Annotated in this window: 55 protein-coding genes and 1 tRNA gene (1 of these 56 cut by a window edge); 29 read left to right on the forward strand and 27 right to left on the reverse strand. The window is 55.4% G+C overall.

Features of this window, described 5'->3' with window-relative positions; all coding sequences use genetic code 11:
• Nucleotides 1-10: 10 nt before the first annotated feature.
• The 10 genes from ACR3EJ_RS12835 to phoB all read left to right on the forward strand — a co-directional run bounded on the left by ACR3EJ_RS12835 (nt 11) and on the right by phoB (nt 9,490).
• Nucleotides 11-901, forward strand: coding sequence for a YicC/YloC family endoribonuclease (locus ACR3EJ_RS12835; protein ID WP_170539744.1), 891 nt, complete (start codon nt 11-13; stop codon nt 899-901).
• 15 nt (nt 902-916) lie between these two features.
• On the forward strand, nt 917-1,558 hold the full coding sequence (gene gmk / locus ACR3EJ_RS12840; protein ID WP_170539741.1) for a guanylate kinase: 642 nt from the start codon (nt 917-919) through the stop codon (nt 1,556-1,558).
• Nucleotides 1,555-2,076: a gamma carbonic anhydrase family protein gene (locus ACR3EJ_RS12845; protein ID WP_170539738.1), complete on the forward strand. Its 522-nt coding sequence runs from the start codon at nt 1,555-1,557 to the stop codon at nt 2,074-2,076. Before gmk ends, ACR3EJ_RS12845 begins: the two co-directional genes overlap by 4 nt.
• 6 nt (nt 2,077-2,082) lie before the next feature.
• Complete coding sequence (locus ACR3EJ_RS12850) at nt 2,083-3,114, forward strand: ATP-binding protein (protein ID WP_170539735.1); 1,032 nt, start codon at nt 2,083-2,085, stop codon at nt 3,112-3,114.
• Between the two features lie 180 nt (nt 3,115-3,294).
• The gene (locus ACR3EJ_RS12855; RefSeq protein WP_170539732.1) at nt 3,295-4,350 is read left to right on the forward strand and encodes a substrate-binding domain-containing protein; all 1,056 of its coding nucleotides are present in this window, start codon (nt 3,295-3,297) and stop codon (nt 4,348-4,350) included.
• 82 nt (nt 4,351-4,432) lie between these two features.
• Entirely contained in the window at nt 4,433-5,905 is a 1,473-nt protein-coding gene (pstC, locus tag ACR3EJ_RS12860; RefSeq protein ID WP_170539729.1) for a phosphate ABC transporter permease subunit PstC, read from the forward strand.
• Entirely contained in the window at nt 5,902-7,260 is a 1,359-nt protein-coding gene (pstA, locus tag ACR3EJ_RS12865) for a phosphate ABC transporter permease PstA (protein ID WP_170539726.1), read from the forward strand. Before pstC ends, pstA begins: the two co-directional genes overlap by 4 nt.
• Before the next feature lie 12 nt (nt 7,261-7,272).
• Entirely contained in the window at nt 7,273-8,070 is a 798-nt protein-coding gene (pstB, locus tag ACR3EJ_RS12870; protein WP_010440155.1) for a phosphate ABC transporter ATP-binding protein PstB, read from the forward strand.
• Nucleotides 8,071-8,086: 16 nt separating this feature from the next.
• On the forward strand, nt 8,087-8,788 hold the full coding sequence (gene phoU / locus ACR3EJ_RS12875; protein WP_170539723.1) for a phosphate signaling complex protein PhoU: 702 nt from the start codon (nt 8,087-8,089) through the stop codon (nt 8,786-8,788).
• Nucleotides 8,789-8,800: 12 nt separating this feature from the next.
• The gene (gene phoB / locus ACR3EJ_RS12880) at nt 8,801-9,490 is read left to right on the forward strand and encodes a phosphate regulon transcriptional regulator PhoB (protein WP_170539719.1); all 690 of its coding nucleotides are present in this window, start codon (nt 8,801-8,803) and stop codon (nt 9,488-9,490) included.
• On the opposite strand, the gene ACR3EJ_RS12885 is transcribed toward phoB, so the two are convergent.
• The gene (locus ACR3EJ_RS12885) at nt 9,487-10,398 is read right to left on the reverse strand and encodes a LysR substrate-binding domain-containing protein (RefSeq protein ID WP_170539716.1); all 912 of its coding nucleotides are present in this window, start codon (nt 10,396-10,398) and stop codon (nt 9,487-9,489) included. The genes phoB and ACR3EJ_RS12885 overlap by 4 nt on opposite strands.
• Nucleotides 10,399-10,496: 98 nt before the next feature.
• Here ACR3EJ_RS12885 and ACR3EJ_RS12890 point away from each other — a divergent pair, with 98 nt between their 5' ends.
• A complete protein-coding gene (locus ACR3EJ_RS12890) occupies nt 10,497-11,726 on the forward strand; it encodes an acyl-CoA dehydrogenase (protein ID WP_170539713.1) in 1,230 nt (409 codons plus the stop codon).
• Between the two features lie 133 nt (nt 11,727-11,859).
• The gene (locus ACR3EJ_RS12895; protein WP_170539710.1) at nt 11,860-12,627 is read left to right on the forward strand and encodes an SDR family oxidoreductase; all 768 of its coding nucleotides are present in this window, start codon (nt 11,860-11,862) and stop codon (nt 12,625-12,627) included.
• Here ACR3EJ_RS12895 and ACR3EJ_RS12900 read toward each other — a convergent pair.
• From ACR3EJ_RS12900 to ACR3EJ_RS12915, 4 genes are read right to left on the reverse strand one after another with little or no spacing between them, the layout of a single operon-like run.
• Nucleotides 12,624-13,490, reverse strand: a complete 867-nt coding sequence (locus tag ACR3EJ_RS12900) for an acyl-CoA thioesterase (RefSeq protein ID WP_170539708.1) — start codon at nt 13,488-13,490, stop codon at nt 12,624-12,626. The two genes, ACR3EJ_RS12895 and ACR3EJ_RS12900, sit on opposite strands and share 4 nt — an antisense overlap.
• A 48-nt stretch (nt 13,491-13,538) precedes the next feature.
• Nucleotides 13,539-14,756: a serine hydrolase domain-containing protein gene (locus ACR3EJ_RS12905; RefSeq protein WP_170539705.1), complete on the reverse strand. Its 1,218-nt coding sequence runs from the start codon at nt 14,754-14,756 to the stop codon at nt 13,539-13,541.
• A gap of 27 nt (nt 14,757-14,783) precedes the next feature.
• A complete protein-coding gene (locus ACR3EJ_RS12910) occupies nt 14,784-15,818 on the reverse strand; it encodes a phosphotransferase family protein (protein ID WP_170539702.1) in 1,035 nt (344 codons plus the stop codon).
• A 26-nt stretch (nt 15,819-15,844) separates the two neighbouring features.
• A complete protein-coding gene (locus ACR3EJ_RS12915) occupies nt 15,845-16,663 on the reverse strand; it encodes an SDR family NAD(P)-dependent oxidoreductase (RefSeq protein WP_170470222.1) in 819 nt (272 codons plus the stop codon).
• 128 nt (nt 16,664-16,791) lie between these two features.
• Between ACR3EJ_RS12915 and ACR3EJ_RS12920 the strand changes: the two genes are divergently transcribed.
• The 3 genes from ACR3EJ_RS12920 to ACR3EJ_RS12930 all read left to right on the forward strand — a co-directional run bounded on the left by ACR3EJ_RS12920 (nt 16,792) and on the right by ACR3EJ_RS12930 (nt 19,123).
• Nucleotides 16,792-17,793, forward strand: a complete 1,002-nt coding sequence (locus ACR3EJ_RS12920) for an NADPH:quinone oxidoreductase family protein (protein WP_170539699.1) — start codon at nt 16,792-16,794, stop codon at nt 17,791-17,793.
• A gap of 131 nt (nt 17,794-17,924) precedes the next feature.
• Nucleotides 17,925-18,374 carry a type II 3-dehydroquinate dehydratase gene (gene aroQ / locus ACR3EJ_RS12925; RefSeq protein WP_010440129.1) on the forward strand — a complete coding sequence of 150 codons (450 nt, stop codon included), beginning with the start codon at nt 17,925-17,927 and terminating at the stop codon, nt 18,372-18,374.
• Nucleotides 18,371-19,123 (forward strand): autoinducer binding domain-containing protein, encoded by a 753-nt coding sequence (locus ACR3EJ_RS12930; RefSeq protein WP_170470216.1) that lies wholly within the window; start codon nt 18,371-18,373, stop codon nt 19,121-19,123. The genes aroQ and ACR3EJ_RS12930 overlap by 4 nt, the downstream gene beginning before the upstream one ends.
• 371 nt (nt 19,124-19,494) lie before the next feature.
• Here ACR3EJ_RS12930 and tsf read toward each other — a convergent pair whose 3' ends face one another.
• From tsf to ACR3EJ_RS12955, 5 genes are all read right to left on the reverse strand, one after another.
• Nucleotides 19,495-20,370: a translation elongation factor Ts gene (gene tsf, locus ACR3EJ_RS12935; RefSeq protein WP_170470213.1), complete on the reverse strand. Its 876-nt coding sequence runs from the start codon at nt 20,368-20,370 to the stop codon at nt 19,495-19,497.
• A gap of 76 nt (nt 20,371-20,446) precedes the next feature.
• Complete coding sequence (gene rpsB / locus ACR3EJ_RS12940) at nt 20,447-21,247, reverse strand: 30S ribosomal protein S2 (protein WP_010440118.1); 801 nt, start codon at nt 21,245-21,247, stop codon at nt 20,447-20,449.
• 166 nt (nt 21,248-21,413) lie between these two features.
• Nucleotides 21,414-22,250 (reverse strand): lyso-ornithine lipid O-acyltransferase, encoded by an 837-nt coding sequence (olsA, locus tag ACR3EJ_RS12945; RefSeq protein ID WP_170470207.1) that lies wholly within the window; start codon nt 22,248-22,250, stop codon nt 21,414-21,416.
• 4 nt (nt 22,251-22,254) lie between these two features.
• A complete protein-coding gene (olsB, locus tag ACR3EJ_RS12950; protein WP_170539696.1) occupies nt 22,255-23,010 on the reverse strand; it encodes an L-ornithine N(alpha)-acyltransferase in 756 nt (251 codons plus the stop codon).
• Between the two features lie 106 nt (nt 23,011-23,116).
• Complete coding sequence (locus ACR3EJ_RS12955; protein ID WP_170539692.1) at nt 23,117-23,299, reverse strand: DUF3553 domain-containing protein; 183 nt, start codon at nt 23,297-23,299, stop codon at nt 23,117-23,119.
• A 43-nt stretch (nt 23,300-23,342) separates the two neighbouring features.
• Between ACR3EJ_RS12955 and ACR3EJ_RS12960 the strand changes: the two genes are divergently transcribed.
• On the forward strand, nt 23,343-23,939 hold the full coding sequence (locus tag ACR3EJ_RS12960) for a histidine phosphotransferase family protein (RefSeq protein ID WP_170539689.1): 597 nt from the start codon (nt 23,343-23,345) through the stop codon (nt 23,937-23,939).
• Here the strand turns inward: ACR3EJ_RS12960 and ACR3EJ_RS12965 are convergent.
• The 9 genes from ACR3EJ_RS12965 to ACR3EJ_RS13005 all read right to left on the reverse strand — a co-directional run bounded on the left by ACR3EJ_RS12965 (nt 23,936) and on the right by ACR3EJ_RS13005 (nt 31,386).
• A complete protein-coding gene (locus tag ACR3EJ_RS12965; protein ID WP_170539686.1) occupies nt 23,936-25,198 on the reverse strand; it encodes a glutamate-5-semialdehyde dehydrogenase in 1,263 nt (420 codons plus the stop codon). The two genes, ACR3EJ_RS12960 and ACR3EJ_RS12965, sit on opposite strands and share 4 nt — an antisense overlap.
• Before the next feature lie 34 nt (nt 25,199-25,232).
• On the reverse strand, nt 25,233-26,339 hold the full coding sequence (gene proB, locus ACR3EJ_RS12970) for a glutamate 5-kinase (RefSeq protein WP_170539684.1): 1,107 nt from the start codon (nt 26,337-26,339) through the stop codon (nt 25,233-25,235).
• Nucleotides 26,327-27,361: a GTPase ObgE gene (obgE, locus tag ACR3EJ_RS12975; protein WP_170539681.1), complete on the reverse strand. Its 1,035-nt coding sequence runs from the start codon at nt 27,359-27,361 to the stop codon at nt 26,327-26,329. Before obgE ends, proB begins: the two co-directional genes overlap by 13 nt.
• Before the next feature lie 37 nt (nt 27,362-27,398).
• On the reverse strand, nt 27,399-27,935 hold the full coding sequence (locus ACR3EJ_RS12980) for a GNAT family N-acetyltransferase (RefSeq protein WP_170539678.1): 537 nt from the start codon (nt 27,933-27,935) through the stop codon (nt 27,399-27,401).
• Nucleotides 27,932-28,540: a LysE family translocator gene (locus tag ACR3EJ_RS12985; RefSeq protein WP_170539675.1), complete on the reverse strand. Its 609-nt coding sequence runs from the start codon at nt 28,538-28,540 to the stop codon at nt 27,932-27,934. Before ACR3EJ_RS12985 ends, ACR3EJ_RS12980 begins: the two co-directional genes overlap by 4 nt.
• Nucleotides 28,541-28,635: 95 nt before the next feature.
• A complete protein-coding gene (gene rpmA, locus ACR3EJ_RS12990; RefSeq protein ID WP_010440093.1) occupies nt 28,636-28,905 on the reverse strand; it encodes a 50S ribosomal protein L27 in 270 nt (89 codons plus the stop codon).
• 11 nt (nt 28,906-28,916) lie between these two features.
• Complete coding sequence (locus ACR3EJ_RS12995) at nt 28,917-29,528, reverse strand: 50S ribosomal protein L21 (RefSeq protein WP_170539672.1); 612 nt, start codon at nt 29,526-29,528, stop codon at nt 28,917-28,919.
• A gap of 209 nt (nt 29,529-29,737) precedes the next feature.
• Nucleotides 29,738-30,544: a DUF2059 domain-containing protein gene (locus ACR3EJ_RS13000; protein WP_170470180.1), complete on the reverse strand. Its 807-nt coding sequence runs from the start codon at nt 30,542-30,544 to the stop codon at nt 29,738-29,740.
• A complete protein-coding gene (locus tag ACR3EJ_RS13005; RefSeq protein WP_480422952.1) occupies nt 30,544-31,386 on the reverse strand; it encodes a DUF2059 domain-containing protein in 843 nt (280 codons plus the stop codon). The genes ACR3EJ_RS13000 and ACR3EJ_RS13005 overlap by 1 nt, the downstream gene beginning before the upstream one ends.
• A 123-nt stretch (nt 31,387-31,509) precedes the next feature.
• Between ACR3EJ_RS13005 and ACR3EJ_RS13010 the strand changes: the two genes are divergently transcribed.
• From ACR3EJ_RS13010 to ACR3EJ_RS13055, 10 genes are all read left to right on the forward strand, one after another.
• Nucleotides 31,510-31,599 (forward strand) — tRNA-Ser (locus tag ACR3EJ_RS13010).
• Between the two features lie 522 nt (nt 31,600-32,121).
• Complete coding sequence (locus ACR3EJ_RS13015; protein ID WP_170539662.1) at nt 32,122-33,387, forward strand: hydroxymethylglutaryl-CoA reductase; 1,266 nt, start codon at nt 32,122-32,124, stop codon at nt 33,385-33,387.
• A complete protein-coding gene (locus ACR3EJ_RS13020; RefSeq protein WP_170539659.1) occupies nt 33,384-34,295 on the forward strand; it encodes a UbiA family prenyltransferase in 912 nt (303 codons plus the stop codon). The genes ACR3EJ_RS13015 and ACR3EJ_RS13020 overlap by 4 nt, the downstream gene beginning before the upstream one ends.
• The gene (locus ACR3EJ_RS13025; protein ID WP_170539656.1) at nt 34,292-36,748 is read left to right on the forward strand and encodes a PEP/pyruvate-binding domain-containing protein; all 2,457 of its coding nucleotides are present in this window, start codon (nt 34,292-34,294) and stop codon (nt 36,746-36,748) included. Before ACR3EJ_RS13020 ends, ACR3EJ_RS13025 begins: the two co-directional genes overlap by 4 nt.
• Nucleotides 36,741-37,841: a BtaA family protein gene (locus ACR3EJ_RS13030; RefSeq protein ID WP_170539653.1), complete on the forward strand. Its 1,101-nt coding sequence runs from the start codon at nt 36,741-36,743 to the stop codon at nt 37,839-37,841. The genes ACR3EJ_RS13025 and ACR3EJ_RS13030 overlap by 8 nt, the downstream gene beginning before the upstream one ends.
• Nucleotides 37,838-39,169: a hypothetical protein gene (locus tag ACR3EJ_RS13035; RefSeq protein ID WP_480422955.1), complete on the forward strand. Its 1,332-nt coding sequence runs from the start codon at nt 37,838-37,840 to the stop codon at nt 39,167-39,169. The genes ACR3EJ_RS13030 and ACR3EJ_RS13035 overlap by 4 nt, the downstream gene beginning before the upstream one ends.
• A complete protein-coding gene (locus ACR3EJ_RS13040) occupies nt 39,166-40,011 on the forward strand; it encodes a hypothetical protein (RefSeq protein WP_170539648.1) in 846 nt (281 codons plus the stop codon). Before ACR3EJ_RS13035 ends, ACR3EJ_RS13040 begins: the two co-directional genes overlap by 4 nt.
• Complete coding sequence (locus ACR3EJ_RS13045) at nt 40,004-41,425, forward strand: AMP-binding protein (RefSeq protein ID WP_170539645.1); 1,422 nt, start codon at nt 40,004-40,006, stop codon at nt 41,423-41,425. The genes ACR3EJ_RS13040 and ACR3EJ_RS13045 overlap by 8 nt, the downstream gene beginning before the upstream one ends.
• A gap of 1,089 nt (nt 41,426-42,514) precedes the next feature.
• Nucleotides 42,515-42,796 carry a HupE/UreJ family protein gene (locus ACR3EJ_RS13050; protein WP_480422957.1) on the forward strand — a complete coding sequence of 94 codons (282 nt, stop codon included), beginning with the start codon at nt 42,515-42,517 and terminating at the stop codon, nt 42,794-42,796.
• Nucleotides 42,797-42,963: 167 nt separating this feature from the next.
• The gene (locus ACR3EJ_RS13055) at nt 42,964-44,043 is read left to right on the forward strand and encodes a hypothetical protein (protein WP_170539639.1); all 1,080 of its coding nucleotides are present in this window, start codon (nt 42,964-42,966) and stop codon (nt 44,041-44,043) included.
• Nucleotides 44,044-44,415: 372 nt separating this feature from the next.
• Here the strand turns inward: ACR3EJ_RS13055 and ACR3EJ_RS13060 are convergent, their stop codons facing one another.
• The 3 genes from ACR3EJ_RS13060 to ACR3EJ_RS13070 form a co-directional block, all read right to left on the reverse strand.
• Complete coding sequence (locus ACR3EJ_RS13060) at nt 44,416-44,988, reverse strand: TetR/AcrR family transcriptional regulator (protein ID WP_170539636.1); 573 nt, start codon at nt 44,986-44,988, stop codon at nt 44,416-44,418.
• A complete protein-coding gene (locus tag ACR3EJ_RS13065; protein ID WP_170470158.1) occupies nt 44,985-45,521 on the reverse strand; it encodes a dihydrofolate reductase family protein in 537 nt (178 codons plus the stop codon). The genes ACR3EJ_RS13060 and ACR3EJ_RS13065 overlap by 4 nt, the downstream gene beginning before the upstream one ends.
• Nucleotides 45,522-45,593: 72 nt before the next feature.
• Nucleotides 45,594-46,466, reverse strand: coding sequence for a LysR substrate-binding domain-containing protein (locus tag ACR3EJ_RS13070; protein WP_170539633.1), 873 nt, complete (start codon nt 46,464-46,466; stop codon nt 45,594-45,596).
• Between the two features lie 107 nt (nt 46,467-46,573).
• Here ACR3EJ_RS13070 and ACR3EJ_RS13075 point away from each other — a divergent pair, with 107 nt between their 5' ends.
• Both ACR3EJ_RS13075 and ACR3EJ_RS13080 read left to right on the forward strand, forming a co-directional pair.
• Nucleotides 46,574-48,136, forward strand: a complete 1,563-nt coding sequence (locus tag ACR3EJ_RS13075; protein WP_480422958.1) for a trimethylamine methyltransferase family protein — start codon at nt 46,574-46,576, stop codon at nt 48,134-48,136.
• A 12-nt stretch (nt 48,137-48,148) separates the two neighbouring features.
• Complete coding sequence (locus ACR3EJ_RS13080) at nt 48,149-49,240, forward strand: aminomethyl transferase family protein (protein WP_170539630.1); 1,092 nt, start codon at nt 48,149-48,151, stop codon at nt 49,238-49,240.
• Nucleotides 49,241-49,476: 236 nt separating this feature from the next.
• On the opposite strand, the gene ACR3EJ_RS13085 is transcribed toward ACR3EJ_RS13080, so the two are convergent.
• From ACR3EJ_RS13085 to ACR3EJ_RS13105, 5 genes are read right to left on the reverse strand one after another with little or no spacing between them, the layout of a single operon-like run.
• Nucleotides 49,477-50,988 (reverse strand): AMP-binding protein, encoded by a 1,512-nt coding sequence (locus tag ACR3EJ_RS13085; protein WP_170539627.1) that lies wholly within the window; start codon nt 50,986-50,988, stop codon nt 49,477-49,479.
• The gene (gene sauS, locus ACR3EJ_RS13090) at nt 50,985-52,406 is read right to left on the reverse strand and encodes an acylating sulfoacetaldehyde dehydrogenase (RefSeq protein ID WP_170539624.1); all 1,422 of its coding nucleotides are present in this window, start codon (nt 52,404-52,406) and stop codon (nt 50,985-50,987) included. The genes ACR3EJ_RS13085 and sauS overlap by 4 nt, the downstream gene beginning before the upstream one ends.
• Nucleotides 52,407-52,465: 59 nt before the next feature.
• Entirely contained in the window at nt 52,466-53,425 is a 960-nt protein-coding gene (locus tag ACR3EJ_RS13095; protein ID WP_170539621.1) for a Bug family tripartite tricarboxylate transporter substrate binding protein, read from the reverse strand.
• Nucleotides 53,426-53,466: 41 nt separating this feature from the next.
• The gene (locus ACR3EJ_RS13100) at nt 53,467-53,922 is read right to left on the reverse strand and encodes a tripartite tricarboxylate transporter TctB family protein (protein WP_170470138.1); all 456 of its coding nucleotides are present in this window, start codon (nt 53,920-53,922) and stop codon (nt 53,467-53,469) included.
• Nucleotides 53,919-55,430: a tripartite tricarboxylate transporter permease gene (locus ACR3EJ_RS13105; RefSeq protein WP_170539618.1), complete on the reverse strand. Its 1,512-nt coding sequence runs from the start codon at nt 55,428-55,430 to the stop codon at nt 53,919-53,921. The genes ACR3EJ_RS13100 and ACR3EJ_RS13105 overlap by 4 nt, the downstream gene beginning before the upstream one ends.
• A gap of 113 nt (nt 55,431-55,543) precedes the next feature.
• Between ACR3EJ_RS13105 and ACR3EJ_RS13110 the strand changes: the two genes are divergently transcribed.
• Nucleotides 55,544-56,284 carry the 5' portion of a LacI family DNA-binding transcriptional regulator gene (locus ACR3EJ_RS13110; RefSeq protein ID WP_170539617.1) on the forward strand. The gene runs 291 nt beyond the window's last position, so 741 of the gene's 1,032 nt are visible here — the first part of the coding sequence; its start codon is at nt 55,544-55,546; its stop codon lies off the right edge, out of view.

Here is a 56,284-nt window from a genome sequence, read left to right on the forward strand (position 1 = left end):
AAGGGCAGTCATGATCAAATCCATGACCGGGTTCGCCTCGGGTAAGGGCGCGTTCGGGCCCCATAGCTGGACTTGGGAGTTGCGCAGCGTCAATGGCAAAGGGTTGGACCTGCGTCTGCGAATGCCGGATTGGCTGACAGGGCTTGAGGCCGCGCTGAGAAGCGACCTGTCAAAGCAAGTCAATCGCGGCAATGTCACGCTGTCCCTGCGGCTGAGTCGTGAGGAAGCCGCTGCAGATATCCAACTGAACACTTCTGCGATGGAGGCTGCACTGGAGGCGCTGGCTCAGACTGAGGCCATGGCTGGCACGCGCGGCGTGCTATTGGCGCCGTCGAAGGCCAGCGATCTGCTTTCCCTGAAGTGGATGATGGAAGTAGGCGGTGATAGTGATGATCCGGAGCCACTTGTTGAGAAGCTGAAAGCGGAGTTTGGCGGGCTGCTTTTGGAATTTATTGAAATGCGAAGTGCTGAAGGAAAAGCGCTGGCAGGTATACTTGGCGGGCAATTAGACCAGATCGCTGAATTGACAAACCAGGCTGTCAAACTGGCCGAAGGTCGTCGGTTGCAAATGGAACAGGCATTGCGAGACAATCTCGCGCGGGTTCTCGACAACACCCAAGGTGCCGATCCTGAACGAGTTGCGCAGGAGCTTGCGCTTATTGCGGTGAAGGCTGACATTACCGAAGAGATCGACAGGTTAATCGCGCATGTTGCAGCGGCACGCGCGCTGTTGTCGCAAGACGGACCGGTCGGGCGCAAGCTGGACTTCCTGATGCAGGAGTTCAATCGTGAAGCGAATACGCTTTGCTCGAAATCGCAAAATGCCGAACTGACAGCAGTCGGTTTAGAGCTGAAGGCCGTGATCGATCAGATGCGCGAGCAAGTACAGAACGTGGAATAAGGACGGATACATCACATGGCGGATCGCCGCGGTCTACTAATCATTCTGTCGTCGCCGTCGGGCGCAGGCAAATCTACTCTGGCCCGTCGCCTGATGCAGTGGGATGTCGGCCTTGAGTTTTCAATCTCAGCCACTACCCGCGCGCCGCGCCCAGGTGAGGAACATGGGCGAGAGTATTATTTCCTCTCGGAAGATGAGTTCAAGCAGCAGGTCGCGGATGGCCAGATGCTGGAACACGCTCATGTTTTTGGTAACTTCTACGGTTCACCTGCGGGGCCGGTACGTGAATCCATCACGCAAGGGCGTGACGTGCTGTTTGATGTTGATTGGCAAGGTGAGGTGCAGATTCGCAATTCTGATCTTGGTAAGCACGCATTGTCAATTTTCATCCTTCCTCCTTCAATCCGTGAGCTTCGGCGCAGACTGGAAGGGCGCGGACAGGACAGTGATGATGTGATCGCCAAACGCATGCTAAAAAGTTGGGATGAGATCAGCCATTGGGGTTATTACGATTACGTCCTGATCAACGATGATCTGGATGCAACCGAGGAAAAACTGAAAACCATTGTCAGTGCCGAGCGGATGCGCCGTATTCAGCAGCCAAGCCTGCAAAACCACATCCGCGCCCTGCAAACCGAATTCGATGGTCTATCATGACGATTTACGCCTTGGGCAAACACACACCAAAGATACACGAAGACACCTGGGTTGCACCTGATGCCAACCTGATTGGCAAGGTGGTATTGGAACAGGGGTCTTCGGTTTGGTTCGGTTGCACCATCCGCGCGGATCACGAGGAAATACGGGTGGGGGCTGGCAGCAACGTGCAGGAAAACTGCGTGATGCATATCGATGCCGGGTATCCGCTGACGATTGGTCAGAATTGCACCATTGGTCACAAGGTCATGCTGCACGGCTGCACAATCGGAGACTATTCTCTGATCGGTATGGGCGCCATCATATTGAACGGTGCAAAGATCGGCAAAAACTGTTTGATCGGGGCAGGGGCGCTTGTTACGGAAGGCAAGGAAATCCCCGATAACTCACTTGTCATGGGATCACCCGGTAAGATCGTGCGACAGATTGATGATGCAACTGCGCAAAAGCTGACTTTGAGTGCGCTGCATTATCAGGAAAACATGCGTAATTTTCGCGATTCTCTGCGACCGGTCTGAGTTTGCATGACTGACACTTTGCTCGCTGATCTTGTCGCTGCCATTCCCGCACCAGCGCTTCTGGTCGGGCAAACCGAGCGGATCATTGCTGCGAACACTGAGGCCTTGTCTCTGCTGGGCCAAGCCATTGAAGGCCGGCACTTTGCAACGATCCTGCGGCAACCGCAGATCATAGATGCGGTTGAGCAGAGCCTCCGGTCGAAAGAACCGGGTCGGGCGCGACATCTGTCAAATGACGGTGCGCAGGATACCACATTTGAAGTACAGTGCAGGCCCGTCAATGGGACCGATGCCGTATTGGCTGTGTTTCAGGATGTCACGCATCTGGAACAGGCTGGCCAGATGCGCCGCGATTTTGTAGCCAATGTCAGTCACGAACTGCGGACACCGCTGACGGCGCTGATGGGGTTTATCGAAACCCTGCAAGGCCCAGCCCGCGATGACACCGCAGCACGTGATCGATTTCTGCAGATCATGGCGGATGAGGCCAATCGAATGAATCGGCTGGTGGGGGATCTGCTCTCGCTTAATCGGGTCGAAAGTGAAGAGCGGGTCAGGCCCAAGGAACCATTGGAGCTGACCGGGTTAATTCAGTCGACGTTGAACACGCTTCGGCCATTGGCAGATGATGCAGGTGTCGAGCTATCACTGGATGCCCCGAACGAGCCAATCACGATGGTTGGGGACAGCGATCAGTTACGTCAGGTTTTCACTAACCTTGTTGAAAACGCGATCAAATACGGCGGGAGTGGTGGCCGAGTCGATGTGATCGTGAATCTGTCCGAGCGAGATACCGCAATGCGCGGGCCAGCCGTGCGGATCAAGATCATAGATCAGGGTCCCGGCATCGATGCGAAGCATCTTCCCAGGCTGACCGAGCGATTCTATCGGGCAGACAGCCACCGCTCACGCGAATTGGGCGGAACGGGGCTGGGTTTGGCGATCGTAAAACACATCGTCAATCGCCATCGCGGACGACTGAAAGTGGATAGCGAGTTGGGACAAGGTGCCGTTTTCACGGTGATCTTGCCGCGTTGAAATTGCGCGGGCGGTTGGCATCCAGTCATGACGCCTCGTCAAGTTAAGAATTTCTGAGAAATTCGTGAGTTGTCATGAAACTGTTACATGCCTGTCACAAAAGACTTACGCGAGCGTCATAGTGCTTCGCCCAGATCATCATAGGGGTGATCAGAACGTATATTTCTCAAGGAGACTGGGATGTCCTTTGTAAAACTGTCGGCTTCGGCTCTGGCCATCGCTGCCGTATCGGCGACCACTGCGGTCGCTCGTGATCAGGTTCAGGTTGCTGGCTCGTCAACCGTTCTGCCTTACGCTTCGATTGTTGCAGAAGCCTTCGGTGAGAACTTTGATTTTCCGACACCTGTTGTTGAATCCGGTGGCTCTTCTGCTGGTCTCAAGCGCTTCTGCGAGGGCGTGGGTGAAAACACCATCGACGTCGCCAACGCATCGCGCAAGATTCGCGAAAAAGAGATCAAAGCCTGCGCAGACGCTGGTGTTACCGACATCATCGAAGTTCAGATCGGCTATGACGGCATCGTGTTTGCATCCGACATAAACGGCAACTCGTTCGCATTCACACCGGATGACTGGTACAAAGCCCTTTCCGCTCAGGTTGTTGTTGACGGCCAGCTGGTCGACAACCCCTACAAAACTTGGGATCAGGTGAACCCGAACTTCCCGGCTCAGCCGATTGCTGCCTTCGTTCCTGGTACCAAACACGGCACCCGTGAAGTGTTCGAAGACAAAGTGATCCTGGCAGGCTGTGAGCATACCGGCGATTTTGACGCCTATCTGGCGGCTGCCGAAGGTGACAGCGACAAAGCCAAGAAAAAAGCGGCTGAAAAAGCTTGTATCGCGCTGCGTACCGATGGCGTTTCAGTCGACATCGACGGCGACTACACTGAAACTCTGGCCCGCATCGACAGCAACAAAGACGGCATCGGTGTCTTTGGCCTGGCGTTCTATGAGAACAACACAGACAAGCTGCAGGTTGCCACCATGTCCGACGTGGTTCCTTCGACCGAATCGATTGCAACCGGCGAATACCCGGTCTCTCGTCCGCTGTTCTTTTACGTAAAGAAAGCGCATATCGGTGTGATCCCCGGCCTGAAGGAATATGCTGAATTCTTCGTCGCGGACGAGATTGCTGGCCCTGATGGCCCACTGGCCGAATACGGCCTGGTGTCGGATCCGGAACTGATCAAGGTTCAGGAAGCTGTTGCCAATGAAACCGTTCTGGGTGGCGGTTCTTAAACCATAGAACTTATGAACCGGGGCGAAGCAAACACGCCCCGGTTCTTTTTGACTCCAACTCTGCCATACCCACGGAGTTCACATGGCGTTATCCTGGATTTTGCTCACCCTGCTTGCTTTGGCGGTGCTTGGGTACTTCGCGGGCCGGTCCCGCGCCTTGGCAAGCGCCGAGGGTGATGCGCGCGCATTGCATTCCTTGCCATCCTATTATGGGTACAATGTCGCGCTTACCGCGCTTGTCCCCGCGCTGGGATTGCTGATCCTGTGGCTTCTGGTGCAGCCATTGATTGTGAACAACACGGTGTCAGGTATGATCCCTGACACTGCGATCGCCGAAGGCTCTGATCGTGGTCTGGTCATGAGCGAAGTTCGCCGCGTCGCCTATGGGTTAGACGGCGCGATTGCGTCTGGACTGCTGTCCGAGGTGCAGGCGCGCAACGCCGATGCAGATATCGACGCACTGACACAATCGCTGAAAGATGCAGGTCAGGTTCTGACTCAAGACATCTCAAAGCCCATTCTGTTGGCCGCTCAAAAATACCGTAGCATGACGTCGACCGGTTCAACCGCAATGCAGATCATGGTGCTGGTCGTTGCGCTTTTGGGAGCCGCCTTTGCGTATATCCGCACGCACAGGGAATTCCGCGCCCGCAATGTTGTCGAGCAAGGTATTTTGGCGCTTCTTCTTCTGGCCGCTTCTATCGCCATTCTGACAACCGTAGGCATCGTTCTTTCAATGCTGTTCGAGACGATGAATTTCTTCCAACTGCATTCATGGAAAGACTTTTTCTTTGGCAGCACATGGGCCCCGAACTTCCGTGGAGGTAGTGAGCTTTCGATCCTGCCGTTGCTGTGGGGCACGCTATACATTTCGGTTATCGCGCTGCTGGTGGCGGTGCCGATTGGCCTTTTTGCGGCGATATATCTGTCGGAATACGCGACCGGAGCGACCCGTTCGATTGCCAAGCCGCTACTTGAAATTCTCGCCGGTATCCCAACCATCGTTTACGGCTTATTTGCTTTGTTGACCGTTGGTCCGGCGCTGGTGTCCCTGTTCGGGGACGGCGGGGCACTGGGGCTTGGCTGGATGGCAAGTTCCAACGCCGTTCTGACTGCAGGTCTGGTTATGGGGATCATGCTGATCCCGTTTGTATCCTCACTATCGGATGACATCATCAATGCGGTGCCCCAATCGATGCGAGATGGCTCGCTTGGGTTGGGAGCAACCAAGTCCGAGACTGTGCGTCAGGTGGTCTTGCCAGCAGCGCTGCCGGGTATCGTCGGTGCGATCCTGTTGGCTGCTAGTCGGGCCATTGGCGAGACCATGATCGTGGTTATGGCGGCCGGTGCGATTGCGAAATTCTCGGGTAATCCCTTTGAGGCGATGACGACTATCACCACCCGTATCGTCAGCCAACTGACCGGCGATACCGACTTTGCAAGCCCTGAAACGCTGGTGGCCTTCGCACTGGGTCTCACGCTGTTCGTCATCACGCTGGGGCTGAATATCTTCGCCCTCTACATCGTACGCAAATACCGGGAGCAGTACGAATGACCGATATTTCCCAATCCCCTGGCGCTTCTTCTGCTGCGAAACCCAAAGGTTCGCTGTTTGATAAGGACGCACGCACTAAACGTCGCAATGCCGCTGAGGGGCGGTTCAAACTGTATGGTATCGCCGCCATTGGTATCGGTCTGCTGATGTTGATCGTTCTGGTGACCAATATCGTGACCGCCGGTACTGGGGCTTTCCAACAAAGCTTTCTAGAGCTGAATGTCGAGCTGAAGGAAGACAAGCTGGATAAAAAGGGCAATCGTAACATCGAGGATATCAAAAAGGTCTCAACCTTTGGTTACGCCCCATTGATCGCTTCGGCGTTGGAATCCGAAGTACAAAAGCTTGGCATTCAAACCGATCTGAAACCCAAAGAAATGGGTAAGATTCTGTCGAAGGCCGCACAAGCAGAACTGAGGAACTATGTTATCGCCAATCCGGATGAGATTGGAAAAACCGTAAGCTTCCGCTTTCTGGTCAACAGCCGTGTCGATGGTTACATGAAAGGTCGCGTGACGCGCGAGTCTATTGCTAATGACAAGAGCATCTCGGTCGCGCAGTTGGACTTTGTTGACCAGCTAAGGGATGCGGGCATCTTGTACAAAGCCTTCAACCCGGATTTCATCTTTGGCTCGGACGCCTCTGACCAGCGGCCCGAAGCGGCCGGGATCGGTGTATCCATGCTCGGCTCACTGTTCATGATGTTCGTGGTGCTGGCGCTGGCATTGCCCATTGGTGTGGCCGCTTCAATCTATCTTGAGGAATTTGCGCCGCAAAACCGGCTGACCGATATCATCGAGGTGAACATCTCGAACCTCGCAGCCGTACCGTCCATCGTGTTTGGTATACTCGGACTGGCGGTGTTCATCAACTATATGCACCTGCCGACCTCAGCTCCGCTGGTGGGTGGATTGGTGCTGACGCTGATGACGCTGCCTACGATCATCATCTCAACCCGCGCTTCACTTAAGTCGGTGCCGCCTTCGATCCGAGATGCGGCGCTTGGGGTAGGGGCCTCGAAAATGCAGGCAGTGTTCCACCATGTCCTGCCACTGGCAGCGCCGGGCATCCTGACAGGTACTATCATCGGCCTGGCACAAGCGCTGGGGGAAACGGCTCCGTTGCTGCTGATCGGGATGGTAGGCTTTATCGCTTCAAACCCGCCGGACGGAATCGTTGCGGGGTTCCTGTCTCCGAACTCGGCCATGCCTGCGCAGATCTATGAATGGTCCAAACGCGCTGACCCGGCCTTTTACGAACGCGCATGGGGGGGCATCATCATTCTGTTGATCTTCCTCGTGACAATGAACACCATTGCGGTCATCTTGCGCCGCCGCTTTGAACGCCGCTGGTAAGAGGGGGCTATGATGAACGATATGACACGAGTGGAGAGAACCGTGGACTCCAAAGCAATCAAGATCGCCGCGAATAATGTTCAGGTCCACTATGGCGATACCCATGCCATCAAGGACGTGAATGTCGAGATCGAGGACAAGACGGTCACCGCCTTCATCGGCCCCTCGGGCTGCGGCAAGTCCACATTCCTGCGCTGCCTGAACCGGATGAATGACACCATCGATATCTGCCGCGTCACCGGGGATATTCTGTTGGATGGTGAAGATATCTATGACAAACGGGTCGACCCGGTGCAGCTGCGCGCCAAAGTGGGCATGGTGTTCCAGAAGCCCAACCCGTTTCCAAAGTCGATCTATGACAACGTGGCTTATGGTCCTCGCATCCACGGCCTTGCGAAGAACAAGGCGGAACTGGATGAGATCGTTGAGAAATCCCTGCGCCGCGGTGCTATTTGGGACGAGGTAAAGGATCGTCTGGACGCGCCCGGAACAGGCCTGTCCGGTGGCCAGCAGCAGCGCCTATGTATCGCCCGCGCCGTCGCAACCGAACCAGAGGTTTTGCTGATGGACGAGCCATGCTCGGCGCTAGACCCGATTGCGACGGCACAGGTCGAAGAACTGATAGATGATCTGCGTAAGCGGTATTCGGTGGTGATTGTTACCCACTCGATGCAGCAGGCCGCGCGTGTTAGCCAAAAGACCGCGTTTTTCCACCTGGGCAATCTGGTCGAATTTGGTGAGACCGGCCAGATATTTACAAATCCCGAAGACCCCCGGACCGAAAGCTACATTACCGGCCGGATCGGCTGAGAACAGGTATTCAGACATGACCGAACAACATATTGCATCCGCGTTCGACCGGGATCTCGAGGCCATTCAAGCCCATATTATGAAGATGGGTGGCTTAGTCGAAGCCGCCATCATGGGCGCCGCCCGTTCGCTGGAAACCCGCGACGAGGAATTGGCTCAGGAAGTGCGGCAGGGCGATAAGGCCATCGATACGCTGGAAGAATTGATCAACGAAGAAACCGCACGGCTGATTGCGTTGCGTGCCCCCACGGCAGGTGATCTACGATTGGTTCTGTCGGTGCTCAAGGTTTCAGCCAACCTCGAACGGATCGGCGATTACTCCAAGAACATTGCTAAGCGAACCACCGTTCTGGTCAATGCGGGCGAGATCAACGGCAGCGCCGCTGCGCTGCGTCGCATGGCGCGCGAAGTTGAACTGATGTTGCGAGATGCGCTGGATGCTTACATCCAGCGAGACGCAGAATTGGCCACCGACGTAATCGAACGCGATCAGGAAGTGGACCAAATGTATAACGGCTTGTTCCGCGAGTTCCTGACCTTCATGGCTGAGGACCCGCGCAACATATCATCCTGCATGCACCTGCATTTCATCGCAAAGAACATCGAACGGATGGGCGACCACGTGACAGCGATCGCAGAGCAGGTTGTTTATCTCGTTACGGGTGAGCGGCCCAGCGAAGCCCGGCCCAAAGCTGATAACACGTCGCAAACGATCTAGGAGACTTTCGACATGTCCGCTGATCAACCGACGGTACTGGTGGTTGAGGATGAACTGGCCCAGCGAGAGGTGCTGGCCTACAATCTGGACGCCGAAGGGTTCCGCGTTATCCGCGCCGCCAACGGGGAAGAAGCTTTACTGCTGGTCGAAGAAGATCGCCCTGACATAATCGTTCTTGATTGGATGATGCCCAATCTCAGTGGTATCGAGGTCTGCCGTCGATTGAAATCGCGGTCTGACACGCGCTCGATCCCGATCATCATGCTGTCAGCCCGGTCCGAGGAGGTTGACAAGGTGCGTGGCCTCGAGACGGGCGCGGATGATTATGTGGTCAAACCGTACTCGATCGTGGAATTGATGGCGCGTGTCCGGACGCAACTGCGGCGAGTGAGGCCAGCGACAGTAGGTATCCGACTGGAGTTCGATGATATCATTCTGGATTCCGAGACCCACAAGGTCAGCCGAGACGATAAGCCCTTGAAATTGGGTCCAACCGAATTCCGGCTGCTGAGCACTTTCATGGAAAAACCCGGCCGTGTCTGGAGCCGCGAGCAATTGCTTGACCGTGTTTGGGGGCGCGATATCTATGTCGATACACGCACCGTTGATGTCCATATCGGTCGCTTGCGCAAAGCGTTGACACAGCACGGCGGTGAAGATCCGGTGCGTACGGTTCGTGGGGCAGGGTACGCGTTGGGTTAACGCGGTAGCGCTTCTTCGGTTTGTGCTTGAGATGCCAGCCAATGTCTGAACTGCCGCAGGGCGTTGTCGTCTGACTTTTCGCGCGGCCAAACCAGATAATAGGCACCCATAGCCTCAATTGCGTTTGGGAAAGCCGCAATCAGTTTGCCGGTCGCCAGGTCCTGTTCGACCAGATAGTTCGGCAGTAGCGCCACACCCAATCCATGCAACGCAGCTTGATTGATCGTGTTGAACTGGTCGTGGACCGTGCCGGGTAGAGGGTGCTGATGTTCGATTCCCATTTGGCGAAACCAGTCTTGCCATGCACGGGGTCGGGTCTGGATGTGCAACAAAGGCAGTTTGAGTAAGTCTCGAGGTGAGGTTGGCGCGCCTTGCGGTAAGAGACCGGGCGCGCAAACAGGTAGAACACGCTCCATACTCAACAACAAGCGATCGGTTCCAGGCCAATCCGGCTCCCCAAAATGTAACGCCGCATCAAAGGGTTCGGATGCAAAGCTGAATGGCCTCAGTCGCGTGGTCATGTTGATCGTAATATCAGGGTGGAGCCGCGCAAAGTCGGGAAGACGCGGCACCAGCCAACGCATTCCGAAGGTTGGCAGGATCGCCAAGTTTAGTGTTCCGCCGGCCGGAGCAACATGCAATTTCAATGCAGCCTGTGCGATCTGCGACAAGGCTGGCCGAATTTCCCGAACGTAGTCTTGCCCCGCCTTTGTGAGTGATAGCCGCTTTCGATCACGACTAACCAACTCGGCGCCCAAATGCGCCTCAAGTGTCTGAAGTTGTCGGCTGACAGCGCTTTGCGTCAGAGCCATTTCATCAGCGACTGCCGATGCTGACCCAAGTCGATCCAAAGCTTCAAGCGCGCGCAGTGCAGATATGGGCGGTAGAGTAGGGCGGTTCGGTCTCATCTATGCGTTTTGATCATGAAAACATGCAAATGTCTCGCTGTTTTTTGACAATAGCTCAGGTTATGATTGTGCAAACCCATTCCTGCCGGAGAAACAAAATGAATGCTCCAGATACAAAACCGGTCCTGCGCGCGAAGGATGCGCCCGAACTTGGCAGTTTCAACTGGGATGATCCATTCCGCCTGTCTGACCAGTTGGAAGAGGATGAACGCCTGATCGCCGACAGCGCGCGTGCTTATGCTCAAGAAAAACTACAGCCGCGCGTTACTCAGGCTTTCCAAAACGAAGAAACGGACCCCGAAATCTTTCGTGAGATGGGTGAAATGGGTCTACTCGGCACGACAATTCCTGAGGAATACGGTGGAATTGGTGCCGGTTATGTCACCTATGGCCTGGTAGCGCGCGAAGTCGAACGTGTGGATTCTGGCTATCGTTCGATGATGTCGGTGCAAAGCTCGTTGGTGATGTATCCAATCTATGCCTATGGCAGCGAGGAACAGCGGCGCAAATACCTGCCGAAACTGGCCAGCGGAGAATGGATCGGCTGCTTTGGCCTGACGGAACCGGATGCGGGTTCTGATCCGGCGGCAATGAAAACCCGCGCCGAGAAGATTGATGGTGGCTATCGCTTGACCGGCAGTAAGATGTGGATCTCAAATGCGCCGATTGCCGACGTTTTTGTGGTCTGGGCCAAATCCGATGCGCATGACGGTAAGATCCGCGGATTTGTGTTGGACAAAGGTGCCAAGGGATTGAGCGCTCCGAAGATCGAAAACAAGTTGAGTCTGCGAACCTCGATCACCGGTGAAATCGTCATGGATGGTGTTGAAGTGGACGAGGGTGCCTTGCTGCCTCATGTTCAAGGCCTAAAGGGCCCGTTCGGCTGCTTGAACCGCGCACGCTTTGGTATCAGTTGGGGTGCGATGGGTGCGGCGGAATGTTGTTGGCACGCAGCTCGCCAATACGGATTAGATCGCAAGCAGTTCAATCGCCCTCTGGCACAGACCCAACTGTTTCAGCGCAAACTAGCAGAGATGCAAACCGAAATCTCACTCGGCTTGCAGGCAAGCTTGCGTGTCGGACGTTTGATGGATCAGGCCGAAGCTGCACCTGAAATGATCTCGATTATCAAACGCAACAATTGCGGTAAGGCGTTGGACATCGCTCGAATGGCGCGTGATATGCACGGCGGCAATGGGATATCGCTCGAATTCCAAGTCGTGCGCCACATGATCAATCTGGAGACCGTCAATACCTATGAGGGGACACATGACGTCCATGCATTGATCCTGGGGCGAGCGCAAACAGGTCTGCAGGCGTTTTATTGAAGCTTTATCGATTAATCGCATAATCGGTATTATGTAAATAATAAGATGGATAAACCATAGCTGGCTAATCCGCATTGGCTGTGGTTTCCCACGATGTTACGCTGTGTTTGAAATGTAGAACACGGATATCGTGATGGATCTGAATGGAAAAACCGTTGTCATCACCGGTGCAGCAAGTGGCATCGGCAAAGGTCTTGCAGAACGGTTTTCAAAGGAAGGCGCACATGTGGTCTGTGCGGATATCGATCTTACTGGCGCGCAGGTTGTGGCCAAGAAAATCGGTGGCGATGCAATCAGATGTGATGTTTCCAAAGAAAGCGACATTCGAGAGCTGATCGATGTGGTCGAGGATACCATTGCTCCGATTGATTTGTTCTGTGCCAACGCTGGCATTCTAACGTTTGGTGGGCTTGACGTACCTGACACGGATTGGGAGCGTATTTGGCAAATCAACGTAATGTCGCATGTCTGGGCTGCGCGGCATCTGATCCCAAGGATGGTCGCGCGTGGTGGCGGTTACATGATGTTTACTGCATCTGCCGCTGGACTGCTCAACATACCCGGCGCTGCGCCGTATGGAGTTACCAAGCACGCGGCCGTAGGTTTTGCTGAGTGGATCGCTCTGACATATCGCGACCGTGGCATCCGAGTTTCTGTTTTGTGTCCGCAAGCTGTGCGTTCAGAGATGATGCGTGGATACGAAGATTCTGTTGCCGCGTTCGACGGAATAATTGAGCCTGCTGAGGTTGCACAATCCTGTATTGAGGCAATTTCTGCCGAGCGTTTTCTGGTTCTTCCGCATCCGCAAGTCTTTGATTACATGCGCATGAAGATCGAAGACTATGATGGTTGGTTAAGTAATATGAATAAGATTAATCAACGCTTTATCGGTGATATCTAATGTGACCGCCGCCGCCTTAGTAGGCCTTCCTGCGCGACTGACGCAACCAGCTTTCCATCCTGAGAAAAGATCGATCCGCGATTGAAGCTACGCCCCTGCCCCGTCCATGGTGATTCCATGGAATAAAGATGCCAGTTTTGAAATTGAACGGGTGCATGAAACCAAATGGCATGGTCCAGACTGGCACCATCGATTTCGCCAGTAAACCAACTCAGCCCATGGGGCCTCATCCCGGAAGTGAGCAGCCCCATGTCCGAGGCATAGGCCAAGAGAAGATGTTGCGTAATCGTGTCCGCATCATTCGCCGCACCCATGCGAAACCAGAGATAGTTCTTATCATCTGCCTTTGAGGGCGTGAACAGGTCCAGAGGATCAACTTCGCGCACTTCGATGGGACGTTCGCGCAGAAACTCTGACTTCAGCTTGTCCGGAACACGGCCAAGGTACTTTTGCCGCAGATCGTCACGCGATGGATGGTGTTCTGGACCATCAACATTGGGAATCGGATGCTGATGATCCCACCCATCATCCTGTTTGTGGAATGAGGTGGACATGTTCAGGATCTGTTTGCCATGCTGGATCGCAACCACGCGACGGGTCGTAAATGAACCTCCATCTCGTGCGCGATCCACTTGATATATAACGGGAATAGACGGATCGCCGGGGCGGATGAAATAAGCATGTAGCGAATGACACAGGCGATCTTCGACCGTCCGGTAGGCTGCCGCAAGCGCCTGTGCAATCACCTGACCGCCGAAGATGCGCGTTGGCGTTTCACCGCCTGAACCGGTGCCGCGGAATAGATCGACTTCAAGCCTCTCGATATTCAGCAGATCAAGCAGTACACGTTCAGCTTCGGTCATCTTGGAGTCTCCTGCATCCAGACTTTTCCGGTATCATTCGACCACCGATCATTCAACGAGCGCTGTATGCACAAGCGCCTTCAATTCGGCGCGCGATGGATAGGAGCTGGACGGCGAAAGCTGAGTGAAGAATACGGTCGTCAGATCATTGACTGGATCGACCCAGAAATACGTCGATGCCATACCACCCCAGCCGAAGTCACCAACCGAACCAGGGCATTTGGCAAGTGCCGGGTTTAGAACCACCGCTCCTCCGATACCGAAACCTGTCCCGTCCATGGGTTGTTCCGCGAAACTTTGCGGCCCCATTGATGCAATGTCGCCTGGTAAGTGATTGCGAAACATAAATTCCATCGTCTTTGGCCCCAGGATTCTGACGCCATTTCCTGTTCCTTTGCTCCGCAACATTTCGGCGAATTTACTGAAGTCGTCGATCGTACTGATCAGCCCGCCGCCGCCGGAAAAAGTAGTCGCTGCCTCGAATGGAGATTGCCCGGAATTATCCACCAATCGGAGTGTTTCGCCGCCTGATTTTGCGGCGTTCAGCGCCATCGCGTCACCTTCCAATGGGGTATAGAGTGAGGCAAACCTGTCCCCTGCCCCATTAGGCACTGAGAACGCGGTTTCATTCATACCCAAAGGTTCAAAGATATGTTCCGTCAGAAATACGTTGAGCGATTTGCCTGATACCACTTCGATCACGCGCCCAATTACATCTATCCCGACCGAGTATTCCCATCGCGCACCGGGTTGAAAGGCCAGCGGGAGTTGCGCCAACAGCATAACCCTTTCTGACAGAGGGCCCTGTTGTGGTGAAAAGATCAGATCAAGATCATCCATCGCCTTGGGTAGCAGGCCGGGATTGAACGGGTAACTCATCCCACTGGTATGGGTCAAAAGCTGATGCAAGCTCGGTGACGGCGCATCCTCAGTCTGATCAAGACTAGTTGCGTCCGGAATAAGGGCCCTCATGGACGATAATTCAGGCAGAAACTCGGAAACTGGAGCGTCGAGATGAAACAATCCCTGTTCGACCAGAGTCATAAGGGCAACTGAGGTCACTGGTTTTGTCATCGAATATATCCGAACCAAACTATCACGTTGGAAGGGAAGGTCGTTCTCTATGCAACGCCGCCCACAAGTATGAAAGAACGCCTCTTTCCCGTGCTGGCGGATCAGAAGCGCGCTGCCCGCATATTTGCGCTGGTCCACATACCTGTTCATCCATTTGCGAATATTGGCCAATGAGGTCGGATCAAATCCCATGAGGCAACTCCGTTTGGGTCAAACCGCTTACGCCTCGCTGCGTAGAGCAGACAAGCCATGTTGGGCAAAGATTGGGACATAGGCACCAAATGCCTGTGCCCGCTTCGGATCAGATGCATTTCCGTCAAGTGCGCGCTTGTAAACACCTTGCAGAATTCCAGCCATTCGAAAGAAATTGAAAGCTAGGTAAAACCCAAAGTTCTCGATCGCTGGAATGCCGCGACGTGCGCAATAGTTTGCGACAAAGGCGCGATCTGTTGGTAAGCCAAGGTTTTCCCGGTCCACGCCCGCCAATCCGCGACCCTCTTTTCCCGGAGGCAGCTGCCATTGCATGATAATTGCCGCGAGATCCGCATATGGGTGGCCGATGGTCGACAATTCCCAATCTAGGACCCCGATGCAGCCCGTGCCATTCGTTTCAAACATCAGATTGTCGATGCGATAATCCCCGTGCACCAACGTCCTTTGGTTGTCATCCTCTGGAACTTGATGCTCGAGCGCGGCAATCAACTGGTTCATGTCTGGGATAGTTTCGGTCTCAGAAGCACGATATTGCTTGTTCCAGCGGGCAATTTGCCGTTCGAAATAGTTGCCAGGTGGCCCGTAATCCGAAAGACCAACTGCATCAATATCGACCATGTGTAACTCAGCCAGAACGCGGTTCATTTCATCAATCACGCCCGTACGAGTGTCGTTGTCTTCACCCTTCATGACCGGATCTACAAACGTACGCCCTTGCAGATATTCCATTACGTAAAAAGCCGACCCTATCACCCGGTCATCTTCGCATAGCAGGTGAACTTTCGGCACGGGCACATTGCTGCCAGCAAGCGCGCTCATTACGCGAAACTCGCGATCCACTGCATGGGCTGATTTCAGCAAAACCCCGGGCGGCTTGCGCCTTAAAACATATGCCTCATTCGGTGTGCTGAGCAAATATGTCGGGTTGGATTGGCCTACGGTGAACTTTGTCGCCTTCAATGGGCCGTAAAACCCATCAAGATGTGAGTTAAGATAGGTCTCAACTGCGTTGATATCTAATGTACTATCGGTTTCTTTCATCTACCAAACCTGCGGTCGATCTGGGGCTAAAGTGCGTCGGCAAAGATGTTACCGCCTGTCTGGACGTTGATACCGCCGGATACCGGCAACACCGCACCCGTGATGTAGCTGCCACCACGGCCACACAGGAACAACATACAGCCCGCGATATCTTCGTCACGACCCACGCGACCCAACGGTACCGCCTTGCCGACACGCTCGCGCTTACTTTCATCTTCGGTTGCAAACGCGGTCATGCGCGATACGAACGGCCCAGGCGCCAGAGCATTTACTGTGACACGATACGGCGCAAGTTCCTTGGCCATGATTTTTGACAGGTGAATCACCGCGGCTTTTGACGCGGAATAGCTGTAGGCCCCGTCACCCATCGGGACCTCGCCCATAACCGATCCAATATTTACGACCCGTGCTGGATCATCGTCGCTGGCTGATTTCATTAAAAGCGGTAGTAGCTTTTGGGTCAGATCGAATATACCTGCGACATTGACGGACATCACTTTGTCCCACGCCGAGTGGGGAAACTGGCCCATCGGTGCGCCCCAGGTAACACCGGCATTATTCATTAATATTTCAAGAGATTGCGTTCGTTTGTTGACCTCACCAACTAATGCATCAATACCCACTTCGCTGCCGATATCGCCTGCAAAACCTTCTGCAGATCCGGCGGTGCCTAACGCGTTCAACTCTGCCGCAACCTGTTCACATGCATCACCCTTGCGCGAGGCAATCAGAACATGAGCACCGGCACGAACAAGCGCCTCGGCTGCCATCCGGCCAATACCCGTGGCCCCACCTGTCACCAGCGCAGTTTTTCCGTTGAGTGAAAACAATGTCTCGGGCGTCATGAAATCTCCTTTCAGGTGATCTGCTCTTTGCGCCTATCGTTTGAGACCCAGAGCGGCGGTCATCTTGACAATACGTTCGTGTAATCCAACGATTTCAATTCAAACGAAGCAAGGGGCAAGTGGGGCATATGCAGACATTACTCAGCGTCAAACCGGGCGGACCAGAAACATTGGAGTTGACCACCCTGCCCGATCCTGTGCCAAAGGCTGGTGAGATATTGGTGCGAATACACGCGGCCGGAGTGAACTTTCCAGATACGCTGATGATCCGGGACCTTTACCAGATGAAGCCTCCTCGTCCATTTGCTCCAGGTGGCGAGATTGCAGGTGAGATCACCAGCGTCGGCAAAGATGTCGTTGATTTCTTGCCCGGTGATCGTGTTCTGGCGCTGACAGGACATGGAGGGTTCGCCACGCACGTGACGCTCAAACCAGCGACGGCGATCAAAATCCCGGATGATATGCCATATGAAGACGCCGCGTGTTTCATATTCACGTATGGCACGTCTTACCATGCGCTCAAAGATCGAGCGCAGCTGCTCTCAGGGGAAACCGTACTTGTGCATGGCGCATCGGGTGGCGTTGGCTCTGCCGCGATAGAACTTGCCAAAGCCATGGGCGCGCAGGTGATCGCGGCAGTTTCGTCCGAAGAAAAAGCACAGTTTTGCAAAAACATTGGTGCAGATAAAACACTGATTTATCCACGTGATCTGGACCGAGCGGCGCAAAGGGCGCTGTCTGCTGAAATCAAATCGCTGGCCGGTGGCGAAGGTGTGGATGTGGTCTATGACGCCGTTGGCGGGGACTACGCCGAACCTGCCTTGCGCAGCTTGGCGTGGGGAGGCCGATATCTGGTTGTCGGTTTTCCAGCAGGCATTCCCAGCATTCCGTTGAACCTGACGCTACTCAAAGGATGTCAAATCGTCGGCGTGTTTTGGGGCGCGTCAGTGTTTCGGGATCCGAAAGGGCATTCTCAGAATGTGGGTGAACTGTTCAAAATGTATCGAAGCGGTGCCATCTGCCCTCGTATCAGCGTCCGCTTTCCACTTGAAAGTGCGGCGGAAGCGATCGCCAAGATGGATCAACGCAAAACTCTCGGTAAAGTTGTGGTCACAATGGGAACTAAATAAGCTGATATTCATTCAGAACTTTAGATTCTTACCAATATGCGACACAACCACTCGCGCCAAAGGGGCGATGGTCGCTGGACGCCTCAATTTTTCGGGTTTATGAAAAAGAAGAAGATGGGGACAGTTTGAATATGCAAAAAATATTGGTTCTGAATGGTCCGAACCTGAATCTGCTGGGGACGCGGCAGCCCGAGGTTTATGGATCAACGACCTTGAAGATGATTGAGGACCTGTGTGTTGCTCATGGTCAGGCACTGAATCAGACGATCACGCATATTCAAACCAACCACGAAGGCGCATTGATTGATGCGATTCACGCAGCACGCGGCGAACAGGATGGAATCGTCTTGAACGCGGGTGGATACACCCATACGTCGGTCGCGCTGATGGATGCGATTTCTTCCGCCGAAGTTCCGGTTGTAGAGGTTCATCTGTCAAATATTCACGCGCGCGAAGTGTTTCGACACAAATCATACGTCGCCCCAGTTGCCATTGGTCAGATTTGTGGATTCGGCGCACATAGCTATGTGCTTGCGCTGAATGCCCTTGCGGCCCATTTGGCTGAGGGGGGCACTGGATGAAGCTCAACGATTATCTGAACTTTCTGAGCTATACCAAGACATTGGAAGAGCTGTGGGATGCCCACTGCCGCCAGATGGCAAAGTTCGGATTTGATCGGTTGCTGTATGGTTACACCCAGTATCGCACGGCGACCTCGTTGGGGGACCCCGAAGATTTCGTCATCCTGTCCAACCACTGCAAAGATTACCTTGATGGGTTCCTCCGCTCGGGATTGTATTTTCACGCTCCGATGTTGAAATGGGCCTTGGATCATGAGGGCGCGGCAAGCTGGAGCATGATCAATGACATGATGTCCAGCGGTGTTATGACACCCGAAGAACTTAGGGTTTATGAGTTTAACAAATCTTTGGGTCTTACATCGGGTTATACGGTCAGCTTCAACTCGGTTTCGATGCGAACCAAAGGCGCGATCTCACTTGCGGCCCGAATGCATGATCAGGATGAAGTGGACGAGATCTGGCAGGAACACGGCGAGGATATTTTGCTGATGAACAATGTTGCTCATCTCAAAATTCTGACCTTACCGTACAACGCTCCGAACCGCGCTCTGACTAAGCGTCAACGAGAGGCGCTTCAATGGGTGGGGGATGGAAAGACCACTCAGGACATCGCGTTGCTTATGGGTTTGACTGCCGCGACGGTGGAAAAGCACCTAAGGCTGGCGCGCGAGGCGCTTTCGGTTGAAACCACAGCGCAGGCAGTGCTTAAGGCGACTTTGCATAACCAGATGTTTGTAATGGAAGCTTGACCCTGATTTGACGCTACATTGCGTCAAATTGACCTAGGGTAAGGAATACATGACTTTCCGAATCTCCCCCATAAATTGCAAGTTGGTATTGTTCCGTGAGTGGTGGCTTTGGCCAGGGAACGTTTTGATTGGATCTTTGTAATACCAAAGCTCTCTGATCGCTCTGACATATAGGCGTCTATTCGTCCGCGTCGCTTTGTCGGAATTTTTGAGGGGCCCTTCCATCCCCATCATGCAGGGCCCCTCAATCTCCTCATTTCCTTGTTGTTGTTTACTGCGCATTGAAAAGTTGCCTAGCACAAAAAAACCCGGCTGCATCGCAACCGGGTCTTTTATGGATTGCAGCCCCTCAGTGAGGCTGCATTTTGTCTTTAGCCTTGAGCTGCCTTCGCAACTTCGGCTGCGAAGTCTTCTTTTTCGACAACGATGCCTTCGCCTACTTCCATGCGGACAAATCCGGTGATGGTTGCACCCGCTTCTTTAGCCGCAGCTTCGACGGTCAGGTCAGGATTCACAACGAAGTCCTGGTTCAGCAGAGTCGACTCGGCAACGAATTTTTTCATACGACCGACGATCATCTTTTCGATCACCTGCTCCGGCTTGCCGGATTCGCGGGCGATGTCCATCTGGACCTGCTTCTCTTTCTCGACAACTTCCGGGTCCATGTCCGCCTCAGACAAGGCCGCCGGGTTCACTGCTGCAATGTGCATTGCAACCTGCTTGCCGAAGGCTTCATCGCCGCCAGACAGAGCAACAAGAACGCCGATTTTGCCCATGCCGCTGGTTGCAGCATTGTGGACATAGGACACGACAGTGTCACCGCTCAGCTTGGACATGCGGCGTACCGACATGTTCTCACCGATGGTGGCGATCTTGTCGGTTAGAGTGTCTGCAACAGATTTGCCGCCCAGATCGGCAGCCAGCAGAGCTTCGACATCGTCGACGCCTTCGGCTGCATAGGTGATCTTGCCGACCATTTCCTGGAACTCTCCGTTTTTCGCAACGAAGTCGGTTTCCGAGTTCACTTCGACTGCAACACCGTTGCCGCCGTTGACGTGAACGGCCACCAGACCTTCGGCGGCGGTACGGCCCGATTTCTTGGCTGCTTTGGCCAGGCCTTTGGTGCGCAGCCAGTCAACGGCTTCGTCCATGTTGCCGCCGGTTTCGGTCAGCGCTTTTTTTGCGTCCATCATGCCTGCGCCGGTCGAGTCGCGCAGTTCTTTTACCATTGCTGCTGTGATTGCCATCTTTTGGCTCTCCTCAATTCAAACGGAATTGGGGCAGGTCTACCCTGCCCCATATGTCATTTACGTGACGGGCAGCTTACGCTTCGGCTTTGGCTTCCGGCGCGGCTTCTTCTGCGGGTGCTTCTTCGGCAACGGCTTCTTCAACCGGAGCTTCTTCGAATGCACCCAGATCAACACCTGCAGCACCCATCTGTGCGGTCATGCCGTCCAGAGCGGCGCGTGCGGCCAGGTCGCAGTACAGAGCAATGGCGCGCGCTGCGTCGTCGTTGCCGGGGATGATGTAGTCAACACCGTCGGGCGAGCAGTTGGTGTCGACAACAGCCACAACCGGGATACCCAGTTTGTTGGCTTCGGCGATCGCCAGTGCTTCTTTCTTGACGTCGATGACGAACAGCAGATCAGGAACGCCGCCCATCTCGCGGATACCGCCCAGCGATGCCTGCAGTTTGCCCTGGTCACGTTCCATGCCCAGACGCTCTTTCTTGGTCAGGCCTTCGGCACCCGCTTCCATCGCTTCGTCGATCTGGTTCAGACGGTTGATCGACTGGGAAACAGTTTTCCAGTTGGTCAGTGTGCCGCCCAGCCAGCGGTGGTTCATGTAGTACTGAGCCGACTTTTCAGCGGCTTCCGCGATCGGGCCAGCGGCCTGACGCTTGGTGCCTACGAACAGAACGCGGCCACCTTTTGCGACGGTGTCACGAACTGCCTGCAGAGCTTGATCCAGCATCGGAACAGTCTGGGTCAGGTCCATGATGTGGATACCATTGCGCGAGCCGTAGATGAACGGGCCCATGCGGGGATTCCAACGCTGTGTCTGGTGACCAAAGTGAACGCCAGCTTCCAACAGCTGACGCATGGAGAACTCGGGAAGAGCCATGCTATTTTCCTTTTCCGGTTTACGCCTCGGCGGGGGTGAAAGAAGCGGATGCTCCAACCGGCGGGCCAGATAAGGATGTCTCCCTCAAATGACCCAAACCCCGCCTGCGGGTTTGAATGGCGCGCGTATATGACAGGATTTGAGACAGTGCAAGGGCCAAATGCCCTTATTTTTCGAGCCGCGCCAAGCTGTGAGCGTGCCGCACGGCCTGTTCGCAATGTGCTGCCAGAGCTTTACGGTTTTCAAAATCGCTGACCTTGGCGGGCTCATGATATATTAATTCCACCCAACCTTGTCGTCGCGCGCCCAACGTCTTGAGCAGATGCGGCCCGAAATCCATGTCACCCCACCAACCATAAAAACGCGCAGGCTGCCCTTTGGGCGCATGAAAAATGGCCGAGACGGGTTGGACATACATGAATTCGCGCAGCTCATCCGTAAAGAACGCAGCGAAAAGCGTTGTTTTGAATGGCAAAACTCGCAAACCATCTGTCGAAGTGCCCTCTGGGAAGAACAACAGCTTATGCCCGGCTTTAAGGCGCTCTTCGAATATGCGGGTCTGTTCGCGAGCTTTTTGGCGATTTCGCTCAATGAATACCGTACCGGTTGCTTGTGCCAACCATCCGATCCCCGGCCATTTCGCCACCTCGGCTTTCGAGACAAAGTACACGCGTTTGCGGGCATTCAGCGCAAAAATGTCCAGCCACGACGTGTGATTTGCGACCACGGCGCCACGTTCCCGCATCAACTCACCAGAGCTATGAAATCCTATCCCGAGGATCCTGAACGCGTTGCGGCAGACAAATTGACTGATGAAAGGTGTAACTGGTCGCTGAACGCCACATAATGGACGTTCGATCAAGCGTATCGACAGCAGAACGATCAGGCCCCCAAAAACTAGCACCGCCAGAGGGACGCCGCGCAAGAACACCAATATCCAGCCAAGAACACCAAGTTCGATCGGATCAGGTTCGTCTTCGCTCTGCCATGAGGGATCGCTCACCTCGTTACGCTCCACTGTAAATGCGTCGCTGACGCGCGTTCATGCGGGTGGTGTCGAGGATCAGGCACACATCGGTTGTATTGAATGCATGATCGATAAAGGCCCCCTCACCGACGAAACCACCCAGACGGAGGTAGGCCTTGATCAGGGATGGGACCTGAACCATGGCAGCACGACGATCCAGTGCTTTGACCGGGAGAAGGTCCATGGGTTGAAACACGCCCGGCTGTGCCCGGACCCGAAGATCCGGAGGGGCTAGATGGTTGTGATGCAGCATCGATAGCGGCTGTGCCAGCTTCTGGACATCGGTGCCATGAAAGCTTGCGACGCCGAACAGAACTTCGATTTTGCGCGCAGTGACGTAGGCCGCCAGCCCATTCCACAGGTGATACATCGCGGTGCCACCGCGGTAATCCGGATGCACGCACGAGCGCCCAAGTTCCAACAAATTGCGACCGCTTTGCTTTAAAACGGTGAGGTCATATTCATCCTCGGAATAGAACTGCCCCAATTCGGCCGCTCGCTCACCGGGAAGCAATCGATAGACGCCGATAACCTCGCCCGTTGAATCATCAATGGCCAGCATATGATCGAAATGCGGGTCGAACCGGTCTTTCTCGAGCCCGGACTCATGGTCCACCATCTCACCACCGCCGCCGAGTTCACGCACAAAGACGTCGTAACGCAGACGCTGGGCTGCGCGTTGTTCAGCCTCGGTTTCAGCAAGTTTTACGGTGAATGAGGGGCCTTTATCCGGCATCAATGATTGGTCCGCTATTTGTGATTGCGCGCTGATAGCGCGATTGCATTGCGAAAGGCAACAAGCCCGCGTTTCGCCTGAGTTGTTAACCTTTCCTAAACCAGTTTCACGGATCAAAGACCGGTATCAGGGCTATGCGTGTCCCGTCGATTACCACTTTCCCCTGCTCGCGAAAGTTTACGGTGATCTTGCCCCCGATATTGGACTGCACCTGTCCAACGCCCCAATCGGGGAAATCGGGGTGGCGGACATACATGCCCGGTGCAAGAATGGCATTCAGATCTGTCATATTGGGGCTCCGGGTCCTGAGGCAGATGCAGCAGGAGGTACGCATGGGCGCTTCAGACGTCAACCTGGCCGAATTGATCGGCTCTCGGATCTGTCATGATCTGATCAGCCCAATTGGGGCAATCACCAACGGGCTTGAACTGTTGGAGATGGTTGGCGCAGTCCAGGGTCCCGAGATGGAGCTGATTTCCGGCAGCGTCGGAAGCGCGCGCGCGCGCATCCGGTTCTTTCGCGTGGCCTTTGGGGCAGCCAGTGATCAACCGCTGGGAAGAACTGAGGTAATTGAACTGCTGAAGGATCTTGAAAAGGCGAGCCGGGTTCGGATCACATGGAACCTGACCGAACCCGTGCCGCGCAATCAGGTTAAACTCGCCTTCCTCGCCGTGATGTGCTGCGAAAGCGCGATGCCGTTTGGTGGTGAGGTGGAGATCGAAACTCGGGGTGATGCGTGGACTGTGACAGGAACAGCCGACAAACTGAACCCCGACCCTGATTTGTGGAAAGGGGTTTCAACCGGCTGTTTTGCCAGCAAAGTCAGTCCCGCGCATGTTCAATTTGCACTGTTGCCCGAAACCGCCGCTGCGATGGGGCGTCGGGTTGCGGTAGAAACGACCACAACCCTGGTGAAACTGAAATTCTAAACCCTCGTCGTTCCGTTTCCACGCACAAGATATTTAAAGCTGGTCAACTGAGCTGCCCCGACAGGTCCGCGCGCATGCATCTTGCCCGTGGCGATGCCGATCTCGGCGCCCATTCCGAACTCGCCACCGTCGGCAAACTGGGTTGAGGCGTTGTGCATCAGAATAGCGCTATCGAGGCGTTCAAAGAAATGCGCTGCAGCAGCAGTGTTCTCGGTCATGATGCAATCTGTATGGCTGGAACCATACGTATTGATATGATCGATCGCAGCATCGATGTCAGCAACAGGCATGGCTGCGATGATGCTATCCAAAAACTCCTTGCCCCAATCCTCATCAGTTGCGGCAATAGTGCGATCATTGGCCAAGATGCCTTGTGCATGAACCTCGACACCCGCCGCTTGAAGCGCCGCAATGACGTCACGCCCAAGCGTTTCCGCCACGTCCTGATGCACCAACAAACACTCCGCAGCACCACAGATGCCAGTGCGCCGCGTCTTGGCATTCAATACCACATCCAGCGTCTTCTGAGGGTCTGCAGCCTTATCGACATAGATATGAACAATGCCTTCAAGATGGGCAAAGACCGGCACGCGCGCCTCGCGCTGCACAAGACCGACCAAACCTTTGCCGCCGCGCGGGACAATGACGTCAACGTAATCTGTCATCGTTAGCAGCTCTTGCACTGCGGCACGATCACGGGTCGGTATCAGTTGGATTGCATCTTCGGGCAGGTTGGCGGCCTTCAGTCCTTCGACCAAACAGGCATGAATAGCGGTTGACGAATGAAAACTCTCGGACCCGCCGCGCAAGATTACTGCATTGCCCGACTTCAGGCATAGCGCACCCGCATCCGCCGTCACATTGGGGCGGCTTTCATAGATCACTCCGATCACACCCAAAGGCGTGCGTACACGCTGAATGTTCAGACCCGAGGCCATGTCCCATTCGGCCAGAACCTCACCCACCGGATCGGCCTGTTCAGCCACGGTTCGCAAGCCGTCAACCATACCTTGAACGCGCGCCTCATCCAGCATCAGGCGGTCCATCATCGCGGGGCTTAGGCCCTTCTCGCGACCAAACTCCAAATCTTTCTTGTTGGCCTCAATGATATCATTGCGATTGTTCCATACGGCATCTGCAGCCGCGATCAACGCCGCGTGCTTTCGTTCGGCGCTGGCAAATGTCAGTTCGCGCGAAGCCAATTTCGCGCGTTTGCCGAGGTCTTCCATCAGGCTGGGAATACTGTCGAAGTCTTTCATCTCGTAAGCCTTTCAGGTGGTTCTCTCTATTCTATCAAAGCGCCAGATCATCGCGATGGATTAACACTGCGCGGCCCGGATAGCCTAGTGTGGTTTCGATTTCAGAGGACTTGCGCCCCTTGATCGCGTCGGCCTCTTGCGCGGTATAGCGGCTGAGGCCTTGCGCCAGTGGTCGCGCTGCTGGGTCTAGGATCGTAACTGGGTCACCGCGTCCAAATTCGCCGGTCACTTCAACAATTCCAACAGGAAGAAGGCTTTTACCGTTTGTCAGAGCTGTAACCGCACCATCATCGATCATGATCTCACCACGCGGTTTCATGGCCGATATCCAGCGTTTCCGGGCAGCATGCGGATCAAGTGTTGCTGTAAACCAAGTGCAATTTGCGCCGTTTTCCAGCGCTTTCAGCGGGTTCAATGTTGACCCTTCAGTTATTGCCATGGTGCAGCCGGCAGCCGTTGCCATCTTGGCGGCGAGAAGCTTGGTTTTCATTCCGCCTTTAGACAGCCCCGATCCCGCATCACCGGCCATGGCCTCGATCTCGGGCGTGATCTGGTCGATCACATCGTATCGGGTCGCGGTGGTGTCCTCGATCGGGTTGCCAGTATAGAACCCGTCAACGTCTGACAGCAATATCAATTGATCTGCGCCGACCGTCACGGCGATCTGTGCGGCCAACCGGTCATTGTCGCCATACCGAATTTCATCGGTCGCCACTGTGTCATTTTCGTTAACGATAGGCACAACACCTAACCCAAGTAATGTCTCAAGCGTCGCGCGAGAGTTCAGGTATCGCCGCCGATCTGCACTGTCCTCTAGCGTCACCAAAACCTGCGCGGTCTTGATGTCATGTGGCGTTAATACTTCTTCATACGCTCGGGCCAACCGAATTTGACCAACAGCAGCCGCAGCCTGTGACTGCTCTAACGGCAGGGTCTGCATTGGCAATCCGAGAACGCCACGCCCAAGCGCGATCGAGCCCGAAGATACCAGGATGACATCTGTCCCCTGCCCTTTTAGCCATGCCACATCCCGTGCGAGCGATTGCAACCACTCCAATCGCAACTGGCCGGTATTCCGATCCACCAGCAAGGCGGACCCAATCTTGACCACCATGCGGTTTGCGGCGGTCAGGGTTGCCAAGGCTCTGCCTCCTCGGTGGGTTTTTGCCGCAGGCGGTTTTCATCAATCTGTGTCCGCAAAGCGCGCAGCACTTCTGTTACACCCAGATGCGCAACGCCAGACATCGTCATAACCGGGCCACCCACGGATTGCTCGAGCTCTTCCTTGGCAAGCTCAAGTTCTTCCTCATCCAGAGCGTCAACCTTGTTCAGAACGGTGATACGCGGCTTGTTCGCAAGCTCGCCGCCATAGGCCTCAAGTTCGTGAATGATGGTGCGGTAATCTTCGGCGACGGTCTCGGACGTGCCATCGACCAGATGCAGCAGAACGGCGCAGCGTTCGACATGGCCGAGGAAGCGATCCCCAATCCCACGCCCTTCGTGCGCGCCTTCGATCAGGCCGGGGATGTCTGCGACGACGAATTCCACGTTATCTACGCCGACAACGCCCAGATTTGGGTGCAGCGTAGTAAAGGGATAGTCAGCGATTTTGGGCCGAGCGTTTGATGTTGCGGCCAGAAAGGTTGACTTGCCCGCATTGGGCATCCCAAGCAGACCCACATCCGCAATCAGCTTCAGCCGCAACCAAATCGTGCGATCAATCCCCGCCTGCCCCGGATTGGCACGGCGTGGAGCCTGATTGGTGGCTGATTTGAAATGCAGGTTACCGAACCCGCCGTTGCCACCTTTGGCTAACAGGACCCGCTGACCAACTTCCGTCAGGTCGCAGATCACGGTCTCTTCGTCTTCATCGAGAATCTCGGTTCCGACAGGCACACGTAGGATGATGTCATCACCATCCTTGCCAGTACGCTGCTGACCGCGCCCGGGTTGACCGTTTTTTGCGAAGAAGTGCTGCTGGTAACGGAAGTCGATCAGGGTGTTTAGTCCGTCTACGACTTCGGCCCATACCGAACCGCCCTTACCGCCGTCCCCGCCATCGGGTCCGCCGTATTCGATGTACTTTTCGCGTCGGAAGCTGACGCAGCCACCACCTCCGGCCCCGGACCGGATGTAGACCTTTGCAAGATCGAGAAATTTCATAGCTGTCCCCTACTGCAAAGGCCCCATCGGCCACAAGTCAGAGTTTCTTTGTATACGTCCAGGTGGGCACATTCGCATCGCGCGCCACCGAATAAGTTTCCGCATCGCCAAGATACTGGAACCCGCAATGAGTCAGCACCCGAGCTGAGGCCGGATTGTCCTGAAACACGCTGGCGAACATGGTCGCGTTTTCCAGCGGATTGGCTTTGACCAGCGTTTCAACAGCCAAAGATGCAATGCCTGTGTTCCAATAAACCGGCGCGACCCAATAGCCGATTTCGGATTGATTGCGATCCAGCTTTTCAAGCGTAATCAAGCCAATCAGCTCGGGCCCGCCATCTTTGGTCGCATCCATCGCCCAAACGTCCTCGTCCCGCTCGTCCGACATGGCGCGTGTTACGAACGCCTCGACAGCTCCGGGCGGCAGCGGATGGGCGATCCGCGTGGTCATGCGCGCGACACGTTCATCGCCGGCGTAGTGCTCAATTAGTCCCATATCCGACCGGCGCAGGGGGCGTAGGTCGAACCGCTCGGTTTCAATGACCGGCTGATTTATTATTGCCTCAAGTTTCATGAGTGCGTTCCTCCTCCGAACAACACAAAAAGTACGGACGCAACTGTCAAACTGGCTAACGTCCACATCAGATATTTTTCGGCAGGCCGACCTTCAACCGCATGGGCGATTCGATCTCCTGCAAATGTCCAAATCGGGTGCAACACGATCTGGCAGATCAACAAACAGAGAGCGATCGTGAGAGTCGCCTCAAAACTCGGTGTCCCTGCGGCCACAAATCCAGTGAAGCCCGCAATAATCATCGCCCAGGCCTTGGGATTAAGCGGGTGTACAATTAACCCCGCCAGAAATCCGGGCACTTGCTTATCCGTTTGACCGCGAGAAAGCCGCAGATTGGCGATTTTCCACGCAAGCCAGCAAATATAGGTAGCCGAAGCATATTTGAGCGCCTCAAACACCAGCGGCGCCTGATCGGCCACCTGCATCAGTCCGAAACCAACCGGCCAGATGATCAACTGCTTGCCCAGAATGACCCCGCCTACAAACGGCAGCGCCGACCGAAACCCATAACGCGCACCTGTTCCCAGCAGGACCATGTTGGCTGGTCCCGGTGTGCCAACCTGCGAGGCGGCAAAAATCAGGAAACTGGTGGTTGCGACTGTCATCGGCTCTGGTGATCACGACTGCGTTAAAACGAAAAAGGGACCGGCACTTTGTGCCGGTCCCCCATGAATTTTTCTTAAACCTTCTGGGTTTCGGCTTACTCTGCGGCCTCCGCCACTGGCAGGACCGAAATAAAGGTGCGGTTTTTAAGTCCCTTATGGAACTTCACGGCGCCATCAACAGTTGCAAAGATTGTGTGATCTTTGCCCATGCCTACGCCTTCGCCCGGCCAGAACTTTGTGCCGCGCTGACGTACGATGATGTTGCCTGCGATGGCTGCCTGGCCACCATACAGTTTCACGCCAAGGCGGCGACCTGCTGAGTCGCGACCGTTACGGGAGGAACCGCCAGCTTTTTTATGTGCCATTCTCTCTCTCCTTAGCCTTGAGCCAGCTCTTTGGCTTGCTCAACCCATTCGGGTTTCACTTTGATGGTGTCGATAGCAGCAATCTGCTCATCCGACAAGGCGGCCAGAGCGGCAAAGCTCTCGATACCGGCCTCAACCAGCTTTTTGGCAGCGGCAGGGCCGACACCGTTCAGCTTGGTCAGATCGTCAGCAGCAGCAGCGGCGGGTGCCTCTGCTTTGGCTTCAGCTTTCTTGGCAGGCTTTGCAGCAGGTGCCGCTTCGCCAGCCGGAGCAGATCCGGTTGCGGCTTTAATTCCCGACTTGTCAGCGCCCGACGACAGGATGTCGGTGATCTTGACCAGAGTCAGCTTCTGACGGTGGCCAACGGTACGCTTTGAGCTGTGCTTACGACGGCGCTTGACGAACTTGATGACCTTGTCACCTTTGATCTGTTCGATCACTTCGGCCTGTACGCCTGCGCCTTCAACGAAAGGTGCACCAACAACCGGAGCGTCACCGCCCAGCATCAGAACATCGTTGAATTGAACTTTTTCACCTGCGTCGGCAGCCAGCTTTTCAACGCGGAGGATATCACCCGCCTGAACCTTGTACTGCTTGCCGCCAGTCTTGAGGACCGCAAACATGCGTCTTTCCTTTGTCTAACCGCGTTCTGTGGTCCCCGGTTGGGTGTTTCTGGCTTTCGCCACCTCGAACAGCGCGCCCTTTTCGGGCAGAGTGGATGACCCTTAGCGCGTTGCTATCGGATCAAAGAATAACGATACCCGGCGCGGAAAACCGGCCGGGATGCGCGCTTATCCAAGCATTGCCTGCCAAAGTCAACCCAAAACCGGGATCAAAGATCTGAGGCGCTCATTGCCTGCGCAACGGCCTGGCCAAGCTGGTAGGAGATGCTGTTGAGCATCTCGTCAAAACTCTTGAACAAAGCAGCGTTTAGGGCGCGTCCGGCATCCGTGCGCGAAAAGGCAATGTTCTCGCGCAATTGCGTTTCACTCAAAGGCCGATAGGCTAAAAGAAGAAATGAGTACATCCATTCCGTCGTTTCTGCCTTGGTCTGCTCATGTTGGGACAGCAATTCATCCAACACGGATGCCTCATCCAATGACCCGTTCTGCCCCGAGGCGAGCCCACGGTAGAAACTGAAGTCTGCACTTATGGTTCCCCGGACATTCTGTTCGATTAAGTCGTTAACCTGCACGTACTCGTCCACCAGACGAAAAAACATGTCTTCACGATCACTCTCAAAATAGGCCGTTCGCGCCATCTGATCGATCGTATCATCCGCCAGAGCCTTCCGAGCTGAATTTTCAAGAGAAACAATGCTCTGCCCAAGATCGCTTTCGAAAAAGATCGAAGACTGTTCCAATTGTGCATTGGTCATTATGCGCCCAACCGATTGCGAAAGGCGTTCGTACATGGATGAAGGATCATACAATTCAGCAACCTGAGCCTGAAAATACGACCCTCCCGCTCCGCCCAGCATCGACTCGTCAATCGAGAGCCCTTGGGCCAAGCCCTCTTCGCTTAGAATTTCCAGGAAATCCGACAAATGCATGGCCTGCATCAACCGTTCAGCCTGCTGATTGGCTGCCAAGGGCACTGCCCATACGACCAACAAGATCGCGGCGGCGAGAACGCGCATCAGATATCCTGCGCTGGACGAAGCTCGGCCATGCGGGCCGCCAAGACCTCGAATCGCATTGCCATGATCTCGTATTGGATTGCGTTCAACAGCTCATACACCTCTTGCATCAAAGGCTGTTCCAGAGCCTCGACATAGGCGTCGACATCATCATCCGAGAATTCCTGGTAGGTGTAAGCCGCACCGGCCAATGCAGACAGTTGCAGCGATCGACGCATATCGCCTTCGTTGCGGCGCATCATTTCACGCAGCTCATCCCCATTGAGTTGCAAGTCGATAATGCCGGACGCACTGGCCGCCATCAAAAACCGAACCTGAATCTCCTGCAGTGCACGTAAGGAAGTGCCGCTTGCATCTACCGCGCGGTTCATTCGTTTCAGGCTTTCGACGCGGGAAGATCCATTTTTGATGAGCTCGGACACAATTTCCCGCCCCGCAAGCTGCTTGGCATCATCATCTTCATCCGAATGAGCCGCGTTTTCGGCAACGACGAGTCTTTGCCCCAGCGCGGATGCATAAAATGTCACAGCATGGTCCAACGCCTCGTCGCTGAGCGTCTGCTCGAGGATTGAAACAGCGGTATCGTACATGAGTTCTGTATCGAATACTTCTTCAGTCAGTCGCGTCCAATCTGAACCGAAACCGTCGGGGTCAATTCCCAGCATTTGCGGGGCCGAGGCAGACGCATGCGCGATACTTTCCAACGCAACGTCAAACCCTGTTGTGGTCAGAAATGCCTCAATCTGGTCTCGGCTGGCGGCATGCGACTGCGCCGTCATGGCACCTAGCGAAAGAAGCAGAAGTATAACACTGATGGTAAACTGGCGTAGATGGTAGGTCATACCCATCAGCCTAGGAGTTTTCTTGTCTCTGGCAATGGAAAATCCCAGGATCACTAAATTCCGGAATTTTCCACTTGCGCCCCTGCCCGTTCACCACTAAATCCCCCCTTCACAGACCCCCGCGGAGAGGTGCCGGAGTGGTCGAACGGGGCGGTCTCGAAAACCGTTGTGGGTGCAAGCCCACCCAGGGTTCGAATCCCTGTCTCTCCGCCACTTTGCAGAGACCTCCACCTACTCTGTTCAGCGGCGCGAAGCGTCGGTCACTATTGATGATCTTTCCGTTAGACAACAGATGGGTCTGTTTCCAGGCAATCAAAATAGCTTTTGTTTCAGCAAATATGTCTGCAGAGATCAGTGCGCCCCTTTTCACAGCGCCCATTCGGCACACACCGTACGTTCGATCATTCCCATAGCCCGCGGAGCAGCGACAGATCATATTTGTCTCTGTATCACCACTTCAAGCAACTAAACTTTTGAATGGGTACCGGCTAAAGTTTGAACCCTTGTTGCTTAGCTCCCAAGAGTGTTCGGTTCTCCTGGGCTGCGTTTGGTGTGGCAATAGACACGCTTATCGAGCAGAACGAAGTATCGTCCGCAACATATACGAGACCCTTTCGGGTCAAATACTTGATAAAGGAAAATTTGGCTGGTCATTAGGCGATCTACTAGTAACTTGAACACACATCAGATTTTGGTTGTAACCGCTGATTGCGGAAAATCTATTGGAGTGTACTCTTGGTAATTCCGTTTCACGTTCGGGAAATGCTTCAACGCATAAAAGCACGATTTGACGCCGACCAGATACCCCAGCAGATGGCGCCAAGCGACGCAGAGTTTTCAACATTGCGCCCGTCCCGCAAGCCGACCAAAGAGATGGTCGTACGCTTCTGGGACAAGTTGAAACCGACTGCCAGTGAAGAGGATCAAGCACAGATCGCAGATTTGGCAACCATCGAAGACGCCGAAACCTATGGCACCAATATCGAGAACTTCATCGGGACGGTTAAGCTGCCTGTCGGGGTTATTGGTCCCCTGCGCTTGAACGGAATGAACGCAAACGGCGATTTTCATGTCCCCCTCGCAACAACCGAAGCAGCGCTGGTCGCGTCTTACGCCCGGGGCGCTTACGCCGCCACCCGGTCGGGCGGTGTCAGTACAGCTGTTTTGTACGAAGGCGTTCTGCGGACTCCGGCATTTGTGTTCGAGAGCCTCCTGAAGGCCGGGCAATTTGTGGATTGGGTGGTGACAAATATCGACCTGCTCAAATCTGCGGCCGAAGCGACAACCCGTCATGGTAAGCTTGTATCGGTGGAACCGTTCATCGACACCAATGTCGTGTTCCTGATTTGCCGCTATACCACTGGCGATGCGGCGGGTCAGAATATGGTGACAATCGCCACCGATGCCCTGTGCCACGCAATCGCTGAAAGCTGCCCTGTGACGATTGAGAACTGGTATATTGAAGGTAATTTCTCGGGTGACAAAAAGGCCTCGGCTCTGGGGCTGGTGACGGGGCGTGGGCGCAAGGTCAGCGCCTCGGTCACGCTTCCGGCTGATATTGTCGAAAAGACACTGGGCACAACGGTCGAGGCGATGCTGAACTATGGCCGCGTCGCCAATCTGGGGGCGCATCTGTCAGGCCAGTTTGGGGCGCAGGCACATTATGCCAACGGGCTGGCGGCTTTCTATATCGCGACGGGCCAGGACGCGGCTTGCGTCGCCGAAAGTGCGATGGGCGTCACGCGGATGGAACCAAGGGGTGACGACCTTTTCTGCTCGGTCACGCTTCCGAATATCCTGGTCGGCTCGGTGGGTGGCGGCACCGGTTTGCCCAGTCAGGCCGCGGCGCTGAACATACTGGGTCTCAGAGGTAACGGGTGTGGCACGGCACTGGCCGAAGTTGCCGCCGCCACATGCCTAAGCGGTGAAATCTCCATCGTTGCAGCGATTGCAGCGGGCCATTTCACCCGCGCCCATGAAAGTCTGGCCCGTCACAGATGAGCATTCAGAACCGATTCTGGGTTTATCAATCCGAGCGTTTTCCGCTGAAGAAAACCGTCCCTCTGCTGTTAGTGTTTTCCGCAGCCAGTATCTGCGTGTCCGCCCGTCTGGCAGACCGCCCCCTGCCCGACTGGCCAGCCTTTGCCGCCGGTTTTGTGCTGGCCATGGCGTTGTTCTTCCAGATACGGGTCTGTGACGAGTTCAAGGACGCCGAGGACGACCGGCGGTACCGTCCTGAAAGGCCGATCCCACGCGGATTGGTCTCTCCGGGCGAGGTTCTGAGCCTGGGCTTGCTGACCATCCCACTGGCACTTGCCGCTGCCTGGCTCTGGCACCCCTCGGTTTTGTGGCTGTTGGGCGCGGTCTGGATCTGGCTCGCGGCGATGACGGTCGAATTCGGTGTCCCTGCCTGGCTGAAGGCCCGGCGGGTTCGGTACCTGCTCAGCCATATGGCGATCATGCCCTTGATTGATCTGTTACTGACCGGCCTCGAATGGCTGCCAGCAGGCGGGGCAGCGCCCTCGTTGTGGCTGTTTCTGGCGTTGTCCTTTGTGAATGGCTGCGTCCTCGAGATCGGGCGCAAGCTGTGGGCACCCGAAAACGAGGTTACTGGGGTCGACACCTATTCCGCCCTATGGGGGCCGCGTCTGGCAGGTCGTATCTGGATCGGTTGCGTCCTGCTGTCCTACGCGCTTCTTGTCGGCACGGGCAACGCCACTGGAGTCGGATGGCCAAGTGCCCTGATCGGCGCGCTGGCGCTGGTTCCCTGCGGGGTTGCCGCATTCCGTTACAGTCAGGCGCCAACTGTGAATGCCCAGAACCGGATGGACACTGTGTCCGGCCTGTGGGTGTTCTTCTGCTACGCCACGGCTGGTTTCCTGCCCTTCCTGATCGGAGCCGTTGCATGAAGTTCATTGTCGCCCAAGCGGCTGCCAAAGATGCCTCAGTTGTCGGCGGTAAAGCGGCGGCCCTGTCGCATCTGACGCAGCACGGATTTTTCGCGCCCGCGTTCTTTGTCATCACCAATGACGCGTTTCGCATGGGGCGATCTGGCCCCTTCGCGCAAAAGGGCCTGCGATCGGCTGTGACCGCCGCGCTTGAAACACTCGGGCCCGGGCTTTACGCGGTGCGCAGTTCTGGCCGGTCCGAAGATGGCGTGGACCACAGCCATGCGGGACAGTTCGAGTCGGTTCTGAACGTTTCGGGCAAAAATGTGATCGCGGCGGCCAAGCAGGTTTGGCAATCCGGTTTCTCGACAACGGTCGAAACCTACCGCGCGGTCAAATCCGGTGGCGAGGCCGAGGCCCCTGCGATCATCGTACAGCGCATGGTCGATGCAAAGGCGGCAGGTGTCGCATTTTCCGCCGACCCGGTCAGTGGTCGGCGCAATGTGGTCGTGATCTCGGCCATTGATGGCCTCGCAGAACAGCTTGTGTCAGGTGAAGCGGACGGAGAAGACTGGGTCATCGGTGCGGATGGCGCACCGGAAAGCGCACCAGACACCCCCGCACATTTGACCGTGCCTGAGGTGCAATCCATCGCAGCCCTTACCCGAAAGGCTGAAACGCTGTTCGGATCACCTCAGGACATCGAGTGGGCCATTGATGCGCACGGGCTTCATATTCTGCAGGCCCGCCCGATCACTACGGCCCTGCGTCCTGCGCCGCTCGAAGACCAGACTCTTACTATTTTCGACAATTCCAATATCGTCGAAAGCTATCCGGGTATTGTCAGCCCGCTGACCTATTCCTTTGCCCTGTATGTGTATTCTCAGGTGTATCGCGCTTTCGTCAGGCTGTTGGGTGTGTCCCGGCACACGGTTGCCAGGAACGCAACTGTGTTTGACAATTTGCTGGGGCGGGTGGACGGGCGTGCCTATTACAATCTGATCAACTGGTATCGCGCGCTGGCGCTATTGCCCGGGTTTTCGCTGAACCGCGACTATATGGAAACGATGATGGGCGTTTCTGAACCGATGCCGCGTGAGGTCACGGATGCGCTTGCGCCGCCCCCCAGCACAGGCTGGCGCAAGGTCGTGGATTACGCGAAACTGGCCAAGGTTGTGGGCGGCCTGATCTGGCAGGCTATCCGACTGCCGCGGGCCCGGCGCGATTTTTACCGCAGGCTGAACGATATATTGCAGACGCGGCTGGACGTCGACGCCTCTAACGCTACCGAACTGGCAGCGGAATATCGGCGCATTGAAAGCACCCTGCTGGATCGTTGGGACGCCCCGCTGATCAACGATTTCCTGTGCATGATTGCCTTTGGCGGCTCGCGCAACCTGCTGCAAAAGTGGCTGGGTGAAAACGGCCTGGCCCTGCATAATGACCTCATGATCGGGCAAGGCGATATCGTTTCGGCTGAACCCGCACAACGCATCGCCCGAATGGGAGCGCTGGTACGGCAGGCAGGTCTTGCCAAGCCGCTAAAGGTCAACGCGCATTTGTCGGTTTTGTCAGGGCACCCGCAAATCGAAGCCGAGGTCGATGCGTATCTTGAGAGATTTGGCGACCGGTGCACCGAAGAGCTCAAGCTGGAAAGCGTTCCGCTGCACGACGATCCGACCAGCCTGTTGCTGGCCATTGCAGCCAGCGCCGAACGTCCCCCGTCCAAGCGTCAGGAAGGCTTTGAACCGGACTGGCAGACGATGTTTCCGGCAAACCCCCTCAAACGGCAGTTGGCCAAATGGATCTTGGGCTGGACCAAGGCGCGCGTGCGCGACCGTGAAAACCTGCGCTTTGAACGCACGCGTATCTTTGGTTATGCGCGGTGCGTATTTTTGGGCATCGGCCGGGAATTCTCCGCGCGCGATCTGCTTTCGTCACCTAAGGATGTATTTTTCCTGACAACACATGAGGTTCTCGGAGCTGTAGAAGGCTACAGCCTGTCGCCTGATCTGAAAGGCATCGTTGCGCGGCGAAAACAGGAGGATGAAGCCTCGTCCCGACGCCCCGACCCACCGGAACGCATTGAAATTCGTGGCCCCGCGATCACGTTGATCTGGCCCGAAAGTGCGGAAGTCGAAGCCGACACGGCCCGGGTGAAGCACGGCACAGGTTGTTCCGCCGGACAGATCAAGGCGCGCGCGCGAGTGATCCGCAACCCACGCACCGAGGCGCTGAACCCCGGTGACATCCTGGTGGCGCGGCACACCGACCCGGGCTGGATCGCCGTATTCTCGAACGCATCCGCCATCGTTGTTGAACGGGGATCGCTGTTGTCGCATTCGGCCATTGTCGCGCGCGAATTGGGTATTCCTTGCGTGGTTGGCCTGAAAGGTGCCACGCGCTGGATCGAAGATGGCGAGATGATCTCGGTCGACGGGGCAAGCGGCGCGGTGGAGCGGTGCGATGGGTAGCAGCGAAATTGAGAAAAAAGCGGATTTCGACCATATCCGCTATGCCCAACTGTGGGAGGACGCAGACGTCCTCACCTCCGCCTTGGGCAATTGTGCGGGCAAGACATTGGTGTCCATCTGCTCGGCCGGTGACAATGCGCTGGCGATGCTGACACTCGATCCCGCACGCGTTGTTGTTCTGGACCTTTCACCGACCCAGATCGTGTGCCTAAACCTCAGGATCGCGGCCTATCAGGTGCTGTCCCATCCCGAATTCATCGAACTCACCGGCTCGCGCCCAAGTACCCGACGGGGCGCATTGCTGAGCCGGGTCTTGAAAGCCACCGATGCCGATACACGCGCTTTCTGGCAAGCCTTGACCCCGGATGTTGAAAAACACGGTATCGGCGGCGTCGGCAAGTTCGAGCGCTATTTTCGCATCTTTCGGACCTGGCTGCTGCCACTTGTGCATTCCCGCCGAACCATCGACGCGGTGTTCCTTCCCCGCGCGCCCGCAGAGCGGCAGACTTTCTTCGACAAACGGTTCAACACAGTCCGTTGGCGGCTTTTGCTGAACATTTTTTTCTCTCGCTTCGTCATGGGGCGAATGGGGCGGGACAGTGCGTTCTTCGACCATGTCGAAGGCAGCCCGGCCCAACATGTTGCCCGCCGCATCCACCATGCGGGGGTCACCATCGATCCTTCGCAAAATCCCTATCTGCACTGGATTCTTAAGGGCGATCACGGCGATGCGCTGCCGATGGCATGGCGTCCCGAGCATTATGAGACGATCCGGTCCCGGCTGGATCGTCTGGATATCCGCCTTGGGTCGCTCGAGGCTTTTGTGGCGACCGGTGAAAAAGCCAGCGGATTCAACTTGTCCGACATCTTCGAATACATGTCGCCTGAGACCTTCCCCCAAGTCTACGGCTCCATCCTGGCCGCCGCAAAGCCCCACGCCCGGCTGGTTTATTGGAACATGATGGCACCTCGGCGGGTTCCGCAGGAATACAAGGATCAGGTAGAAACACTGACCAACATTGAAACGCAGCAGAAAGCCCGCGACATGGCATTCTTCTATTCGGATTTCGTCGTCGAAGAGGTTCAGCCGTGACCGTTCTCGGGCAGATTCTGCTGGCAGCGGGGTCCGTGCTGGCTCTTGTCGGCGTTATGATGGTCATACGCCAACTGGCCCACACCGCGGGCGTGACTGCCGAAGTGCAGCGCAAGTTGATGCATGTCAGCACGGGCCTCTTTGCGTTACTGTTGCCCTGGCTCTTTCCCGACCGTTGGCCGGTTTACATGCTGATTGCGGCCACAGTCTTGGTGATGGTGGTGCTACGCCTGCCGCGTTTCTCATCCGATTTGGGCGCGGCTCTGCATGGCGTGGAGCGTACGTCCTATGGTGACTTTCTGCTTGCCATGTCGGTTGGGCTTTGCTTCCTACTGGCCCGGGACAATACGTTATTCTACATACTGCCAATCGCCGTTCTGACACTGGCGGACGCCGCGGCTGCACTTGCCGGGACCACGTATGGAACCAAACGCTACGTGGTCGAAGATGGCGACAAGAGCTTAGAAGGGTCGGTGGTGTTTTTTGTCGTAACGCTATTGGTTGCGATCATCTGCTTCTTATTCTTGTCGAAACTCCCGCCATCTAACATCATGATGTTGTGTCTTATGGTTGCGGCCTTTGGCACATTGGTCGAGGCGCAAAGTTGGCGGGGGTTTGACAACCTGTTCCTGCCGCTTGGCTTGTTGATTTTTCTGAACGGCCACTATCACAGCTCTTTGGCGGAGCTCGCCCTGTTGGCCGCCATGTTCTTTGCAGCCCTCGCCAGTTTCGGCATGGTGGGAACCAAGCTGGGTCTGACCAAACATGCGACCCGTGTGTATGTTGTCGCCGTTTTTTTGCTGCTGGCCGCCGCAAAACTGCAGAACACAGTACTGCCGATTATGGTTCTTGCCGCACACGGCTGGGCGCGTACCGCTTCTCCTTGTGACAGCAAGTACCCCGATCTGGATATCATAGCCGCCTTGGGACTTTTGGGATTCGGTTGGCTTGCGATGGGAAATGCGACGGGATGGGATGCGATTTCCTTTTTTGGTCTCAGTGCGATGGGATTGGCTATGGGGCTCACTGCTGTGGCGCTGCGTGCCATTCCTATTGTGGTACCGCTGGCGGCTGCTGCCCTGTTTCTCATTCGGACTTGGGCTGTTGCCCAGAATTCTGGACAATCGAACTGGGCCGAGCCGTTGACGAATCTGGCCCTCATTTCATTGCTCTGCACTACCACCCTGCCGCTGATTCGACCGCATTGGTTCGAAAAGGATCGGGTGCTAAGGTTGACGTTGTTGGCCCTTGCCCTGCCCTTGATCTATTACATTTGGACCATGGCGGGTTTCCTTGGCGCAGGGGTCTTTGCCGGAGTCGTTTCATGACCAAAGAGACCATAAAAACAGCGGATGCAAAGCTGACCGTTTATCTGAACGGCCCGAACTGGGACGGCATTCCCGCTGCGACCTTCGGCGAGTTTTGCTGCAAATCGCCCGACGCCGGTGCCGAAATCCTGCTCAAAGGGATAGAGCGGGTGCAAGACGCGGGCCTCGACCGCATCATCTGGCCGATGTCGGGCGATACCTGGCACAGTTACCGGTTCGTTTCAGACAGCGACGGGTCCGCTCCGTTCCTGATGGAGCCCAGCAACAAACCTCATGAGCCCGAGGTGTTCCGGTCGGCAGGCTTTACAGAGATCAGCCAGTACTTCTCGGCCCGGGTGCCGCTGCAGGCCGCCGCCGGGTCGGCACCGCCGGAAACAGATGGGTTCGTGGTGGAAGAGTGGGACGGAACAGACCCCGAGGCCCTGTTCCGTCAGGTATTCGAACTTTCAACCCGGGCATTCTCAAACAACGCGTTCTATAAGCCAATTTCCGAAGCGGATTTCCTGGCAATGTATATGCCGGTCGTGCCGATGATGAAGCGCGACCTGATTCTGTTTGCGCGCCGCCGCGACGGAACATTGGCCGGGTTTCTATTCGGCATTCCCAACTATGCCGAGGGCCCCGATCCGACATCCGCAATCCTTAAGACTTATGCAAGTCTCGAACCGGGCGCCGGACGGCATCTGGCACACAGGTTTCACAAGACGGCATTCAGCATGGGATACGAGACCGCCATTCATGCGCTGATCCATGATGACAACACCTCGGCCGACCGCAGTGCCACGGAAGGCGCGACGATTTTCCGGCGCTATTCTCTGCTTGGGCAGAAGCTGAATGGCTGACCTGCTCGCCCATTTCTCGGCTGCGGTTGAACGGTTTCCGGACAGGACCGCCATAGTGGACGGCAAGGGGCGCCAGATCAGTTTTCAGACCCTGCACACGCGCGTTCAGCACTTGGCAGGTCGGTGGCAGGACAAGGGCATCCGGCCAGGTGATCGTGTGCTTTTGGCGATGCCTGTCAACGCGGACCTTTATGCAAGTCTGGCCGCCCTATGGTCCCTTGGCGCCACCGTGGTCTTACCGGAACCGGCCGTGGGACTGGCCGGTCTGCGCCATGCCATTCGGACCACAAAGCCCAAGGCATTCTGCGCTGCCAGTGCGTTTACTTGGCTGAAATTGCTGCTTCCGGACCTTTGGGCTTTACCACTTCTGAAGCCGGGAAAAAGCCGCCGTAACCCGCCAGCACTCAGCGTTCAGCCGGATGATATCGCGCTCATTTCCTTCACGTCCGGGACGACAGGTCAACCAAAGGCCATTCCACGCTCACACGCGTTTCTGACGGCACAGCACGATGCAATCGCGCCACTCCTGGATAGTGACAAGGCCGAGCGCGATCTTGTTGCCTTCCCAGTATTCACACTGATCAACCTGGCGGCCGGGCGCACAAGCATTTTGCCAAACTGGAAGCTCGGCAAGCTGGACCGTTTGCCGCCCGATCAGATGCAAGGCTGGATTCATGAACAGTTGATCACACGCGCCCTCATCCCGCCGTCACTATGCAAAAAACTGGTTCAATCCGATAACACCGGGCCGTTACACACGGTGTTCACCGGCGGCGGCCCGGTGTTCCCAAACATGGTGGAGGCGTTGAGAACCCGGCACAAACTTTCAGTTGTGTGCGTCTACGGATCGACCGAGGCTGAGCCGATTGCCCATCTTAAGGCAAAAGACGTCTCTGATGAGGATCGCTGGCAAATGGCTGGTGGCAAGGGTCTTCTGGTGGGATACGCAGTGCCCGACGTCACGCTCCGCGTTCGCGACAATGAGATTCAAGTCTCCGGCGCGCATGTGAGTGGCGGATACTTGGACCCGGTCCATTCACAGGAAAACAAGGTCAGGGAAGATGGCATCATTTGGCACCGGACCGGTGACGCTGGTACGCTCGATGATGACGGGCGTTTATGGTTGTGGGGACGGGTCGGGTCCGAAATCGAAGGCGATTCAGGTACGCTTTTCCCCTTTGCTATCGAAGTCGCTGCACAGTACTGGCCGGGCGTGGATCAGTGCGCTCTTGTCAACACAAATGCTGGCCCGGCGCTTTGCGTTCAAGGATCCCCGGATCACTTCGAGGAGTGGAGTAATTCTGCGCTTGGTTTTGGCGTTCCAAATGTTGTTTCGATAGATAACATCCCTATGGACAAGCGTCACGCCTCCAAAGTCGATCGCGCGAAACTTATACGTATCTTGGATTCCTAAAAAAATGGGGCGAAAACGAACCGTTCTCAGTTGGTCGGGAAATTCAAACCTGAGTGTCTGCGCTCGCAAGGCGAGAAATGGGGCTTCGCTCGCGCGGTGAATGGCAGCTTTCCGTCCAACGGAACCTTAATGAGCTTTCGGTAACCACTGAAGAAGTTCGCTCATCCGAAATCACTATGACGCTTTCCTATGACGCCCCTACCCGCTTTCTGTGCCGTGCCTGCTTATTTTGCCGCCACAAAGCCCTTGTTTTATTGATGTGACGATTTCTGCATAGATGTCAAAAACGATCTCGAAAACCGTTGTTGGTGCAAGCCCACGCAGGGTTCGAATCCCTGTATCTCCGCTACTTTGCTAAGACTAGTGCATGCCTTTGTCAGCGGTGCGAAGCGTCAATCGCTATCGGTGCACTATCCGTTAGACAACAGATGGGTTAGTATCCAGATATCTCAAAATAGTTTTTGAGTTTCAGCAAACATGTCTACTTAAGTCCGCGCGCCTCTTCCAAAAGCTCTCATGCGGCCCTAACCGGATGAGGTGGGAGGCTTCTGCTCCACCGGCATCGAGTGTGCCAAAGTCCAGATGTTACCGACTGCTAGCAAAGGAGCCAGCCAATGACATTACAGACCGTAGGTCGGGATCTGGCCAAGGATGTTTTTCAAGTGCATGGCATTTCGGAGAATGGTAGGTTATCTTCAACAAGGCCATCAATGGTGTCTGTCTAGACATGCCTGAAATTCCCGCGTTGCGTTGCAGCGATGGAAATCCTGCGGATGTAGCAAATTCATGCTTTGAGAACGCGCCGCACAAAAATACAAAGACTGGGATGGGCTCGTAGCAACCTAGGAACTCCTGAAGCATAGAACCCTGTCTCGTATTCCACGATCTATTCGCGGCCCATGAGAGGCATTCAGCGTGGTGTTTTTTTCTGCTGTGGTCGCCCCCGTTATCGCCATTCGCTACAAGTATAAAATGTAGCGCTGCGCGAACTAGCAGAGCGCGGGGTGAAACGGACCATACTTGGTGCTATCACCGCCTTTACCTTCGCGAATAGTATTACACTGGCCTTGGCTTAATTGAATTTGATCCATGTCCCTTCCCCACCTGTGGAAGCTGTCATCGTTTTGTCAATCGTCATTCTTGCAGTTGAAATTGCAAAAATGCGATAGCGAGCACTTGCGTATGTCAGAGAGATGGCCGTGGATTGTCTCATTTTCTTGTGGCCTTCTACACGGCCTGGGTTCTGCCTGTGCTCTGAATGAAATCGGGCTACCAGAGGGAGACAAATTTGTTTCTCGTTTGGGGTTCAACCTTGGTGTAGAAATCGGTCAAATCATGTCTGTTGCCGGGATCCTTTCACTGGCGAGTTGATCACGAAGCTTTCTCCGGCATTCGAACGGATCAAAGCAGAGAAACGGCAATTTCTAAACACGGTGACCATTTATCTGATAGGCTCAGTTTTGGCGGGTTGAACGTGTTGAGGGATTTAGGGGGTAGAACGGTTTCTTATGTCGAGTGCGGAGAAGCAAATCAATTGGATGCCACATCTTCCGCTGTTGATGGCCATTCTCTGTCTGTTTTTCTGTGTCGTGGCTTGGCCCCGGTCGCTGCACGCATGTTCGGTTTGCATCGAACTACCGGAAGCTTCTGTTGCGGACCATATTCTTTCGGCAGATTTCATCGTCCTCGCGCGACCTCAGCCAGACAATCCTTTCAAGTTCGCACCAGTACAAGTGTGGAAAGAAAATGATCGGAAAATTGGTAGACTACCTGAGATCCCGTTCCTGATCGACAGTGTGACAAGGCGCGCGCTGCAATCCGATCCCGACAAGACTGTGCTCTTCACTTACGGTTCTATTGACCGGGATAGCGCTGGCCGCGCTATATCCCGGCGTTGGACGCGAATTTTTCTGATGACGCCTGAAAGAGCCGAATTTGTAAATCGCTTGCGAGAGGCTGCAGCGTTCTGGCCTTCCACAAAATCCGTTAAACAGGACCGAATAGCTTTTTTGGCCAACTACCTGTCACACCCAGATCCGGTCTTGCGCAACGTCGCATTGATCGAGATACATCGGGCACCGTATCAACTCGTGCACCCCCTAAAAACCTCTGTTCAGACAAGCCAGCTTTTGGAGGAATTCGGCAGAATTGATCGCGTCAGTTACATACCGGTTTCCATCCGGCTACTGGGCCTGCAGACTGACGAAAAGGCCGCTGCGGTTGTTAGGTCCAACTTTGCGGAGGTTTTACGATCAAAAAGATCAAATGTGTATGAATGGGCACTTGCCGGGATTGAAGTCGATGGCATGAAAGCAATCCGCGCAATCGGAGAGGCACTCGGGCAATTCCATGTGCACCATCCAAGCATCAAGGAACTTGTTCGGGCATTGGCTGATGGCGGCACCGTTCATCCGGAATATAGACCATACATCATTGGTTTGTATTCTGAGGCCATGGCTAATAACGCGTCTTTGGCTGCCCGCGTCGCAACGACCATGCAAAACTGGCATTCAAAGGCATTAAACCATCAATTCGAAAGCCTTCTCCAAGGCGACGAAATTGATCCAGCAACGCGATTTGTTCTCGCTGCGATTGTGGATGCAAAATTCAAGGATTGATCGGAACTAAAATTGGTTTCTTGCCGAATTCTCACGCTCTGACTGTAGATCAATCAATGTCCTAACTTTATCGAATGTTTGATCTGTGTTCAGTAATGTGCCTCGCGGAAACGCGGCGAATTCCGCACTCTGCCCGAGCTCACATGTACCGAAAACCGTCCTATGGTGACATCCAACAGCCAGCTGAGATGCTGTGGTGGTATTCTGCTTTCTAGACATTCGCCGCCGGTGCAGAACATCCCCCACAGTGAATTCAACCAGCGAATAATTTCCCGAACCGGAAACACCCGCAAGTACCGAGATCTTATTGCGTAGATACTGATGTCTACGTCTTCAAAGGTGTTCTGGCGCACCGCACAGATGTTCTTCATCTTAGATCGCCTCGTTCATTCCGGCTGCTTGATTCAGAATCCAGTCAACACCGCGCAGAAAGTCGTCGATTGTGAGCGGATTGTTTTCTCCGCTGGATGCGGAGAGCACAAAGCCATGCGCATAGTCGATCAGAAGGTGAACAAGGACATCTCCGCCATCGCTATTCTTCAGCTGGTCCGTGCTGGTCTTCAATTCTACCGCGACACGGACAAGATCCTCGCTCATGAGTGTCACGTCGTTGAGGATCGCGCGCAGAAGTTTAGCGTTCTTCAACGCATACCCGTAGTAGGTCGCCAGTATGCTGCGGGCCCGTTTGATCGGAGGGTCGCCTTCAATGTCATCCAGGACACCCTCGAATGCAAGCTCAACCAGATCGCTCAAAAGCTGCTTCTTGCTACCTGCGTGATACGTGACTGCCATCGGGGTGACGCCCAGTTGTTCAGCCAACACACGAAATGACAGCCCTTCAACGCCGCCTTTCTGAACGATCGGCAGCGCCGTTCTGAGGATCAGTTGCTTTGAGAGCTTTTGCGACGACTTTACCGGCCGTCCGACTGAAACGACCTTGGTCACCGTTTCACCTTGTATTCAAGGTCCACCAGCCCCGAAGGGAAAGGTGTTGAGGACACAAGTTCCAGATCAATGTCCCTGTCGTTGGAACCAAAAATCCGGATGCCATCACCAAGAAGGATTGGGACGATGGTAATCTTCATGTCTTCGATAAGACCCGCCTCGATAAACGATCGAATAACCGCGCCACCATCGACATAGGCCCGTTGCAATCCGCGCTTCTGCAAAGAGGCGAATAGGACATTCGGCTCAAGCGTTGAAACCTCAACCCTGCTGCGCAGCTCCATGGGAACGTCTTCGTCAGTCATAGTGCGGCTCATCACGATGCAGGGGATGGAGTATGGCCACTCCCCGAATCCCACAACCGTGCGAAACGATCCCGACCCCATGACGATCACATCCATCCGGCCCTGAAACTCTGCAAAGCCGTGATCTTCGTTATGCGTCGCTTGCTTGTTCAGCCAGTCAAGCGCGTGGTCGGGTCTTGCAACAAAACCATCGAGGCTCATGGCCATCATGATGTGCCCAGTTGTCATATCGGTGCCTCCGTAAGCCTTAATTTATACGGCGTATAAATTTCAAACCGATGATGTTCAAGCCAAACGTGGTCAGGATTGGTTGGTCACCCATTTCGAGAAGGCGGCCACGGCCTCCGTCGCAACGGTGTTATGTGGCTGAACAAGAAAGTATCCGTAGTCGGGCAGTTCAATATCGGACAACCGGAACAGCCGTTGCGCCTCCAAATCAGCCGACACGAGGTCATCCATCAAGGCGATGCCCTGCCCGTCGATGACGGCTTGCACCCGGACATTGGGATCAGGAACGATCAATACATCCTGCCGCGATTGCTGAGGCAGATGTGCCGCGATCAGCCAATCGGACCAAGCGTTGCTGTCATCACGATCTCTGAGCAAGATGAGTTGTGATATGGAGGCATCTATTCCCGATTCTGCAACCATTCGGGCCGCTGAGGCATTCCCAACGGGATAGGGCGACATCGGCATGAAGCGGGTTACTTTGCCGTGACTGAACTCACCGTTTCCCCATCTGATCGCCAGATCAACATCCTGCATCTCGTGATCAGAGAAATCGATCATCGGTTGAATGCGCAACTGCACATCCGGGTGGCGTTGCATGAACGTCATCAGGCGGGGAGAAAGCCAGCGCGCCGCGAAATAGGTGGACACGCCAACGGTCAGAGACCGTGAGATTTTCCCCTTCAATGCCAAAATACCGGATTCAATTTCTTCATACCTGGATTGGCAAGTCACCAGCAGCTTTAGCCCGTCATTCGTAAGCGTGACGCCGCGCGTCGTGCGCCGAAACAAGGCCATTCCCAAGTCAGTCTCAAGCGTCTTTATCTGATAGCTGATCGCGCCTTTGGTCATGTTCAGGGCCGTGGCAGCATCCGAGAAACTCGAATATCGGGCAATCTCGGCAAACAGCCGCAGAAGGTCATGGTGATGAAAGTGACGGTGCATACCCTCGTTGTATAAGAAATTTGAACGCTGAGACCAGAAAATTTCGATTTCCAATCACGCACCATTGCCCATTCTAAATCCGATACTGAAGAGCAGGAGTAACGCGTTTGGGTTCCTTGAACGCAACAACCGATACACCGCAACCGGCAGAGCGCCGCAGCCGATCCCGTCGCAGTCGGTCCTCGTGTCGAGGCACACTTGCGGCCAGCGCTCCGTTTGCGAAGCGAAAGATACCTGCATACGCGTTGCTGAGCGATGCGGCTTTGACGCGGATCGAAGAACAGTCGGACTGGATTCTGGGCAAGATCGGGATCGATTTTCGAGGCGACCAAGCAGCGTTAGAGATGTTTGCCGAGTCAGGTGCTCACGTCGAAGGTGAACGCGTTCGGTTTGACCCGGGACATGCACGCGACCTTTGCGCTACAGCACCGTCCGAGTTCAAACTGCACGGTCGGGACCCGACCAGAACTGTGACACTCGGCGGCGACAATATTGTTCTGATGCCGGGATACGGGTCACCTTTTGTCAGCGATCTGACCAATGGTCGTCGGTACGCGACGCTCGAAGACTTCCGCAACTTTATCAAACTCACATACAGCTCCCCTGCCCTGCATCATTCGGGTGGAACCGTTGTCGAGCCAACGGATGTACCCGTGAACAAGCGACATTTGGATATGTTGCTGGCGCACCTCACCCTGTCCACCAAACCCTTCATGGGGTCTGTCACCGCGCCAGACCGCGCGCAGGACAGCATCGACATGGCGCGATTGGTCTTTGGGGGCGACGTTATGGAATACAACGCCGTGATGCAGGCCAATATCAACGTCAACTCTCCACTGGTTTTCGATGACACCATGTCGTCCGCGCTGCGCATCTATGCTGAAGCAAACCAATGTGTGTGTATCTCTCCGGCGATCTTTGCAGGCGCCATGGGGCCGCTTTCGCCCGCAGCCGTTGCCGCACAGACACTGGCTGAAGCAATGGTCGGCATCGCCTTGGCGCAGCTTGCCCGGCCCGGTTGCCCGGTTGTCATGGGCTCCTTTCACTCAAACATGAACCTCCGCACGGGCGCTCTGACCTTCGGATCGGCAGAGGCGAACATGGTCACCATGGCGTTGTCGCAACTGGGGCGCAGACTTGGTGTCCCGGTGCGCTCGGGCGGCGGACAAATCACCGCGTCCAACGCCCCGGACGGGCAAGCGATGCAGGACAGTACGGGGGCCATGTGGTCCACACTTCTATCCGGCGCACATCAGGTCTGGCATGCGGCGGGCTGGCTCGAAGGTGGGTTGGTCATGTCCTACGAGAAGTTCATCATGGACGTAGATCACTGCGGCGCGATGCTGAAACTTTTGCAGGGTTTTGACGTCGACGACGAGGCTTTCGGTCGAGATGCCTATCTCGAAACCGGACCGGGTGAGAATTTCCTCTCCACCAGTCACACGCTGCGTCACTACAAATCGGCGAATTTTGAACCGCAAATCCCGGATGCCGGCCCTTTCGAGACCTGGACGGAGAACGGCGCGCTCACGTCAGACCAACGCGCCACGGCGCGGTGGCGCCAAATGCTGGACGACTATCAACAGCCCGAAATGAACCCCGGCACAAAAGCCGCGCTTGATGACTTCGTGTCTGAACGCAAATCCCGGATGCCGGACGAATGGTACTAGAAAGGAAGATCCATGACCGAAGAACTTATTCGCACATCCGCCCTTGCATCGCGCCATACCGCGCTTGGCTCTGGGTTGGAGGACTGGAACGGCATGGGTACGGCCTGGACCTATAACTCGGATCCCAACGATGAGCACGATGCGGTCCGTGAACGGGCCGGTATGTTCGACATGTCTCCCCTGAAGAAAGTGCTCGTGCGAGGCCCTGAAGCTCAGGCAGTGCTGGACCATCTGACCACGCGCGATCTGACCAAAGTTGGACCTGGCAAGGCTGCCTACCTCTGTGTTCTGACCGATGGAGGCGGGATCGCTGACGATGCAATCGTGTCGAACAATGGTGACAATGAATGGATGGTCGTGCACGGCTCCGGTGACACCATGGCACTGCTGGAAGCCTCGGCGGCAGGGCGTGACGTTCAGATCGACTTTACTGACAATCTGCATGACCTTTCGGTGCAGGGCCCTGCCTCCTTGGAGATCCTGAACGCCTACACAGATATCGACTTGGCAGAGTTGGACTATTTCGAACACGCACTGGCGACGCTTTTTGGCTATCCGTGCCGCATCTCACGCACAGGCTATTCCGGCGAACGCGGTTACGAGATTTTTGCAGATGGGGCAGTGATTACGGATATCTGGGACAAGCTCGCGCAACAGGGAGTCATGCCCTGTTCCTTTACCGCTTTGGACAAGGTGCGTATCGAAGCCGGGCTGCTGTTTTACGGCTATGACATGACCGAGGAAAACACCCCATGGGAGGTTGGCTTAGGCTTTACCGTAAGCACAACCAAGGCCGACTATCGCGGAAAAGCTGCCGTCTCGGCAGCAAAGAGGGCCGAAAAAATAAACAATGTTTGCCTGGAAATTGACCACACCAACATGGTTGTTGGCGGTGAAACGCTTTTGTTGGATGGCAAATCCGTCGGCGTGATCAACAGCCCCTGCTACTCACACCGGATGGAAAAGTCCCTTGCCCTTGCGCATGTTGTTCCAGAACTGGCTGTTGGAACGACGCTCTCCGTCGCAGGCGAGGGCCTAAACACAAAAGCAAAGATCGCAACCTACCCCATCTACGATCCAACGAAGCTACGAACGCACGAATAAGGAGATCGTTGCGGGTTTCCGTAAAAACTGTTGGCGGCCCAAAGTGGACTTCAACGTTCCAAATATGATGCCGCGGTGCAGTCGTCCAAAGCCGCCTTTGGTGTGGCGCGCAGTATTTCAGCACCTCGATTGACGGCAGCCAGGCTCAAATAAGACCCTAAGCGACTCTGACGGTGCTGCTGCGCAGCATATGAAGTGCGAACATTGGATTTTCAAACACACAGCATCACAGATGTTTATTTCTTCAAGTCGTTGGCCTTCTCGCCAACGATCTCGAGTATTCTGTTTCTTTGAATCTTTCCCGACGGCCCTTTTGGAAGTTCCGGCAAGATATGAACTTCGTCGGGGGACTTAAAACGACCCAATTGAGCTTCACAAAGTTTCGAAAGGCCCAGCGACGTCACCTGGGACCCTTCACGAATTTTGACCGCTGCCTCGACGGTTTCGCCGTAGCTTTTGCAAGGACGTGCAAATGCGGCGGCTTCAACAACATCGGGATGCGAATAAAGTGCTTCGTCAATCTCACGCGGCGCAATGTTTTCGCCGCCTTTTATTATAAGCTCCTTCAATCGGCCGGTGACAAAAACATAACCGTCTTTGTCCATGCGGGCGAGATCACCAGTTCGCAACCATCCGTCAGACGTAAACGTGCCCCTGGTTGCGTCTTGGTCCTTGAGGTACTCCAGCATTACATTTGGTCCGCGAATAACCAACTCGCCTTCTGATCCGTGTGGAACAGTTCGCAGGTCGGCATCAACAATTGCCGCCTCGTTCCCGTATGGGATGCCGGGAGAGCCGATCTTGCGAACGGCTGGAGGCAATGGGTTGGATAGAATTTGCGCTGCTGTTTCCGTGAGACCCATAGTTTCCACGATGGGGATTTTGAACCGGTCCTCAAAGGCGCGCTGCACATCCGGGGCCAACGCTGACGACGCAGAACGACCGAAACGCACATTCTGGCGCGTTTGGGTGTCCGGGCAGGTATCCGAGTGCAGCAGGTGGGAAATGATGGTTGGAACCACAGAGAACCATGTCGCTTGGGACTTTCCAATATTGCCCCAGAACCGACTGGCCGAAAACCGATCGCACATGGCCAGTGATCCGCCCGAGACCAGTGTTCCCATGACCGTCACACAAAGACCGTTGATGTGATAGATCGGCAGAACGCAGAACCCACGGTCGGCTTCGGTCAAATCATGCGCCACGGTGGTTGTCCAGCCTCCGGCGAGCAGGCTGGAATGCGTGTGGACCACGCCCTTTGGACGCCCGGTCGTGCCGGATGTGTACATCAAAAGCGCGTGGTCGCCGGATGAGAGGTCATGCAAGTTGCCATCGGAACTCTGGGCATCTTCAACCCGCAGCGCGGTGACCTCATCAGGATTGGCCGTGCGCGCGAACAAATCCATCTGTCCGGGATGGACGAAGCCATAACGCGCGCCGCTGTGTTCCAGCGCATAGGCCACGGCGCTGTCACCAGCGACAAGGTTAATCATCGTCGCCCGGAACCCGCCATACAGGACGCCGAAAAGGATCTCTAGCGCTTCACGGCAGTTAGGGTACAGGATCGCGACGCTTTCTCCTTTCTCCACACCCATGCCGGTTAACATAACTGCGATGCGGTGGGCCGTTTCGCGCAACTCACTCCAACTCAGCTCCGGTGTCCCATCCGGGAAAACAAAACCGGTTCCTCCCTGGCTTGCCCTGAAGTCTAACCATTCGCGAACAGTTCCCTTGGGCGGTTCCATCATTGTCCGGCCTCCGACCAGTAGTCACCGAAGATCTCTTCCAGCTCGGGTTCACGCGGGGATGTTTCTCGAACGATCTTGGTGGTCTGCACGAAATGCCGCCAATGCAGGTTGGTGTCGATTGAATTGCCACCCCAGCTACCGCAGCCCATCGAAAGGGAAAAAGGCATTCCATTGGTGAAACTGCCGCCAGTGGCAAAGGTGTGCGGCTGATTTACGATGACCCGACAGGTTGGCAAATCATTACCCAATCCAATCGCACGCTCGTCGTCGCCAGTATGTATGCCAACCGAATGCCCGGCCCCCTGATGTGCCAAAATGCGCGACGCTATGGCCTTGGCCGCCTCAAAATCTGCAGCACGATAGAGAGCCAGAACCCGACTGAGCTTTTCGCCTGACAAAGGATGATCCGGGCCGATTCCATCAGTCTCCACCGCCAGATATCTAGTCCCCTCAGGTACTTTGCCCGCCATCCCCAAGACTTCGAGCATTTTGTCGGCGTCCTGCGCTATAGCCGATCGGTTGAGATGGCCATCGGGCCAAAGTCGCGCCACGATGTCACTTGCCTTAGAGGACGGCACCAAGGCACCGCCCTCGGCAGCCATTGCAGCCACGAACGCGTCATAGACTGCGTCCACCACGACCAGCGCGTTCTCAGAAGAACAAGACGTCGCGTTGTCGAAACATTTTGAAGCCGTGATTTTGGCTGCCGCTGCCTGCAAATCAGCGGTCTCGTCCACAATTACAATCACATTGCCAGCGCCAACGGCCACAGCCGGCGTGCCACAGGATTGCGCACGTTGGACATTGTTCTGGCTGCCGGTGCAAATCACCCGATCCACAGTTTCCATCAACCGTTGCGTCTTGGCCTTGGACCCGGGCGCGGGGATCATCTGAACCAAATTGGGATTCAGCCCCAGCTTGTCGAATTCAGAATGGATGTAGGCAATCAACATCTCACAAGACGCCACGCCTTTTGGTGACGGCGCCACAACGATAGAGTTGCCGCCTTTTAGCGCATTAATGATGTTGTTCGCGGGCGTAGCAGCGGGGTTGGTCGACGGCACAACCGCGCCGATCACGCCGATAGGGCGCGCAATTTCGGTAACACCTGTTTTCGGGTCGTCACTGATGACGCCGTGGGTTTTCACGTCGGCAATATCGCGCAGCAGGCCGAGTGTCTTCCGGTGGTTCTTGGTGATCTTGTCCGGCACGTTGCCCAGACCGGTGGTTTCAACCGCAGTTTCCGCCAGCGTCCGATTGCGCGTTGGTTCCATTATGGCCCATCCCGCTGCCAGTGCCGCTTTGTCGTATAGCGACTGACTTCCACCAGCTTCGAAATCCCTCTGCGCCTTGCGCGCTTGAGCTACGATACGATCTACTTCGGCTATTTCCGGCGAAATCCCGTCCTGAGCGTTCATCTTGGTCCTCGATATATTGTTCGGGGCGGACCAACTCCGCCCCGCTGCGTCCGTCCGGCTTAGAGGCCGGCAAGCAACTCGTTCAGTGTCTGCTGACGCTGAGCCCACATCTCGATCACTTCATCACGTGTCATGATGTGCATAGGTGAACCGCCGGCCTCCATCTTTTTGGCAACGCGGGAATTGGCAAACATCTCGGGCACTGTTGCCGAGAGTTTCTCGATAACCTCGGGTGGAGTGCCTTTGGGCACCATCACGCCTCGGAAATTGACCGACGAGTTGTCGACGTCCAATCCCTGTTCCATCATCGTCGGCACGTCGGGCAGGAATGCGTTACGCTCGAGGTCAGCAACACCCAGAATTTTGACGTTGCCCGCTTCCTGCGCGCGGAACGCATCCGACAGGTTGTTGATACCGCCCAACACTTCACCGGCGATCACGGCTTTCATGGCCGCGGCCCCGCCACCTTTGGTCGGGATGTAGGCCATCTTGGTTCCCGCTGCCTTGTCGATCTGCAAGGCTGCAATGTGGTGACCCACAAAAAGACCCGCGCCGGAAACGGTCAGCTTGCCTGGGTTTTCCTTGGCAAAGGCGACAACATCCTCCATCGAGTTAAACTCACTGTCCGCGCCAACGACAAATACAGCCGGATCAGCGCCCCAGTTCGCGATGGGTTCAAAGCTGTCGGTCGAATATTCCACCCCGCCTTTGATCGACTGAGCGATAAAATGGGGGACGTTGTAGGCTGCCAGAGTGTAGCCATCCGGATCAGCCTGGGTGGCAAACCAGTTCCAGCCCACACGGCCACCTGCCCCGGGTTTGTTGATAATGGCAATGGGCATTCCAAGCGCGTCTTCATTACCGGATGTCATGGTGACAATGCGCGCCTGAAAGTCGGTCGCGCCTCCCGCGCCGTAACTGACCATCATCATGATCGGCCGTTCGGGGTACTCCTCTGCCACTGCGGCTCCTGTCAGGCTCATGAAGGCCAATGCGGCCCCTGCAATCATTCGTCTCATTTGCGTTTCCTCCCTAATTTAGTTCCCCGCGCCCTGCGCGGTTAGAACAGAATCTCTCTTGGTGTGTAGACGTTCAGAAGCATGGCGAAGAGCCCGTACATCACCGCCAAAAAGACTGCCGTGATGACGCCGCGCTTAACCCAGGTTTTGGTTTCGGAATGTGGGGCTGGATCATAAATCGACAGCAGAACGAAAAATGCGATGGCCGTCGCTGTGTAGAAGCCCAACGACTTGGCCGCCCAGAACACGTAGATCAGTGTAATGATCAAACCCGGCAACATGTTCAGGAACATCGTGCGTGTTACGCCATTCCCGACCTTGGACAAGCCCATTACCGCTTTGCCAAATGTCCATCCGGCCAGAACCACGAAAACTGATGCGATAAGACGCGGGAATAGGAATGCCTCGGCCGGTTGCTGGGTATAGCTGACCCAGGTCACCCATAGACCCACGGCAAAGACCAGACCCGACCCGAATACGTGTTGCGAGCGGTTCATGCCTGCGCCTCCTCTTTCGTGGTGTAGCGACGGTGGCGCAGTTCCATCCAGACTGAGTAAGCGATTGAGGCCAGCACCACTGCAATCAGCAACAGGTTCAGTCCACCGGTCAGGAAATACGAAGCCTTGCCGACGGTCGCGTCGGCGATCATCCCGCCTTGAATAAAGTTGGCTTCGGCGATGGGGCCAAGGATCAGACCCAGCACCAGCGGTGCGGCAGAGAATCCGAAACGTTCCAGAAAGAACATGCCGATGCCAAGACAGGCCATGACATAAACATCGCCCATCGAACCCTGCACCGAATAGGCCCCGAAGACCGACAGTGCCAGAACGATGGCTGCCATAACCGACTGCGGGACTTGGGCTACACGCGCTGCGAGACCGGCGACATAGAGGCCAAAGATGCACATCAAGACCTGCCCGATCAGCATCGAGTTGATGAAAGTCCAAGCCACGTCGGGATGGTTGTCGAACAGATCCGAACCTGGGAAAATCCCATGGATCAGCAATCCGCCCAGTAGAACGGCAGCGGTTGGGCTACCCGGGATCGACAGGGTCAGCAGCGGCACCAAAGATGGGCCTACCATCGCATTATTGGCCGATTCCGCGGCGATTACGCCTTCGGAATGTCCTGTGCCGAACTTGTCTTTTTCAGACGAGAACTTTTTGGTCTGGTCATAAGCGACGAGCCCGGCGATCTGCCCTCCGACGCCGGGGATCAGGCCGATGATCGAGCCGGTCAGCGTTCCGATGCTCAACGCGCGTGTGCGACTAAAGAGTTCGCGGAAGGCTTCGAGGATAGAATGCCGTTGCACCTCGATGACTTCGGCACCGGTGTTGTGGCGACCCTTGGCGAACATTGTCAGCACCTGCGGTATCGCGAACAGGCCAATCAGCGCGGCGATGATATTGATCCCGCCTCCCAAAGCAGGGTGAAAGATGAAGCGCTGCGCGCCCATGATGTCATCAAACCCGATTGTGGCCAGCCACAACCCGATACAGCCTGAGAGCAGACCTTTAACCACCGAGGCGGAATCCAGCGTCCCGATTACTGTTACGCCCAAAATAGCCAGCCAGAACAGATGTGACGGCCCGAAAGCCAAAGCCCATTTCGCCAGCGCCGGGGTTAGAAAGATCAGTAAAAGCACGCCAAAAATGCCACCTACGGCTGAAGCCAGAAACGACAATTGCAGCGCCCGCGCACCCTGACCTTGTTTGGCCATGGTATGCCCATCCAAGGTCGTTGCGATATTTGCTGGCGCACCGGGGATCTTGAGCAAGATGGCGCTGACTGCACCACCTGCGACTGTTGAAGTGTAGGCGGCACCCAGCAGGATCAGGCCCTGCGCCGCTTCCAGTTGAAAGGTGAAAGGGATCAATAGTGCGACCGCCATTGTTGGCGACAAGCCCGGCGTCGCGCCCAGGATGAGCCCCCCGATCGTGCCACCCAACAGCAGCATAAAAGACAGCGGCGTGAATACGTCTCCGAAGTAATAAATGAATTCCATTCAGGGACTCCCAACCCATCGGTTCACACTTTTACTTTTGTTGACAAATCAGGGTAGGCGATGAAAATAGTATTGCAAATGTTTTCATAAATTCGATCAAATGAGAGAATATTATGTCTAACTTTCAAAAGGGTAAGGTGGATATTGTGGCGGTCGCAAAGGCCGCAAAAGTGTCACCGTCAACAGTGTCGCGCACGTTCAATCACCCGAATTTGGTCAACCCCGCGACTCGGAAAAAGATCAATCGGGCGGTGCAAAGGTTGGGATATATCCGAAACCGTGCCGCGCAAACGATGCATGGCAAACGTTCCGGCACCATCGGCCTGGTCGTCCCCACGATCAACCACGCCATTTTTGCCGAAGTGATTCAGGCCTTCTCGGACTCAATCGACAATGCCGGGTTCAGCCTGTTGCTGGCGTCGCATGGATATGACCTCGATCGGGAATACGCGATGGTCCGAAAATTTCTTGAACATCGTGTCGACGGAGTAGCGCTGGTTGGATTGGAACATTCTGACGCCACCGCCCGACTGATCGAACAGCAGAAAATACCCGCGCTCGCTATATGGAATTTTTCGGAAGAATCCATCCTTCCTTGTGTTGGGGCCGACAATCGGCTGGCCGGGCGTCTTGCGACGGAACATCTACTGGGCTTGGGGCACCGTGACATTGGGCTGATATTTCCCCAAACCAATGGTAATGACCGCGCCCAACATCGAATATCTGCCGTGCATGCAGCGCTTAACGAAAAGGGTATTTCCGTTCCGAGTGAACATGAGTCTGAAGCCCCATATAGTGTATCGCAAGCTAAGCAAGCAGCCCTGACCCTCTTGACGAAGCACTCACGTCCTACG

This window comes from Ruegeria sp. AB11 (genome assembly GCF_056536325.1).

What these genes read in the sequence shown, in the direction of transcription:
- ACR3EJ_RS12835 (WP_170539744.1), top strand. Translation starts at nt 11, where the DNA reads ATGATCAAATCCATGACCGGGTTCGCCTCGGGTAAGGGCGCGTTCGGG.
- gmk (WP_170539741.1), top strand. Translation starts at nt 917, where the DNA reads ATGGCGGATCGCCGCGGTCTACTAATCATTCTGTCGTCGCCGTCGGGC.
- ACR3EJ_RS12845 (WP_170539738.1), top strand. Translation starts at nt 1,555, where the DNA reads ATGACGATTTACGCCTTGGGCAAACACACACCAAAGATACACGAAGAC.
- ACR3EJ_RS12850 (WP_170539735.1), top strand. Translation starts at nt 2,083, where the DNA reads ATGACTGACACTTTGCTCGCTGATCTTGTCGCTGCCATTCCCGCACCA.
- ACR3EJ_RS12855 (WP_170539732.1), top strand. Translation starts at nt 3,295, where the DNA reads ATGTCCTTTGTAAAACTGTCGGCTTCGGCTCTGGCCATCGCTGCCGTA.
- pstC (WP_170539729.1), top strand. Translation starts at nt 4,433, where the DNA reads ATGGCGTTATCCTGGATTTTGCTCACCCTGCTTGCTTTGGCGGTGCTT.
- pstA (WP_170539726.1), top strand. Translation starts at nt 5,902, where the DNA reads ATGACCGATATTTCCCAATCCCCTGGCGCTTCTTCTGCTGCGAAACCC.
- pstB (WP_010440155.1), top strand. Translation starts at nt 7,273, where the DNA reads ATGAACGATATGACACGAGTGGAGAGAACCGTGGACTCCAAAGCAATC.
- phoU (WP_170539723.1), top strand. Translation starts at nt 8,087, where the DNA reads ATGACCGAACAACATATTGCATCCGCGTTCGACCGGGATCTCGAGGCC.
- phoB (WP_170539719.1), top strand. Translation starts at nt 8,801, where the DNA reads ATGTCCGCTGATCAACCGACGGTACTGGTGGTTGAGGATGAACTGGCC.
- ACR3EJ_RS12885 (WP_170539716.1), bottom strand. Translation starts at nt 10,398, where the DNA reads ATGAGACCGAACCGCCCTACTCTACCGCCCATATCTGCACTGCGCGCG.
- ACR3EJ_RS12890 (WP_170539713.1), top strand. Translation starts at nt 10,497, where the DNA reads ATGAATGCTCCAGATACAAAACCGGTCCTGCGCGCGAAGGATGCGCCC.
- ACR3EJ_RS12895 (WP_170539710.1), top strand. Translation starts at nt 11,860, where the DNA reads ATGGATCTGAATGGAAAAACCGTTGTCATCACCGGTGCAGCAAGTGGC.
- ACR3EJ_RS12900 (WP_170539708.1), bottom strand. Translation starts at nt 13,490, where the DNA reads ATGACCGAAGCTGAACGTGTACTGCTTGATCTGCTGAATATCGAGAGG.
- ACR3EJ_RS12905 (WP_170539705.1), bottom strand. Translation starts at nt 14,756, where the DNA reads ATGGGATTTGATCCGACCTCATTGGCCAATATTCGCAAATGGATGAAC.
- ACR3EJ_RS12910 (WP_170539702.1), bottom strand. Translation starts at nt 15,818, where the DNA reads ATGAAAGAAACCGATAGTACATTAGATATCAACGCAGTTGAGACCTAT.
- ACR3EJ_RS12915 (WP_170470222.1), bottom strand. Translation starts at nt 16,663, where the DNA reads ATGACGCCCGAGACATTGTTTTCACTCAACGGAAAAACTGCGCTGGTG.
- ACR3EJ_RS12920 (WP_170539699.1), top strand. Translation starts at nt 16,792, where the DNA reads ATGCAGACATTACTCAGCGTCAAACCGGGCGGACCAGAAACATTGGAG.
- aroQ (WP_010440129.1), top strand. Translation starts at nt 17,925, where the DNA reads ATGCAAAAAATATTGGTTCTGAATGGTCCGAACCTGAATCTGCTGGGG.
- ACR3EJ_RS12930 (WP_170470216.1), top strand. Translation starts at nt 18,371, where the DNA reads ATGAAGCTCAACGATTATCTGAACTTTCTGAGCTATACCAAGACATTG.
- tsf (WP_170470213.1), bottom strand. Translation starts at nt 20,370, where the DNA reads ATGGCAATCACAGCAGCAATGGTAAAAGAACTGCGCGACTCGACCGGC.
- rpsB (WP_010440118.1), bottom strand. Translation starts at nt 21,247, where the DNA reads ATGGCTCTTCCCGAGTTCTCCATGCGTCAGCTGTTGGAAGCTGGCGTT.
- olsB (WP_170539696.1), bottom strand. Translation starts at nt 23,010, where the DNA reads ATGCCGGATAAAGGCCCCTCATTCACCGTAAAACTTGCTGAAACCGAG.
- ACR3EJ_RS12955 (WP_170539692.1), bottom strand. Translation starts at nt 23,299, where the DNA reads ATGACAGATCTGAATGCCATTCTTGCACCGGGCATGTATGTCCGCCAC.
- ACR3EJ_RS12960 (WP_170539689.1), top strand. Translation starts at nt 23,343, where the DNA reads ATGGGCGCTTCAGACGTCAACCTGGCCGAATTGATCGGCTCTCGGATC.
- ACR3EJ_RS12965 (WP_170539686.1), bottom strand. Translation starts at nt 25,198, where the DNA reads ATGAAAGACTTCGACAGTATTCCCAGCCTGATGGAAGACCTCGGCAAA.
- obgE (WP_170539681.1), bottom strand. Translation starts at nt 27,361, where the DNA reads ATGAAATTTCTCGATCTTGCAAAGGTCTACATCCGGTCCGGGGCCGGA.
- ACR3EJ_RS12980 (WP_170539678.1), bottom strand. Translation starts at nt 27,935, where the DNA reads ATGAAACTTGAGGCAATAATAAATCAGCCGGTCATTGAAACCGAGCGG.
- ACR3EJ_RS12985 (WP_170539675.1), bottom strand. Translation starts at nt 28,540, where the DNA reads ATGACAGTCGCAACCACCAGTTTCCTGATTTTTGCCGCCTCGCAGGTT.
- rpmA (WP_010440093.1), bottom strand. Translation starts at nt 28,905, where the DNA reads ATGGCACATAAAAAAGCTGGCGGTTCCTCCCGTAACGGTCGCGACTCA.
- ACR3EJ_RS12995 (WP_170539672.1), bottom strand. Translation starts at nt 29,528, where the DNA reads ATGTTTGCGGTCCTCAAGACTGGCGGCAAGCAGTACAAGGTTCAGGCG.
- ACR3EJ_RS13000 (WP_170470180.1), bottom strand. Translation starts at nt 30,544, where the DNA reads ATGCGCGTTCTCGCCGCCGCGATCTTGTTGGTCGTATGGGCAGTGCCC.
- ACR3EJ_RS13005 (WP_480422952.1), bottom strand. Translation starts at nt 31,386, where the DNA reads ATGACCTACCATCTACGCCAGTTTACCATCAGTGTTATACTTCTGCTT.
- ACR3EJ_RS13020 (WP_170539659.1), top strand. Translation starts at nt 33,384, where the DNA reads ATGAGCATTCAGAACCGATTCTGGGTTTATCAATCCGAGCGTTTTCCG.
- ACR3EJ_RS13025 (WP_170539656.1), top strand. Translation starts at nt 34,292, where the DNA reads ATGAAGTTCATTGTCGCCCAAGCGGCTGCCAAAGATGCCTCAGTTGTC.
- ACR3EJ_RS13030 (WP_170539653.1), top strand. Translation starts at nt 36,741, where the DNA reads ATGGGTAGCAGCGAAATTGAGAAAAAAGCGGATTTCGACCATATCCGC.
- ACR3EJ_RS13040 (WP_170539648.1), top strand. Translation starts at nt 39,166, where the DNA reads ATGACCAAAGAGACCATAAAAACAGCGGATGCAAAGCTGACCGTTTAT.
- ACR3EJ_RS13045 (WP_170539645.1), top strand. Translation starts at nt 40,004, where the DNA reads ATGGCTGACCTGCTCGCCCATTTCTCGGCTGCGGTTGAACGGTTTCCG.
- ACR3EJ_RS13050 (WP_480422957.1), top strand. Translation starts at nt 42,515, where the DNA reads ATGTCCCTTCCCCACCTGTGGAAGCTGTCATCGTTTTGTCAATCGTCA.
- ACR3EJ_RS13055 (WP_170539639.1), top strand. Translation starts at nt 42,964, where the DNA reads ATGCCACATCTTCCGCTGTTGATGGCCATTCTCTGTCTGTTTTTCTGT.
- ACR3EJ_RS13065 (WP_170470158.1), bottom strand. Translation starts at nt 45,521, where the DNA reads ATGACAACTGGGCACATCATGATGGCCATGAGCCTCGATGGTTTTGTT.
- ACR3EJ_RS13070 (WP_170539633.1), bottom strand. Translation starts at nt 46,466, where the DNA reads ATGCACCGTCACTTTCATCACCATGACCTTCTGCGGCTGTTTGCCGAG.
- ACR3EJ_RS13080 (WP_170539630.1), top strand. Translation starts at nt 48,149, where the DNA reads ATGACCGAAGAACTTATTCGCACATCCGCCCTTGCATCGCGCCATACC.
- ACR3EJ_RS13085 (WP_170539627.1), bottom strand. Translation starts at nt 50,988, where the DNA reads ATGATGGAACCGCCCAAGGGAACTGTTCGCGAATGGTTAGACTTCAGG.
- sauS (WP_170539624.1), bottom strand. Translation starts at nt 52,406, where the DNA reads ATGAACGCTCAGGACGGGATTTCGCCGGAAATAGCCGAAGTAGATCGT.
- ACR3EJ_RS13095 (WP_170539621.1), bottom strand. Translation starts at nt 53,425, where the DNA reads ATGAGACGAATGATTGCAGGGGCCGCATTGGCCTTCATGAGCCTGACA.
- ACR3EJ_RS13100 (WP_170470138.1), bottom strand. Translation starts at nt 53,922, where the DNA reads ATGAACCGCTCGCAACACGTATTCGGGTCGGGTCTGGTCTTTGCCGTG.
- ACR3EJ_RS13105 (WP_170539618.1), bottom strand. Translation starts at nt 55,430, where the DNA reads ATGGAATTCATTTATTACTTCGGAGACGTATTCACGCCGCTGTCTTTT.